This is a genomic window from Natrinema versiforme JCM 10478 (assembly GCF_000337195.1).
Taxonomy (GTDB): Archaea; Halobacteriota; Halobacteria; order Halobacteriales; family Natrialbaceae; genus Natrinema; species Natrinema versiforme.
This window is the reverse complement of sequence record NZ_AOID01000048.1, coordinates 1-56,240: the sequence shown is the minus strand read 5'-3', so window position 1 is coordinate 56,240 and position 56,240 is coordinate 1. Positions and strand designations below refer to the sequence as shown.

Sequence of the window (56,240 nt, the reverse complement as noted above, 5' to 3'; positions counted from 1 at the left end):
ACGGGAAAATCACCGCGATCGACGACCTCAGATCAGCTGTACGTCGTCGATCCCGAAATGCCGCGCCGCGAGCGTTCGGGCGGCGTCGATCGTCCGCCCGTTCGTGCCGATCGCGACGCCGTGGTCATCTTCCGCGACCTCGACGTAGGCGACGGTGTCGTTGTTCTCGCTGATCGTGACGTTGTACACCGCCGCGGGCGCGAGGAGGTTCGCGACGAACGCCTCGGCCGTCTCCGCCCCTTCGACGAGGCGGACCTGTGCGTTGACCCGGTCCTCGAGGCGTTCGACCGTGCGGCCGCCGGGGCCGATCGCCTCGCCCATGCCGCCGCGTTCGACGACGATCAGGAGCCTGTCACCGCCCTCGGTGACGAGGCAGTCCCGGCCGTCGACACCCGTTACATCCTCGAACGCGGCGAGGTATTGGCGGGCGTCGTCATCGAGGGTAACGCCCATCGATCAGTCGGCCTGACTGCTCCCGGAGGAGGTCGATCCCATGCGGAGATCGACGTCGCCGGTCCCGAGCTTGATCGGTTTGCCGACGATGACGTTCTCCGTGACGCCGTCTAAGTCGTCGACCTCGCCGTGGATCGCGGCGTTGAGCAGGTGGTTGACCGTCACCTCGAACGCCGCGCGGGCGAGGACGGACTCCTTCGAGCCCGAGATGCCGTGGCGACCGATCGACTCGATCTCGCCGCGGTTGCTCATCATGTCCGCGACCAGCATCAGGTGCCGGACGTTGACGTCGTCGAGTCCCTGCTCGGCGAGCGTGTTGTTCGTCTCCTCGATGATGGCTTCGCGGGCGGCCTCGATGCCGAGATTGCGGTGGATCTCGTGGATGTTGTTACATGTCGTCCGCGAGGCGTCAACGCCCTCGATATCGAGGACGTCACCGAAGGCCGATCCCTCGGTGTAGAGGACGAACTCCTCGTTGCCGTTGTCGAGTTCCTCGCGGCGGATAACGACCCGCGAGACCTCTTCGATCCCCTTGAACGTGATGTCACGCAGTTCCTCGACCAGTTGGAGGAGATCGCGGTAGGACGGCTCCTCGGGACCGAATTCGATCTGGGATCCCTGCTGGATCGTCTTCACGCCGAGGGAATCCTCGATGATCTCGGCGACTTCCTCGGCCGAAATCATCCGCTCTTCGAGGGTGTCCTCGTTGAGCGCGATCTGGACGCGCATGTCGGCGACGTTCGTCGACACGTCACCCAGCGCGAGGATCTGGGTCGCCTCGATGTTCCAGACGACCTCGTGGGCCTTCTCGCGTTCGGTCGCGTACTCGCCCTCGAGGTAGACAGTCATCATCGGCGTGTCCGGGGTCTTTCGGGCGTCGACGAGCTCGATCAGTCGGGGCAGCCCCTGAGTCACGTCGATCTCTGCGACGCCGGCGTAGTGGAACGTGTTCATCGTCAGCTGCGTTCCGGGTTCGCCGATCGATTGGGCCGAAACCGTCCCGACGGGGTCGAGCGGGTCGACCCGCGTGTTGAGATAGCGGGTTTCGACGGCCGCCGCGAGTTCGTTGGCCTCCTCGACCGTCGCGCCCTCACGGGCCTCGAGGGTCTCGTAGACCTCGTCTTTGAGTCGGCGGGGCAGGTCGGTGTCCTCGACGACCGCGATCGTGTCGTCGTCGACGGCGTAGTCGACGTTAGTCATCGGAGCTCACCTCCGTACCGTCGGTCAGTCGATCGTCGGCGTGTTCCGAGAGGTTCGTCGGCTCGGGTCGGGTGCCGAGGAACTCGTCTCGTTCCGTCTCGGAGTCGAACTCGGAGTCGAGTACGCGACTCGCAATCTGGTCGACGTCGATGTCGTTGTCGTCGTCCGAGGAGACCTTCACAGGACTGGTGCCGTCCTCGCCGAACTCGAACTGGATGATGGTGTCGCTGGAATCGCGAACCGTTCCGTCGTACTGAGTCTCGAGTTCGTGGAGTGCGTTGATCAGCCGCCGCTGCAGGTAGCCGGACTTCGAGGTCCGGACTGCCGTGTCGACCAGGCCCTCGCGGCCACCCATCGCGTGGAAGAAGAATTCTCGAGGTGTGAGCCCGCTCGTATAGGAGTTCTCGACGAATCCGTGTGCCTCGGCCGAAAGGTCGTTGGGCTCGTAGTGAGAGAGGGTTCGGTCCTCGTAGCCGCGGTTGATTCGCTCGCCCCGAACCGCCTGCTGGCCGACCGCACCGGCCATCTGGGTCAGGTTGAGCATCGACCCACGCGCACCGGAGTTGGCCATGACGACGGCGGGGTTGTCGTCTTGGAAGTGCTCGTCAGCGATGTTACCCGCGTTGTCACGCGCACGCGAGAGCGACTGCATGATCTTCATCTCGAGGGTCTCGTCGATCGTTCGGCCGGGGAGACTCTCGAGTTCGTTGTTCTCGTAGGCCTCGATCAGCTCTTCGACGCGGTCGTTTGCGTCCGCGATGGTCTCGTCGATGCGGGCCTGTGCTTCGCCGGGGATGGTCTCGTCGTCGATCCCGATCGAGAACCCGAAGTGCATGATAGCACGCATCGCCAGCGTCGAGACCTCGTTGACGAAGATCCGAGCGCGCGTGTTGCCGTAGACCTTCGTGATCGTGTCGACGATCTCGCCGCCGAACTCGCCGACCTCGTCCTCGGCGATGGTGCCTTTGAGCAACTGGCCGTCCTCGACGACGACCTCGTCGCCGACGGTGCCGGTGAACTCGAGGTTCAGATCGTCGGGCAGCAGTTCGGAGAAGACGTCGTAGCCGGTCCAGAACGGCTCGCCCTCGTCGTCGACGCCGCTGGGGTCCGGAAGCTCGTCGATCCGGGTCGCACGGAGCAGATCCAGCGCCTGCGTCTCGTTGAATCGGGGGTTGTCGTGAGTCAGGAGATACATCCCGGAGATGTGGTCCTGAATGGCCCCGATGATGTTCTCGCCGAACCGCGGCGAGAGCATCTGCTCTTGGACGCGCATGAGGACGCGCGCTTCGGCGCGGGCCTCCTCGTTTTGGAGCGCGTGCATGTTCATCTCGTCGCCGTCGAAGTCGGCGTTGTACGGCGGACAGACGACGGTGTTCAGCCGGAACGTCTTGTACGGCATGACCACGACCTCGTGGGCCATGATCGACATCCGGTGGAGCGATGGCTGCCGGTTGAAGATGACGATGTCGCCGTCGATGAGGTGGCGGTTGACCTCCCAGCCGGCCTCGATCTTTTCGGCGAGCTGTTCGCAGTTCTTCTCGGTCACCTTCAGCCGACGACCGTCCGGCCGTCGGACGTAGTTCGCGCCGGGGTGGCCCTCGGGGCCGTTCGAGACGAACCGTCGGGCGTCCGCGACGTTGCGTTCGGTGACGTTCATCGTCTGGGTCATCTCCTTTGCGACCCGGTCGGGAACGCCGACCTCGTTCATCGAGAGCGTCGGGTCCGGCGAGATGACGGTTCGAGCGGAGAAGTTCACGCGCTTCCCCGACAGCGAGCCCCGGAAGCGACCCTCCTTGCCCTTGAGCCGCTGGGAGAGGGTCTTCAGGGGCCGACCGGAGCGGTGTCGCGCCGGCGGCGTCCCCGAGATCTCGTTGTCCATGAAGGTGGTGACGTGGTACTGGAGCAGTTCCCAGAGGTCCTCGATGATCAGCTGGGGCGCACCCGCCTCGCGGTTCTCCATGAACCGCTGGTTGATGCGGATGATGTCGACCAGCTTGTGGGTGAGGTCGTCCTCGGAGCGCTGGCCGTTATCCAGCGTGATCGACGGTCGCGCGGTGACCGGCGGAACCGGAAGGACAGTGAGGATCATCCACTCTGGACGGGATCGCTCGGGGTTGATCCCCAGTACCTCGATGTCCTCGTCCGGGATGTTCTCGAACCAGTCCCGGATGTCGCTGGGCATCAGCTTGTTCGTGTCCTCTTCGGTCAGATCGATATCTAAGGCCTTCTCGATGGCCTTGCGCTGGCTCTCCCGCGGACGGAACGAGCCCGAGAGGATCTCGTTGACTCGAGTGAGTTCGATCTCCGTCTGCTCGGCGAGTTCGTCCGGCGTCGTTCGCTCGACGCCTTCTTCCTCGTCGCCTTGCATCGCACCGGCGATGCGCTGGGAGTACTCGCTCGTGAGGACCTGCTGGACCTCGTAGTAGGTGGTCGGCTTCTCGTGGTCGATGTCGTACTGGATTTCGCCACAGAACGGACACCGGTCCTTTTTGCGAGCCTGCCGGATCGCCGCTTTCGTCACGTCGTTGAGATCGCGGCTCAGCTTCCGGGATTCCGTGAGCTGGTCGCGGAACTCGTCGCGTTCGTCCTCGGTGAGGAGGAGCTTCGAACACTCCCGACAGGTCCCTCGCAGGAGCCGCCGGATGAGCTTCGTAAAGCCGACGTGGATGACGGGTGCGGCCAGTTCGATGTGGCCGAAGTGACCGTTACAGGAACCCGAATGCTTCCCGCAGGTCTTACACTCGAGGCCGGGGTCGATCACGCCCAAACGCGGGTCCATCAGCCCCATGTCGATGGGGAACCCGTCGTCGTCGTAGGTGTCAGCGGTGATGATCTTCGTCGCGCTCATCTCCCGGTACTCCTCGGGCTCCATGAGCCCGAAGGAGAGCGAACCGATGTCTTTGGGTGTCGTGTCTTGCATGGGTTAGACGGCGTCCTCCAGTTCGAGTCGCGGTGCGATACCCAGCGCCTTCATCTCGTCTAAGAGGAGCTTGAAGGCGTAACTCATCTCGATCTCGTGGATATCGGTTTCCTCGTCGCAGTTCGGACAGTAGACACGCCGTTGTTCGACGTTTTCGACCGCGCTCATCCCACAGTTCGCACAGATGTGGATGAACTCGCGGTCGGACTCGTCGAGGAGTCGTTCTTTCAGCGTCATCGCGGCCCCGTGGCCGATGAACACGTCGCGTTCCATCTCCCCGATACGGAGTCCGCCCTCGCGGGCGCGCCCCTCCGTCGGCTGCCGGGTCAGCACCTGCACCGGTCCGCGCGAGCGGGCGTGCAGCTTGTTCGAGACCATGTGGTAGAGCTTCTGGTAGAAAATGACGCCGACGAAGATCTCGGCCTCGATCTTCTCGCCGGTGACGCCGGAATACATGGTCTCCTTACCGGCCGAATCGAAGCCGGAGTCCTCGAGTCCGCTCCGAAGTTCGTCCTCGTCCTCGCCGAGGAACGGCGTCCCGTCGACGCGGCGACCCTCCATCGCGCCGAGCTTGCCGCCGATCATCTCGAGGATGTGGCCGACGGTCATCCGTGACGGCAGCGCGTGGGGGTTCAACACGAGGTCCGGAACGACGCCCCCCTCGGTGAAGGGCATGTCTTCCTGGGGTGCGAGGTGGCCGATGACACCCTTCTGGCCGTGTCGCGACGCGAACTTGTCCCCGAGTTCGGGGATCCGCTCGTCGCGCACCGAGACCTTCGAGAGCTTTGAGCCGTCCTCGCCCTCCATGAGCGTGACGGTGTCGACGATCCCGGACTCGCCGGATCGCATGGTGACGGAGGTCTCGCGTCGTTTCTGTGGCGAGAGACCGCCCATGTCGTCGGGCTCCTCGAGGAACCGCGGTGGGGAGGTCTTCCCGAGCAGGACGGAGTTCTCGTCGACCGTCGTCTCGGGGTTGACGAGGCCGTCCTCGTCGAGGTGGTTGTACGCTTCCTCGCCGCGGGCACCGCGGACGTCCTGGGAGGGAATCTCGAAGCGATCCTCCTGACCGCCGGGGTACCGGCGTTCCTCGCCCTCGTAGGTCCGGAAGAAATGGGAGCGGGCGAGCGCGCGTTCGACGCTGGCCTTGTTCATGACCAGCGCGTCCTCGATGTTGAACCCTTCATAACTCATGACGGCGACGACGAAGTTCTGTGCCGCCGGCCGCTCGTCGTAGCCGATCTGTTCGGTGGTCTGGGTCTTGACCATCGAGAGCTGCGGGTAGTGCAGCAGGTGCTGGCGCGTGTCCGGTCGAATGCGGTAGTTCGCGCTCGGCAGCCCCAGCGACTGCTTGATCATCCCTGCCCCCATCGTAATGCGGGGCGAGGCGTTGTGCTCGGGATACGGAATCATCCCCGCACCGATCGAGAAGATCAGCGAGGGGTCGATCTCGAGGTGGGTGTGTTTCTCGGTCAGATCGTCCTCGTCGACGCCGACGAGAATGTCCTCTTCCTCCTCGGCGTCGATGAACTCGATGTAGCCGTGATCGACCAGATCCTCGAACTCGAGGTCGCCCTCGTTGAGCGCCTCCATCTCCTGGTCGGAGATGCGCGGCTCGCCGTCCTCGACGACAAGCAGCGGTCGGCGGGCCCGTCCTGCGTCCGCGTTGACGATCACTTCGCGGGTGCGATCTTTCACCGAGACGTTGACCATCTCGCTGACGTCGCCGATGCGTCGTGCTTCCCGGATCTGTTCTGCCAGTTCGTGCGGATCGGGATGGGTCCCCACCAGCGATCCGTTGACGTAGACTTTCGCCTCTCGTTGTTGGCTGCTCATGATTTAGTCGTCCCCTGAGGCCGCCGTTCGTTCGATTCCCTCGAGGCCGGGAATGCCCTCGACCCCCATGGATGCCAGTTCGCGTTTGAGTTCCTGTTCGTCCTCGACGTTCTGGGAGAGCTCCATCGACTGCGCGAAGTTCTTCACCAGCCCACAGTTCGGCCCCTCCGGCGTCTCGGAGGGCCCGATGCGACCCCACTGGGTCGCGTGCAGGTCCCGCGCTTCGAAGTGTGGCTGCGAGCGCGACAGCGGGCTGCGAAGCCGGCGCAGGTGCGACAGCACGCCCATGAAGTCCGTTCGGTCGACCAGCTGGCTCACGCCCGAGCGGCCGCCGACCCAATTACCCGTCGCGATCGGGTGCTCGAGGCGCTCGGTCAGGACGTCCGAGCGGACGACCGTGTTCACCGAGAGCTGCCGGTTGCGCATGTTGGCGCGCTCGAGTTGGTACTTCACGTCCCGGGCCAGCTTGTTCAGCGCGGTCCGGAACAGGTCCTTCATCAGGTCGCCGCTGACCTTCAGGCGCTTGTTCGCGTAGTGGTCCTTGTCATCGGACTCGCGCCGACCGAGCGCGAGTTCGAAACAGGCCTCGGCCATCCGACAGAGGTAGTGGGCCTTGTTGATCCGGACGTCTTCCTCTTCGACGCCGTCCTCGTGGAGGTGGGGCAGCAGATAGCGGTCGATGACGTAGTTGGCCCGCTTGAGCTGGTAGTTTTTCCCCTGGCCGGAGGCGACGCGTTTCCCGAGTTCCTCGATGGCCCCCTCTTCGGTCTGGACCTCCGCTTCCTCGAGGTTTTCGAGCATGTACTTGACGACCTCGGGGTCGTTCGAGACCTTGTGGACGATCTCCTCGTCGCTCTCGAGCCCGAGTGCGCGTACGAGTGTGACGAAGTTGATCGAGCCCGACACCGACGGGAACGAGACCTCGAGTAGCCCTTCGCGGTTCCGTTCGCACAGCACCAGCGCGCGGTAGCCACGGCGCTGCGAGAAGGTCTTTGCGACCTGAATCTCGTCGCCGTACTTGGTGTCGTACTCGGCGAGGATCTTGTTGGGTGCGAGGTCCTCGCTGGTCATCAGGACCCGCTCGGAGCCGTTGACGATGAAGTAGCCGCCGGGGTCGGCGGGGTCCTCGCCGATCTCGATCAGTTCCTCGTCGGAGAAGCCGGCGATGTTACACTTGTCGGAGCCGACCATGATCGGCATCCGGCCGATCTTCGTCTCGGTCGAGTCGACGACCCGCTCGTCGCCCTCCTCGCCCTTGACGATGGACATTTCCATGAACACCGGCGCGGAGTAGGTGATGTTTCGGAGTCGGGCCTCCTGTGGGTACAGCAGTTCTTCGGAGCCGTCGGCCTCCCGAACGCGGGGCGTGACGACGCGGACATCGCCCAGTTCGACGTGGACCGGCTCCTCGCCTTCCTTGTCGCCGATGTCCGTATCGATCGTCTCCTTCTCGTCGACGACCTCCTGCATCCCCCGGTTGAGGAAGGCGTTAAACGAGCGGTAGTGATGTTCGGCGATCCGTTCCTTCGAGAAGTATTCGCGCGAGATCTCTCGTCGTTTGTCGCGGTTGAGTTCCATTGCCATTTATTCCACCACGTATCGATAGACGACTGACTGATCGGTCGTCCGCGAGTCGCGAACGATCTTGATTACGTCGCCGAGCTCTGCGTCGTCCGGCAGCGCGGCATCGGTGCGCTTTATCTTCGGTAAATCTGTACGGTCGATATCGTATTCCTCGAGCACTTCCTCGAGGGCCTCCTCCTCGAGGACGGTGTGCTCCGGAACCAGTTCGTGTTGGCTTACGTCTACCATGTATTGGTGTGAGTGTGGGTGTGCGTGTCGGCTATTGGGAGAGAAGCGGCTGTCACGAGATACTACAGGCAGATAGCGGCGGGAGGCATTTAACGGTTACTAACTCGACGCACAAGCAGGGCTACCCGGCCGGGCGAACCTGACCGGAACCGTCGATCACACTCGTGAGTATCCGGTTCTCAGTTATATTCCTTGTGGGTCGTGTGCAACGGTGTCACGGGACAGTCGTGTGTGGCCGGCTCGAGCGGGTAATCACGTGGCGGTTGCCCGTACCATACGGCGAATAATTGAAAAGCCTTAATACTAGCAGCGGGTAACGATGTGATGGAGCCCGGGTGGTGTAGTGGCCCATCATACAACCCTGTCACGGTTGTGACGCGGGTTCAAATCCCGCCTCGGGCGCTTTTTCGAAGACTAAATCGACGAGCGGAGCGAGTCGCTGTTCCTCAAGAAACGGAATAAGGGATTTGAAAACAAAGAGTCACATGCCCGGAACGGTCGAACGAAGTGAGACCGCAGCCCGGAACGTCTCTGTCGGATTCAAATCCCGCCTCAGGCGCTTTTCGAAGATCAACGCGACGAGCAACGCGTGGCGCATAGCGCCTCAAGCAGATGCTCTCGCATGCAACCGCGAGCGGCGAGTATGAAACCGATCGGAGAGAGCGATGAAAGCGTCGCGACTCGCACTCTCACCGAGGAGAATATTTGCCGCAATCATGCTTATTTGTCGATGAGAATATATTGACTCGAGATTGCAGAGCCGTGGTCACTGCTGACAAATAGTTCGCCTCGATGTGCCGGTTTGTCACTTGGCTGTCTGAACAATCTCGGAACAAAACCCTTAATACTGTGACCGGGCAACCAAGAGTTGCAAGCCCGGGTGGTGTAGTGGCCCATCATACAACCCTGTCACGGTTGTGACGCGGGTTCAAATCCCGCCTCGGGCGCTTTTTCGAGGACCAAATCGACGAGTGCTTCGTGTGTCGGTACGAGGTCATGAACGGGCCGTAAGCGAAGCAGGCTGTTGCTTTCAGCAAAAACCACGTCCAAGGGAGTAACACTACGACTGTCTCGTCACCCGATTGTTCTTACCGGATCCCGCGGCGTCTCACGGTATGCGAAATTCGAAAGCAGTTGGCGACGAAACCGAAGCGAGAGCGATTTCCGAACTCATCGCGGCTGGTCACAGCGTCTCGATTCCGTTCGGCGATAACGACAAATATGACCTGATCGTCGACGACGGAACCGAACTCTACCGAATTCAGTGCAAAACAGGGTGGTCGAATAAGCCGGAAACGCTCCGATTCAACACGCACTCACAGACGACGAAAGACGGAACCTACCACGAGGAGACGTATCACGGATCGATCGACGCGTTTCTGGTCTATTATCCCGAAAACGAGCGGTTTTACTGGATCCGTGCGGCCGACGCAACGGAACAGAAGATGGAACTTCGGTTCGAGTCCGAAATAGACCATCCATCGATAAACTGGGCGGCGGAGTACGAATTTAACGGCTGCATTCCGTGCTCTTCCGAATCGAGTTCAAATAAGACCACTAGGTAATTCGAACGAGCGACAGTCAAATGCTAATTGTTTAGTCATTCCTCATCAGTACGTCAGAAAACAGTAGCGTGGGAATGTAGACAATGACAGAACGGATCACCGTACTCGTCGTCGATAACGAACCCGGCTTCGCCGACCTCGCCGGGGAGATGCTCGAGCGCGAGCGCGAGTCGATCGTCGCCGAGACAGCGACCGACGGCGCGGCGGCGCTCGCCGCGATTGAACGCCGCGATGTCGACTGTATCGTCAGCGATTACGAGATGCCGGCGATGACCGGCCTCGAGTTGCTGGGGCGGGTTCGCGAGGACGACCCCGATCTGCCCTTCATCCTGTTTACGGGGCGGGGATCGGAGGAAATCGCCAGCGAGGCGATCGCGGCGGGCGTGACCCAGTACCTGCAGAAAGAGTCCGGCAAAAAGCAGTACGCGTTGCTGGCGAACCAGATCACGAACGCGGTCGCGCAGTATCGGACCGAGACGGAACTCCGCGAGAGCGAGCGCCGCTACGAGCAGACGGTGACGGCGTTACACGAGACGACGCGGGACCTGATGCGGGCGGAGACCAAAGACGAGATCTACCGATCGGCGGTCGAGACGGCCGCCGAACTCCTCGACGTGGCGGTCGCCGCGGCCTACGCGTTCGAGCCGACGGCCGGCCGCCTGGAGCACGCGGCTTCGACGGCGCGATGTCCCGAGTGGGGAGATCCGAAGCAGACCTTCGATCGGGGCGAGGGGCTGGTCTGGGCGCCGTTTTCAGAGGGCGAAAGCGCCTACTACGAGAACGTCCACTGCGAGGAGAGCGAGGGGGCATCAGTGCCTCGAGAGGACGGTCTCGAGTCCGCCGAGACGCCGAGCCGGAGCGAACTGATCGTTCCGCTCGGGACCCACGGCGTCTTGGTCGCAGGTCGCGAGGAGGTCGACGGGTTCGACGAGACGATGATCGAGCTGTTGCACATTCTGGCGGCCAACACCGAGGCCGCGCTGGATCGGGCCGAACGCGAGCAATTGCTTCGGGACCACGACCGCACGCTTACCCAGAAAAACGAGGAGCTGACGCGGCTCAACCACACCAACGAAATCGTCCGGGAGATCAACCACGGGGTCGCGCAGGCATCGACGCGCGCGGAAATCGAGGAGACGGTATGCGATCGCCTCGCCAAGACGGACCGATATCGCTTCGCATGGATCGCCGCGAGCGACGACGACCCGCCCGCACCGACTGCTTGGGCCGGCGTCGACGCGGCTTACATCGACCGGATCCGCGACGACGGCGATCGAGCACCCGAGGTCGCGCTGGCCCGCGAGACCCTCGAGGCGGGTCAAGGACAGCTGGTCCGCAACGTCCTCGAGGACGACCGCTGGCAGTCCCGGCGCAAAGCGGCGCTGACCTACGGCTATCAGACGGTCCTCGCGGTGCCGCTGCTCGCCAACGACCGCCGGTACGGTGCGCTGGTGGTCCACGTCTCGGGGGCAGACTCGGTCGGCGAGAGCGAGCGAGCGGTGCTTACCGAACTCGGGGAGACGATCGGGCACGCGATCCGGTCGGTCGAGCGGACGCGGGCGATGGTGACCGACAGTCGACTCGAACTCGAACTCGCCGTCGGCGACTCGCGGCTGCTGCTCAACCGGCTGTCGGCACACGTCGAGACGACGGACCCGATCGCACTCGAGGGCGTCATTGACCGCGGCGAGGACGGGATCGTGCTGTTCGTCAGCGCGCCGGCGACCGCGTCGGTCGCCGCCCTCGAGTCGGCGTGGGCGTCGATCGAGACGCTGTCGGTGGTGTCCGAGGGTGACGAACAGACGCTGTACGAACTCACGGTCGCGTCGACGCCGTTTCTCGACGTGTTGCGGACCTACGACGTACAGGTACGGCTGGCGACGGCCGAAGACGGCGTCTCGACGGTCGTCCTCGAGGTGCCACAGGGCGTCGAGACGCGATCGCTGGTCGAGGCCATCGAGGAAGCGTATCCCGAGACGGAACTCGTGGCGAAACGGGAGACAACGCAGACGCGGTCGGCACGGCGGCTCGATACCTATCTCGCGGACCTACTCACTGACAAACAGTTCGAGGCGTTACAGGCTGCCCACTACAGCGGCTTCTTCGAATGGCCCCGCGAGAGCACCGGCGAGGACCTCGCGGAGGCGCTCGGCGTGTCGCCGCCGACGTATCACTACCACCTGCGGGCGGCCGAGCGGAAGCTTGTGACGGTCGCCTTCGACGGCCGGTCCGACTGAATAGTCCGGGAACAGGTACCGGCGAATTGAGCAGCGGCGCTTTCATCGTCTCGAGGGTTAGGGTAGCAGCGGTGTTTCTCGAGTACCCCGTCGATGTCTCTCACCCACAACCAGGAGCCGAAGAACTACCAGATCGCGGTTCCGTTGCAGCGGAATCGGATGGCTCTAATTAATTAGTGTCTGCTTGCGATCGGCACTAAAGAATTAGAAATTACGTTTAACCCCCATCGGTGTGTACCCGTAAATGGCGATCTGAGACAGACTGTCGCCACCCCCCTTTCCCCCACCCCCCACTTCCGACGCACCGATATCGTCGAGTCACATCGCTCCGCGGCGAGTGCTATCGGCCGGTTGCTCTGCTCTCGAGAAAACCCGTTCGACGAGACCCGCGTCTCTCGAGTGACAGTCAGTGAGGGCTGCGGTGGTCGAAGCGCGGCCGTGCTACCGCGATCGGCTCCGCCGGGACTGCCGGTCGGTCGCGTCGTCCCACTCGATCCAGTCCTGTTCCCAGCCGCGGCGGGACTCGGCGCGTCGTTGCGCCCGCTCGCGGTCCTCCCGGGCCGTCCGATTGCGTTCGACGGCACCCGACTGTTCGCCCTCGATCAACAGCGGCTCGAGCGAGACGGCGTCGAAGTGGTCGGTCTCGCCGTCGGCCGAAACCGCCTCGAGTCGCTGTTGGTGGGTGCCGCGCGGAAAGACCAGTCGTCCCCCGTCGGTCAACTGCTCGAGCAGTGCGCGGGGCGGATCGACGGCAGCGGCCTCGAGGAGGATGCGGTCGAACGGCGCGTATTCGGGCAGGCCGTCCGCGCCGTCCCGACGGTCGACGAGGACGCCGTCGTAGTCCGCTTCGGCGAGGTTCTCCCGCGCTTCGACGACGAGGGGCCGGGAGATGTCGACGGCGTGGACGTTGGTCTCGCCGACGAGTTCGGCGGCCACGGCGGCGGTGTAGCCGACGCCGACGCCGACGATCAGCACCGAGTGGTCGTCCTCGAGGGCAAGCGCCTGCAGCAGTCGCGCCACCGTCCGCGGCGCGAGGACGCGGGTGCCGAGGGCCTCGTGGTCGCGGTCCGCGTAGGCCGTCCGCTCGTCGTCGAGAAACGCGTGGCGGGGCACGTCGCGCATCGCGACCGCGAGGTCCTCGTCCGCGAGGATGTCCCTCGGCGGGGACTCGAGGCCGTCGACCATATCCTCTCGCAGTACCGCGGGGTCCATACCCCAGCTATCCGGGCGGCTGTTATGAATGGCGCGCTTGCGCGGTCACCCACGACGGGCTCGAGTCGGCGGCGTCGCAGTGCCGACCTATCCCCGCATCTCCACGAACCGAACGCCGCCGTGTTCGGTCCGCTCGAGGGAGCCGTCCGGCCGCTTCGTGGCGCTGACGAGTCGTTGACTGCCGAGCCCGCTCTCGATCGGCGCGAGCAACTGGCCGCCGGTTCTGACCTGCTCGATGACGGGGTCGGGGAAGGAAGCCGCCGCGCAGGTGAAGTACGCCGCGTCGTAGGGCGCGTGGTCGGGCCATCCCTCGCGGCCGTCGCCGGCGCGGACCGAGACGCCGTCGTAGCCGAGGTCCGCGAGCCGGTCGCGGGCTCGCTCGGCCAGTTCCTCGCTGTACTCGACGGTGTAGACTCCCTCATCGCCGACCAGTTCCGCCGTGACCGCGGCGTGATAGCCGCAGCCGGTCCCGATCTCGAGGACGTCATCGCCGGGGGCGACCGCGAGCAGATCGGCCATGATCGCGACCATGTGCGGCGCGCTGATCGTCTGGCCGTCGCCGATCGGCAGCGGGCGGTCGGCGTAGGCCCTGTCCCGGCGATCGGGCGGGACGAACTCGTGGCGCGGGACCGCCTCGAGCGCCGCGAGGACGCGGTCGTCGTCGACGCGCGGCGCGACGGTTTCGACCATCCGTTGGCGCGGGGCCTCGTCGCTGTCGGAACTGTCGAACATGGAGATAGATGGCGTACGCGCTCGAGAACCGTATGGTATCGGGTGGCAAATACGGGTGCGGTCAGAAACCGGCGGAACCGCTTACCACGCCGACCAGGCGCTGCTCTGCTCGTCGTAGGCGTAGACGCGCTTGACGTCCTTCGCGAAGGCGGTATCGCCCTCCACGTCGAAGCGGTCTCGTCGGTAGCCGTCGGCGTCGCCGCGGACGACGAAGGCGTCGATCTCGAACTCGTCGTCGCCGAAGGATTCGACCGCGCCGACCTCGAACTCGTAGTCGCCGGGGACGTGGACTGTGATGCTCCGGCTGTCGTCTTTCGAGCCGTCTTGGGGGTGGACGGTGACGTTGACACCGACGTTGTCGACCTCGCGGGTCCAGACGGTCTCGATCTCGTCGGCGGGGGCCTCCTCGACTCGCTTCTGCCCGTCGAGTTCGACACTGGTCACGCGAACCGTCGAGAGCACCTCCTCTGTCTCGAGGATGAACTCGTCACCGACTTCGATCATTTCGCCTTCGGGCGTGGTGACGTTCGCCGTAAAGGACTCGCCGCCCTGCGAGACGACGACATCGAGGGTGACTTCGCTCTCGCGGTCGGGCTGGACTTTGTGGACGTGGCTACACTCGCTGCACCGAACGGTGAGGGTACCGCCGCCTTCCGTGAGTACCTCGTGGACCGTCTCGAGGTCCGGCGAACACGAAGGACAGGGCGTCGGAACCCGATCCGGGATTTCGCTCATGGCCCATCGTAGCGGCTACGTACCTAAAAGCCGATTGAACCGGTCGTCGCCGCCCGCGATGCTCGGCTGGCGGACCGAACCGGCCGACTGCATCGGGGTCGATCCGGAATCGGGCGTGAGACGCGCTCAATTCCCCTGAATCGCGTCGATGACCATTGCCGCGGCGATGATCGGCTCTTTCGGAACGGAGCTGGCGTCGTCGATGACGATTTCGTAGCGGTCCCGCAGCGAGACCTGGCCGTCGATCGAGCCGACGTGATCGCCCGTCTGGTCGGTGATTTCGTACTTGTGGGGAATCCAGCCGCCGAACGGAACGATATTCCGGGCCAGCGTCACCATCGCGCCGCGGGAGTTGATCTCGGCCAGTTTCTCCTCGGTGGTCGCATCGCGGATCTTCCACGTGTCCTGGAGCAGCGAGTAGTCGTTGTCCAGAACGATCAGATCCTCGCCGGTTCGGGCGTCCGTGAGGACGTAGTTCCCCGCGACATCGATGATGCCACCGGCTTTGACCGTGAACACCTCGTCGCCGTCGGCGTCGACGAAGGGGAACTCCTCTTTCATCTTCAACATTTTCTGTTTCCCCCGGAGCACGACGTTGCCGTCGGTGTCGAGCGCTCGGTACTTGTTCCGAATAAAGCCCTGTTCGACCGTGTAGCGATCGTCCGCGAGTTCGATACCCTCGATGTCGTACGCTCGAGTGTCGCTCATCGTTCTTACTCAGACAGTAACCATACTTGAATCCACCAGATTCAGACAGGAATACTGATGTGTTGTTCGGGCGCGGACGGGAACTTCCGGCTCGAGACTGGCAGAACACGGGAGAAGGAGGAAGAAGGGAAGAGAACGTGTTTCGATCAGTCGGCGTCCGGCGTCGGCAGTTCGATCGGATCGCCGTCGGCGAAGACCGTCGGCTCACGGAGGATGCCGTCGAGGTGGATCGGCGCTTCCGTCTCGCCGCCGATCCCCGCGTTGTCGCCGATCGCGATGTGGACGGTCCCGCCCGCCTTTTCGTCTAACAGGACCGAGCCGACGAGTTCGGTGACGGCGACGTTCGTGCCGATACCGAGTTCCGCGAGGTTGTACGCGGCGTTGCCGACATCTGCTGCTGCGCCCTCGATCGTTTCGCGGATCTCGTCGTCCGAGATGTGCGTGACGAGGCCATCTTCGACCTCGAATGTGAGCCGGTGGCCGTCCGCAAGCAACCCGTGGGGCCGCATCGTCCCGTCGACGACGAAGGTGCCGTCGGCGGTCTCGGGGCTGATGAAGACCTCCCCCGCGGGGAGGTTCGACATCTCGCTGGGGTCGTGGACGATGCCGGTATCGGAGAGCCACTCGCGGTCCGCGACGCCGAACGTGATGTCGGTTCCGGCGTCGGTCGTCACGCGGATCTCGTCGGCGTCGTCGACCTGTTCCCGGACCGCCTCGCAGTGGGCCGCGATCGACTCGTAATCCGCCGCCAGTCCGGTCGTGAAGACGTCCTCGGTGATCCCCGGCAGCGTCGCGACCCGTGCCCCGGCCTCGTTGGCCTCGGTCCGGGCGCGGGTGTGACTCAGGCTCTTGGTCGTCGGCGCGAGCACCACGTCGGCACCGGCCATCGCCGCCGCGACGGGTGCCGGCGGCTCGCTGCCGTGGGTCTCACCCGGCGGATAGCGGACGATCACGGCGTCATCGGTGATCTCGCTCGCCACGTCGTAGATCGCCTCCCCGATCGGTTCGCGCTTGTCGTCGGTCACGACCGCACACGACTCCCCCGCCTCGAGGTTCAGACACTGGCGGACCGCCGTCTCCGCCGCGGCTCGAAGTGCTGTCATACGTGCGTGTGCGGCGAGCGGGCCGATATGTCTTGCCCTCGGTCGCGATCGCGAGCGGGCTGGGGTTTCTCCGGCAGCGATACCGATGGGCCGGCAACTCGAGTCGCCGACGTGAGGCCCGTGTGACTGCGTCTCGAGATCGGCCTCGAGACCGAGTGAGAACTTCGATTCGAGTGAATATCGGCTGAGAGGCCTCGAAACGATTATCCCGCTCGGTGAGTCACTCCCGGGTATATGCAACAGGTCGCCATCAACGGCTACGGCACGATCGGCAAGCGCGTCGCGGACGCCGTCCGACAGCAGCCCGACATGGAGGTGCTGGGCGTCGCGAAGACGCGCCCGAACTTCGAGGCCGAAACGGCCGTCGACAAGGGATTCCCGCTCTACGCGGCCGTCGAGGAACGCGAGGAACTGTTCGCCGAAGCCGGCCTCGAGATCGCGGGGCCGGTCGAGGACCTCGTGGCCGACGCCGACGTCGTCGTCGACGCCACGCCGTCCGGTATCGGAGCCAAGAACAAGGACCTCTACGAGGAATACGACACCCCGGCGCTCTATCAGGGCGGCGAGGACGCCGACCTCGTCGACGTGAGCTTCAACGCGCGCTCGAACTTCGAGAACGCCGTCGACGCAGATCACGTCCGCGTCGTCTCCTGTAACACGACCGGACTCTCCCGAGTCATCGCGCCGCTGCGCGAGGAATACGGCGTCGAGAAGGTCCGCGCGACGCTGGTCCGGCGCGGCGGCGACCCCGGCCAGTCCGACCGCGGGCCGATCAACGACATTCTGCCGAACCCGGTGACCATCCCGTCCCACCACGGTCCCGACGTCGAGACCATCTTCCCGGATCTGGACATCGACACGCTCGGGATGAAGGTACCCGCGACGCTGATGCACATGCACAGCCTCAACGTCACCCTCGAGGAGGAAGTCGACGCCGCCGATGTCCGCGACCTGTTCGCCGACGAATCGCGGCTGTTCCTGATCCCCGAACGGATGGACATCGACGGCAGCGGGACGCTGAAGGAGTACGCCCTCGACGCGGGTCGGCCGCGGGGCGACATCTGGGAGAACTGCATCTGGGAGGAGTCCATCTCAACCGAGGGACGGGACTTCTACCTGTTCCAGGGCATCCACCAAGAGAGCGACGTGGTGCCGGAAAACGTCGACGCCATCCGCGCCGTGACCGGGACCGCCGACGCCGAGGAGAGCATCGAGACGACCAACGAATCACTCGGCATCGGGCTGTAGAGGGTCTCGCGAGCGTTGCAGTCTCGGTTCGTGCGGTTGATTTCTTCCGTTTTCGTGAAATCTCTCGATTCCGTTCTCGCGCCGCGCGAGCCGAGCGCCGGACAAATGGGCCTGTTTCGAGGAGCACAGACGGCGACAGCGGTTCTCGAATCGTATAGCAGCGACAGAAAGTTTTTGCCACGCCATATCCTAGACACCCCCATGCGCCGAGACGACCGCGACGAACCCTTCGACGATCTGTTCCGCGAAATCGAACGAATGATGAACGAGATGATGAACGGCGCGGACGGCAACGTCAATTTCGACTCCTCGAACAACGTCGACAACGGCTTCGGGATGGACACCCACGTCGACATCCACGAGACCGACGACGAGGTTCGCGTGGTCGCGGACCTCCCCGGCGTCGAGAAGGACAACATCGAACTCGAGTGCGACGGCAAGACGCTGACGATCTCCGCCGAAAGCGACCACCGCCAGTACGACGAGCGCGTCTCCCTGCCGACCCGCGTCAACGAACACACCGCGTCCGCGACCTACAACAACGGCGTCCTCGAAGTCGTCTTCGATCGCGCCGAACAGTCCTCGGACATCAGCCTCGAGTAATCGGGCCGTCGCGGTCGTCGGTTTTCCGACTACGTTTCCCCCGCAGCGGTGCGTATCGCGGCCGCCAGTCGGTCGTAGAAGTCCGGTTCGTACTTCGTCTCCTCGTCGATCGTCGGCCGCGCGTTCGTCTCGTTGACCACCAATCGATCGTCAGTCTCGAGTAAGTCGACGCCGAGGAACGGAATCTCGAGTTCGCGTGCGACCGATTCGGCGAGCTCGCGCCACTCCTCGGGGAGGTCGACCCCGGTCGCCTCCGCGCCGCGGTGAACGTTGTGCTTCCACTGGCCCTCGCTGACCGCCGCGTCGGGTAGCCGGCGCTCGACCGCACCGACGTACTCCCCCTCGAGGACCATCACGCGATAGTCGGTCGCGTTCGGGAGGTACTCCTGGACGAGAAACGACTGGTCGCCCGTCGCCCGGTAGTCGTGGACCAGCGAGAGGTAGTCACAGATGCCCAGAAACGAGTCCAAATCATGGGCCTTCGCGACGCCGACGCCCCGCGTCGTCGAGTTGGGCTTGACCACGACCGGCGGCTCGAACCGCTCGAAGACGTCGGCCAACTCGTCTTCTCCGACATCGTTAGAGACGTAGACCGACTCCGGGACCGGCAGACCGGCCCGCCCGAGCCGCGCCAGCACCTCGGCCTTGTTCCGCGAAGTCAGCACCGTCTCGTGGTCGTTGAGCCATGGCACCTCGAGCAAGGCGTCGGCAACCCCGCCCTCCATGAGCCGGCCGGGGTAGACGAAGCCAACATGGTACTCGTCGGGCTCCCACGGCGGCTCCTCGAGCGCGACCGTACGCTCGCGCACGGGCACATGATGAACCTGTATCCCCCGCTCGGCCAGCGGATCCCCCATCCGCTCGAAGGTCTCCTCGTCGTTTGCGACTGCGAGATCGATCATACCCGGTACTCGGGGAGAGACGAGCAAAAAGGTGCTCGAGACAGCAATTTGAAATCGAGACGCTGTGGCCGGGAGTGCGTCTCGAGCATCGGCGAGAGACGCACGACTCGGGGGAGGGCAGGCGGTTCACCGAACCGACCGCGAGTGAGTGCCGAAGGCACGAACGAGCGGGCCGACGACTGATGTGAGCGAGCGGTCGAGCGGCGCTTCGCGCCGCTCAGAAGCGAGTGAACGGAGGGAGGAGTGCTTTTGATCGAAATTTTACCGAGGGACATCGCGGTCGCAGCGGTTTGCGACCGCGATAGACCGCAGCGTAAAATTTCGTTATGCGATCAGCTGTTCCTCGCCGCGCTCGATGACGACGCGACACGGCGGCGAGATCTTGTTGTAGGAGCGCCGAAGCGCGTCCTTGGCGAACTCGGCGTCGTCGACGTCACACCAGATGGTGAAGATACGCTCGCCGGCATCGATGCGAGCGGCGGTGCCGACGATCTTCCCGAAGGCCTGTCGCATCCCGTCGGAGACACGGTCTGCACCCGCGCCCGTCGCCTGCTTGTTCTCCCGAATGACGTGGTGGGGGAACTTCCGCAGGACCATCTTGTAGTTGTTCTCGCCGGCGTTTTTCAGCATATGACGGTTCGCCGAGAGGCGCGAGGCCTCGAGGCTTCCGTGGCGGATCTGGACCTCTTCTTCCGTGACGAGGCTGATCTGGACGGGGTAGTCCTCGGCGTTCGCCTGGGCGTCGCCCATCTTGTGCTGTGCGATCTTCGATCCGGGGATGCCAGTAATGTATTCGCGGCGCGTGTAGGCCGGCTTACTGATCTCCCGGTACATGGAGGCAGGTTTGTCGGACATGGTGGTTACTTACGAAAACGGAAGCCCACCGAGCGGATAAAGGCTTCGAAGCGCCGCGTCGAGTCGGCTCCGCGGGCGGTTGATGACTGACCGCACCCGGAACTCAGTTCGCGAGGACGTATTCGGAGCCGGATTGTGCGATCAGATCCTCGCTCTCGAGCGAGGAGAGCACGCTCAGAATCGTGAGTTGCTGCATGTTCAGCAGCCGGCTCAGGTCCGCGGTCGTCGCGCCGCCGGTCGCCTCGAGGGTGAGGTAGACGAGCTTGCTCTGGGCGGAGTCGAGTTCGGTCGGCAACTGGTCGAGTCGGTCGGTCGATTGTGCGTCTTGCAGCAGCATACGAACAGCGACCACGAACTCGTGTATAAGTCTATGGTCGAGTGGGTATATAGATGCTAGTAGATATTATTGTGTATATATGCCACATAAGGTCGAGTGACAGCGACGGCGAGCACGGTTCGGGCAGACGCATTTGCGGTCGAACCCGTCCCTCGGCGGCGTGTTTAAGGTTCCGCCGCCGAAACGGGTACCCATGAGGAGTTTTCGGATCGGCTCCCTGTTCGGGATCCCGATCAAACTAGATCTGACGTTCCTGTTGGTACTCCCGCTGTTCGCGTATCTTATCGGGGCCCAGATCGACAGCGTCGCGACGATACTGAACGATGGACTGACGGCCGGAATCGACGTCGGCGCGATCACCGGCGGCGCGATGCCGTGGCTACTCGGATTAGCCGCCGCGGTCGGTCTGTTCGTCGGCGTCGTGTTCCACGAACTCGGCCACTCGCTGACCGCCCAGCGGTACGGGTTTCCGATCGAATCGATCACGCTTTGGCTGTTCGGCGGGATCGCCGCGTTCTCCGAGATGCCCGAAGACTGGCGACAGGAACTCAACATCGCCGTCGCCGGCCCGATCGTCAGCGTGCTGGTCGGCGTCGGATCGTACCTGCTTTTCACCGTCACCCCTGTGAGTCTCGACGGCGTGCGGTTCGTCCTCGGCTACCTCGCCGTGTTAAACGTCGCCCTCGCCATCTTCAATATGGTACCCGCGTTCCCGATGGACGGCGGGCGAGTGCTCCGAGCACTACTGGCCCGCAATCAACCGTACGCGCGGGCGACCCAGCAGGCCGCAAGCGTCGGTAAGCTCTTCGCGGTCGGCATGGGGCTGTTCGGACTCTTCGTTACGTTCAACCCGCTCCTGATCGGCGTCGCCTTCTTCGTCTACATCGCCGCCTCGAGCGAGGCCCAACAGGTGACGATGAAGGCGGCCTTTCAGGACGTCACCGTCGGCGACATCATGACGCCGGCGAACGATCTCCACACCGTCGAGCCCGAGACGACGGTCTCGACGTTGATCCAGCGGATGTTCAGGGAGCGCCACACCGGGTATCCGGTCATCGATCCCAACACCTTCGAGGACGAGCGGCTGGTCGGGCTCGTGACGCTGAGCGACGCCCGCGAGATCGAGCCGGTCGAACGGGACGCCTACACCGTCGAAGACGTGATGACGCGGGATCTGCAGACGATTTCACCGGGTTCGGACGCCATGACCGCGATCGAGCGGATGCGAGAGCATGATATCGGTCGGCTACTCGTCGTCGATAGCGCGGAACATCGTTCCGCTGACCGTTCGCGCGGCGAGACGCCGCGCGAAGACGACGATCTCGTCGGGCTGATCTCGCGGACCGACGTGATGACCGCCTTCGACATCGTCCAGCAAAGCGGCGCGGTCGCGCCGTCGGGCCAACCGCGAACCGCGGACTGAACCGCGGATCGCTGGACCGTGACCGTCGGGGTTCCGATGCGAGCGGTGTAGTGTGAGAATCGATACCGGCAGTAACGGCCGGCTCGAGTGCCGAGACCAACATTCTTAACCGCGGCCGGGGCCGACGATTCGGCGATGCCACCGGCCATCGAGACCGTCGACCTCGTAAAGGAGTACGGTGATCTGCGCGCCCTCCAAGAGCTGTCGCTGACCGTCGAGGAAGGCGAGTTCTTCGGCCTGCTCGGCCCCAACGGCGCGGGGAAAACGACGTTCATCAACACGCTGGTCGGCCTGGTCCGCAAGACCGGCGGCGACGCGCGGGTTTTCGGCTACGATGTCGAGGACGACTACCAGCAGGCCCGCGACGCGATCGGCCTCGCGCCACAGGAATTCAATGTTGACAGGTTCTTCTCGATTCGGGAAGTATTGAAGCACAAGGCCGGCTATCACGGCGTGCCCGAAAGCGAGGCCGCCGAACGGGCCGACGAGGTGCTCAAGCGGGTCGGCATCTACGACAAGCGCGACGAGCGCTTCGACTGGCTCTCCGGCGGGATGAAACGCCGGCTGCTGCTCGCTCGAGCCCTCGTCACCGAGCCCGATCTGCTCATCTTGGACGAGCCGACCGCCGGCGTCGACGTCCAACTGCGCCACGACCTCTGGGAACTCGTCACCGAACTCAACGAGGAGGGGACGACGATCCTCCTCACGACCCACTACATCGAGGAGGCCGAACGCCTCTGTGACCGCGTGGCAATCATGAACGAGGGACGGAAGGTGACCGTCGCGACCCCGGACGAACTGAAGGGACGCGGCACCGACACCATCGCCGTCCGCCTCGAGTCGGCCCCCGCCAGGACGCCCGATCTCGGGGCCTACGCACACGAAACGACGGTCTCCGGGGAGCGGCTCGAGGTCCGCGTCGACGACGGCGGTTCGACCGCACCGCAACTACTCAACGACCTCGAGGCGATGGGCCACGAGATCGCCGATCTCGAGATCACCAGAACGTCGCTCGAGGAGATCTTCGTCGACCTGACCCGCAGCGAGGATCGGACGGTGACGCGGTCGTCAGCGGAGAGTTCGGACGACGGCGAGAGCCCGACCGACGGACGCGAACCCGAGCGCGAACAGGAAGGGGTCGCCTGATGCTGTCGGTCGGGTTCCGCGCGCTCTTCCGCCGGGAGATTCTGCGGTTCGTCCGCCGGCCCAAGAACACGTTCATGCCGCCGGCGATCACGAACGTGCTCTACTTCGCCGTCTTCGGGCTGATCCTCGGCGGCCGGATCGATCAGATCGCCGGCTTCGATTACATCCTCTTCATCGTGCCCGGCCTCGTCGTGCTGGGCGCGATCTCGAACGCCTTCGAGAACGCTTCGTTCTCGATCTTCCACGGCAGGTGGAACGAGTACATCCACGAGACGTTGACCTCGCCGCTGTCGTACGTCGAGATGGTCGTCGCCTACGTCGGTGCCAGCGCGGTCCGAGGACTCATCGTCGGCGTCATCATCACCGTCGTCGGCCGGCTGTTCGTGCCGATCAGCATCGAGCACGGGCTCTATCTCGTCGCCACGATGGTCGTCATCACGTCGCTGTTTGCCGGATTCGGCATCATCGGCGGGCTCGTCGCTCGAGACTTCGACGATCTGACCGTGATGAACCAGTTCATCCTCCGCCCGCTGGTGTTCTTCGGCGCGGTCTTCTACTCCCTCGGAACGTTCGAGCAGGCGTGGCAGGTGAACCTCTCCCTGCTCAATCCGATGGTCTACATGGTCGACAGCGTCCGGTTCGGCCTGCTTGGCTACTCGGATCTGATCTCGGTCGGTATCCTCCCCGAACCCTACACTGACTTCGCGCCGCTGGCCTCGCTCGCAGTGCTGACGGCGTGTACGCTCCTCGTACTGGGGATCGACGTCTACCTGTTCAAAACGGGCTACGGGCTGACCGATTGAGGCGCGGTCGAGCGCCGCCTCACGGGCTCACGGCTCCCCCGTTGGCCTGTTCGATTCGATATCCGTGCGTAACTCGGGATCGTCGCTGAGAACGCGTTTCACAGATCGCTGCCGCCCAGCGTGGTGTGGTTTCATCCCACGTTCTACTGCGCCAGTCAGTGGGCAGCGGAGTGAGTTGACTGTTTTCTGGCTTTAGAGAGACTAACGCGTCGATTCAGCGGACAACGGGCGTAAATCACTCGAGCGGAAAATCGAACTGACGGTACTCGAGGGCGAGCAGTCAGTCGCCGCGCTCGGCGACCCTGACAAGTTGCTTGCCGATGTTATCGCCGTCGAACAGCCCGAGGAACGCGTCGGGGGCGTTCTCGAAGCCCTCGACGACGTTCTCGCGGTACTCGACATCGCCGTTCTGGACGAACGTCGAGAGCCGCTCGAGCGCCTCGCCCCATCGGGGCTGGTAGTCGCTGACGAGGAGGCCTTCGACCGTCGCGCGGCTCTCGATGAGTTTCGCGAGCTTTCGCGGCCCGGTCGGCACGTCGGTCTCGTTGTAGAGCGCGATCTGTCCGCAGACCGCGACGCGTGCGTCGACGTTCAGCCGGGGCCAGACGGCGTCCGTGATCGGGCCGCCGACGTTGTCGAAGTAGACGTCGACCCCGTCGGGACAGGCCTCCTCGACCGCGGCCGAGAGGTCGTCGGTCTCCTTGTAGTTGATCGCGGCGTCGAAGCCGAGGTCCTCGGTGAGCCACTCGATCTTCGCCTCGCTGCCGGCGGTGCCGACCACGCGAGCCCCCGAGAGGCGAGCGAGTTGGCCGACAACGGAGCCGACCGCGCCGGCGGCCGCCGAGACGACGACGGTGTCGCCGGGTTTCGGATCGCCGACGTCGTTCAGGCCCCAGTAGGCGGTGACGCCGGGCATCCCGAGGACGCCAAGCGCCGTCGAGATCGGACCGTGATCGGGGTTTACGGGCTGGAGTTCGTTCGCGTCCGCGACCGCGTGTTCCGCCCACAGGAGGTCCCCGGTGACGATGTCGCCCTCGGAGAACCGGCCGCTGTTCGACTCGAGGACTTCGCCGACGACGCTGGCCTGCATGGGATCGCCGACATCCCAGGGTTCGGCGTACGATTCCGCATCGCGCATGCGTCCGCGCATGTACGGATCGACGGACTGGTACAGCGTTTTCACGAGGACCTCACCGGTGTCCGGTTCGGGACGGTCGACGGTCACGAGTTCGAAGTTCTCCATCGTCGGTTCGCCGACGGGGCGACTGGCGAGTTGCCACTGTCTGGTGTCTGCCATACTCGTTCATGGGCCCGCCCACAGGTGAAGATTGGCTTCGCGGAACCCGGGGCCTCGGCACAGCCGTCGTCTCAGCCTCGACGAGTCCGCGGGCTCGAACCTTTTTCTTCACCGTTCGTGTAGGTCGGGTATGGGCTCCGATCGCGACACCCTCGAGCGACTCCTCGCCGGGAACCGTCGCCACGTCGAGTCGCTGCCCGACGGGTACTTCGCGGACGTCCAGACGGGCCAGCACCCGACCGTCGTTGCGGTCTGCTGTTCGGACTCGCGGGTCTCTCACGAGGGGATGTGGGGAATCGATCGGCCGGGCGCGGTCTTTACCCCCAATAACATCGGGAATCAGGTCTGGGACGAGGACGACGGCGATCGGATCATCGACGGCGGCGTCCTCTACCCGATCTACCATACCGGCACCGACGCCGTAGCCGTCGTGGGCCACACCGGTTGCGGGGCTATCACCGCGGCCTACCACGTCGCGATCGGCGCGGAGCCGCCCGGGCCGCGCGGCGTCGACAAGTGGGTCGATATGCTCGTCCCCGTGGTCGAGGAAGCCCTCGAGAGCGATCGCATCGACCGCGATGCCGCCGCCGACACCATCATCAACCAACTCGTCGAGTACAACGTCGGCTATCAGGCCCGCTCGCTGTGTGCCGCCGCGGACGTTCCGGACCGGGTCACTGTCTACGGCTTCGTCTACGACTTTCAGGGCGTCTACGGCGAGCGCCCCGGGCGTACCTATCTCGTCACCGTCGACGGCGAAACTGAGCGCGAGGCGCTCGTCGAACTGGTGCCGGACGGCTACGAAGCGACGATTCGAAGTCTGCTCTATTAGTGTCCCGTGCGGTGCGCTCGGATCCCGAACGAGCGCGGATCAGAATCCCGTTCCGCGACCGCTCCCGTGTCCGTATCGACCGATGGCCGTCACGTTTCGTCGGTAATCCACTTCTGGCCCCACTCGTAGATTTCATCGAACGCCGAAAGGAGTTCTCGACCCTTCGGCGTCAGCGAATAGTAAACGGCGACCGGACTCCCGTCATCGACTCGGCGGTCGACGTATTCTTTCTCCTCCAGATCGTCGAGCACGCGGGACAGCGTCTGCGAGTTCGCGTCCGTCGCGCGCTTGAGTTCGTTGAACCGGAGCTCGCCCTCGCGGAGGACGTGGATAACGGTCATCCGCCACCGGGAACCGACCTCTTCGAGGGTCTTGATTACCGGACAGTCCCCGTACTTCGTCTCGAGAGTAGCGTCCGATGACATCGGTGTGACTTGGTCAGACGAACGTTCGCTGAACTATATTAACGTCACGTCCCATGACCAAGTATGATGGTGTAACCGCGATCGCGGGGACCGTCCCGATATCGCGCGACGGCCATCAGCGAACGCAACTCCCAACATGAACGTACTCCTACTCGGTGCGAGCGGGCGAATCGGACGGCGAACGGCTGCTGAACTCCTCGACCGCGGTCACGAGGTCACCGGCGTCTCCCGGAGCGGAACGGTCGAAGGAATTGATGACGACGACTTCGTCGCCGTTGCCGGAGACGCGACCGACGCGAACGACATCGCGAAGCTCGCGGCGGGTCACGACGCCGTGGTGTCGGCGCTCGGCCCGAGTGACGACGAGTCACCCGAGATCCTCACCGACATGATAGCGGCCGTAATCGACGGGCTGCGCCGCGCAGGCGTCGACCGCCTCGTCTGGACCGGCGGAGCCGGCGGGCTCGAGGTCGGTCCCGACACCTACCTCATCGAGACGGAGGACTTCCCCGAGGAGTGGGAGCCGGTCGCTCGCGCGGCCATCGATGCGTACGATATCCTCAGCGACGCCGACGATCTGCGATGGACGTACGTCGCGCCCGCCGCGCTGATCGAACCCGGCGAGCGAACCGGCGAGTACCGGACCGCCGACCGCGAACTCGTGACCGACGACGAGGGAGACAGCTACATTTCGATGGAGGACTTCGCCGTCGCCCTCGCGGACGAACTCGAGGAGGCAAACGCCGTCCACACCTACCTCGGAACCGGAAACTGACCGCGGTCCGATTTTTCACGCTCTCCAGACGGGCTGACGGGTGCGCGCGCTGTCTTTGCAGTGGCTCCCGTCCCAACCGCTTCGCGAATCACTCGCGGGTTCCTCGGTTGATCCAGCAAAATTCGAGAGTGAGAGGAGCCACGCGGCTATGACTGATCCAATCGTGACGGCGGGAAAACCGATCGCTCCCCGAGAGCGTCGTCAGTCGTCGTCCGCCGGCTGTGCGGGCGGCGTCGCGGGCTCGGACTCTGCCGTCGTCTCGACGTCGAGTTCGGTATCGGCCGCCCACTCGAGCTCGCCCGCGTAGTGGAACGCCTCGTTGTCCTCTTCGGGGTCGACGACGGTCAGGTCGCCGATCCAGCCGTTGTCGAGCAGCGTGCGGACGTCCTCGTGCTCGCGGAGGATCTCGGTCACGCGCTCGACCGGCGCGTGGATCACCGCGGTCAGGCGCAGCGGCTGGTGGAAGGGGCGCTCGTCGTCGATATTGAGCGACTGCAGCGGGAGCCCGGTCATCAGGTCGCCGCCGTTGCCCTGGACGACGCCGACGTTGCCGACCGGGTTCTGAGTGACCTTCGAGCCGCTGCCGTAGGCGGCGTTGTCGACCGTCGCGAAGTAGTACTGGTTGTTGATCCACTGCGTGACCACGAGCGGGCCCGTGACGATCGCCTCGAGGGCGTCGCCGTCCGGATCGACGGACCAGTCGTAGGAGTGGAGGAACGCGCGCCCGTCGAGGTTCCGGTCGGCGGTCAGTTCGCGCGGGCCGATGACGAAGGAGGCGTTGCCGGCCAGTCCCCACTCGGGGCGGGTTTCGGCCCAGTCGGCCGCCTTGCGCTCGACCTCGTCGACGGCTTCCTCGCCGTCGCCGACCGATGCGGTGCGCTCGGCCGCGGCCCCGGCCTGAGCGCGCTCGAGGTCGGCGCGCAGTTGCGCGAGGTCTTCGCGGTGGCTCTCGGGGACGACCGCGTCGAAGAGCGTGATCTCGTCGGTCGTCGTGTTGTGTTCGGCCGCGAGGAAGACGGTGTCGTCGGGGATATCGATCCCGCGCTCGCGGAGGGTCGCCCGGACGTCCGCGTCGTTACAGATCGTCGCGAGAACGCGGGCGTTGGGGCCGCCGGGGTTCCCGGCACAGGCCCCGCAGTCCAGACTCGAGTCGAAGGGGTTGTTCGTCGTCTCGCTGGCGTGGCCCGCGAAGACGACCAGTCGGGCGAACGCCGTCCACCCCATCAGTTCGAAGGCGTTCTGGGCGTACTCGACCTTTTCCTCGTGGCTCAGTCCCTGCGGGAGGTCGTGGCCGGCGTGATCGCGGTCGTCGTACTCCTCGTAGTCGACGGCGGGCGAAGCGACCGCGGGAACGCTCGGGACGCGGTCCTCGAGGGCGGACTCGAGTGTCGCGATCGACGACGGCGACAGGGTCCGCGCGGTCATCGCCGAGCCGTAGGCGCTGCCGGCACCCTCAACGAATGTGAAGGCGGCGACGAGGTTCGATTTGAGGGTCTTGAAGTGGTTGCGGGCCGCCGCGGCGAGCCCGGTCCAGCGGTCGCGATCGGCGACTGCCTCGGCGTCGTCGGGTCGGTCGACGATCCGGTGTTCAGGGTCGACGATCGGCGGACAGGCGTCGGTGTCGGCCGCGGCCTCGTGGCCCCGGTGGCGCATCGGCACGCCGAAAAAGCCCGCGTAGCCGTGGGTCTCGTAGGGGCCTTGGGTCTCGATGTGGCGGCGGATCACCTCAGAGCGGGTATCGATACAGAACACGAGTTGGGCGGCCGGCCGGTCGGCGGCGTCGCCGGACTCGGACACCGAGTCGTCGATCCCCTCGAGGAGCCGTTCGCGGTAGCTCTTCTCCCAGGCGGTCAGCCAGATTTCGGGAAGCGGCACGTCGTCGCCGTCCGCGTCCGGGTCGGCGGTTTCGGAGTCCGCAGCGAGGTCGACCGGCGCATCCAGCAGATCCGTAAGCGCGAGCCGCACTGCGAGGTACTGGACCAGCGTGATCGGGTACGACTCCTGCCACGGGTCGACGTCGTCGTCGATCCGTTGGTTGATGAACCCGCTCCAGCCCGGGAGGGCGGCGAGGTGGGCTTCGAGGATCTCCACCCAGCGCCCTTCGGGGTAGTCGCCGAGTGCCGACTCGAGCGCCCCGATCGCCGTCTCGGGGAGGTCGTCGGCGTCGTCACAGCCCGGGATGTCCCCGTCGTGGGGGGCCACCGTTCGCCACGCCTGATAGAACCCGTCTTCCCGGTTTGGCATCGGCCACTTGGCCTGGCCCTCGTCGAGGAAGGCCGCGAGCCACTTCGAGAGGACTCGATCGACGGCCTCGGTCGCGTCGTCGGCCTCGGCGGCATCGCGTTCCGCTTCGGCCTCGGCCATTTCCTCGAGGAGCGTATCGGGATCGCGGTCGATCCCGTGGGCCGCGAGTTCCGTCCGGAGCGCGTCGGCATCGATCCGGCCCGACTCCCATGCGCGGCGGAAGACCGACGGGTGGGGATACCCCCGCCCGCCGAACAGGTCCTCGGCCTCGGCGACGGCCCGGTGGAACGGCTCGTCCTCAAACCCCGAGAGGGGGTTTGCCGTGACGAACGAGTGCAGCGGCCAGACCGAGCCGATGCGTTCGGCCGCGTGGTCGATGCTCTCCTCGATGCGACGGGCGTCGTCGGCTTCCTTACGCGTCATTGTATTCCTCCGTACTGGTGAGAACGGTCGTCGAGTCCGGTTGCGAGACGTTCAGCAGGGCGACGTAGAGGCGTTCGCTCGAGCGGAGCCACCCCAGTTCCGCCGCGAGGTACGCACCGATAAAGAGGGCGACGACGAGGTAGTGGACCGGCGTCATCTCGGTGGAAACGTGGGTCATCGGGACGCCCGAGAGCATCCTCGAGACGGCGTTGAACGCGACGGCGTAGCCGCCGATCGCGGTCAGGACGATCAGCGGGACGCTGACGAACCGGACCGCCGTCGGCAGGGTCGACCGCTGGAGGATGTCTCGAGCCGCGGTCAGCGTCGTCAGGACCACGACCAGCGTCAGGATGGTGCCGCTGTTCAGCGTCAGGCTCGTCGCCTTTCCGGTGAGGACGCCGAACAGCACGCCGCCGCCGACGGCCGTCAGGAGGCTAACAGCGATCCCCGAGAATCCCAGTTCGGTGTGGGCCGCGTCTTTGGGGGCCGCGCGCTCGACGCTCGCCCCCGACGAGAGGAAGAGATACGCCTTGTAGAAGCCGTGCAGGATGAGATGGGCGATCGCGGCGGCGAAAAAGCCGAGCCCGCACTGGAGTATCATAAAGCCCATCTGGGCGATCGTCGAACTGCCGAGTTTGCGCTTGACGTCCGTCTGGACGAGGATCATCGCCTGTCCGAGCAGGGCGCTGACCGCCCCGACGAGGACGATCGCCGACATCACGACGATCCGATCCCCGATCAGCGGTGCGAACCGCGTCAGCAGGACCCCGCCCGCGTTGACGAACCCGGCGTGCATCAGTGCGGAGGCCGGCGTCGGCGCGGTCATCGACGACAGCAGCCAGCCGTGGAACGGCAGGAGCGCCGACTGGATGATCGCCGCGAGGACGATCCCCGTGGCGGCGACGAGCCCGACCGTCCCCGAGACGCCCTCGAGGCCCCCGAGGACGCCCGTAAGCGTCGTCGCGCCGGTCGCCCAGGCGAGCAGTGCCACGGAGCCGGCGAGTAACGCGGTGCTGGCGAGGAAGTAGCGGCGGGCGATGCGGCCGGCGGCGCGGGCCTGCGGCCAGTCACGAACATGACCGATGAGCCCGGCCATCAGCAGGCCCATTGCCAGCCACGCGACCACGAACAGCGCGACGTGGTTCGCCGCGGTCATCGTCATGACCGCGAGGGTAAAGCCGAAGACGCGGCCGAAGAACCGCTCTATGTCGCGGTCGCCGGCCATGTAGCGCCGCGAGTAGCTGTGGACGATCCCGCTGAAGAACGTGACTACGACCCACATGACCGCGGTCAACCCGTCGACCCGCAGGAGCGTCGAGAGCTCCCAGCCGGCACCGCCCCGGATCGTCAGCGCGAGGACCCCGAGACTGGCGACGAAGAGCGTCCAGACCGTCCAGGTCGAGGCCCGGGGTACGGCCGAACTCGGCGGCGTCGGTTCGGGGCGCGGTGCGATGTCGTCGTCGGTCGTTGCTGTGTCCTCGGTCATGTGTCCTAGCGGCGACCAGCCCGCGATCGGTGTCCGACGTGACGTGTCGTTCGCGGCAACACTTGCTCAACTGGTCGTCTCTACCCCATATATGAACAGAGTGGTTATTATAGCCTTTGGTTCGAACAATTCGTTCGCATATCGCCAAATTCGAACGACATGATATACCATTACACACCCATAGATAGGTTATAGAGCGCCTGTACCAGACGAACAGGAAAAGGAACGGCGTCTCGTACCGTCAACGACGCGGTGCCGGGAGACCGTCGGCCGCGATATCAGCGGGAGGAAAACTCGTCGAACGAGGTCGACTGGTGGCTCCGAACGAGTACCTCGTCCGTGATCGTCAGTCCCATGTCCGCGAGCTGCTGTGCGATCGGGGTCACGTCCCTGTCGTTTTCGACGACGACCGTCACGAGGAGGTTCTGTTCGCCCGTGATCAGTTCCTGGACCGAGACGACCCCCGAAATCTCGAGCAGGTCGTCGATGTACTCCCCGCGCTCGGGGATCGGCGCGGTACAGAACAGCAGCATCCGGATCGGATAGCCGGACTTCGTGTAATCGATGTTCGCGCTGTACCCCTTGATGACTCCTTCCGACTCCAGTCGCTGAATGCGCTTGCGGACCGTACTCGAGGAGGCGTCGGTCCGGTCGGCGATCTCGCTCGAGGAGAGGTTCCGCGCCTCCTCTTGGAGCGCGTAGAGGATCTCCCGGTCGACCGCGTCGAGGTCGTAGTCCGCCATACGCTCCCGTTGGCCGCGGCGGCTATAAGATACTTCGGCTCGCAAGACTTCGAATACTTATACGGGGAGCCGAAAGGGAAAGACATGCGCGAACGCCTCGAGTCGGATATCGCCTTCTACTACGCCGTCGGTGGCTTCATCATCGCGGTGTTCGTCCTCGGAATGGCGGCCTTCGCCGTGTTCAACCCCGGGGGCGTCGGGACCGTCGAACTCGTCGGGCTCTCGGGCGGGTTCTTCCTGTTCATGCTCGTCTATTTCATCGCGATCTCGATCCAGCGGCTGGAAGACGGCGACAGTATTTGAGACGACATCGCCACCTCGAGACCGCCACGAGCGGCCCGGTACCGGGGATAACGCCGAGTCGGAGGCTTTATGACTTTTCGTCGCCTCTCTTGAGAAGCAATGGCGAAAGGAACCGTTGATTTCTTCAACGACACTGGCGGCTACGGATTTATCGAGACTGAGGACGCGGACGACGACGTGTTCTTCCACATGGAAGACATCGGCGGCCCGGACCTGGAAGAAGGACAGGAGCTCGAGTTCGACATCGAGCAGGCCCCCAAGGGCCCGCGCGCAACGAACGTGGAGCGCCTGTAAGGCTGGTGGCAACTGAAACCACTGTACGCCGCTCGCACAACCGTGCGAGCGGGGGAAGCGTTTCAGTTGGGACCATCGATTCGTAACGGTATCGGCACTTGACTGTAGTATTTTACTACCCCCGAGCGGCGGCGCTCCCGATAGCGGCACCAGCCTGTCGTAGCGACGTGACTCGCAGTGTCGACGCCGACCTTTAGTAGCGACGGCGCGTGCAGATCGGTATGACCGAGCCACTGCTTCGCCGCGGCGAGGACCTCGAGTACGAGACCGTCGAGGCGGCCGACGGCCTCGAGAAGGCCGTGTTGCTCAACGACGACCACGGCGCGCCGAATTTCGCGATCAGGCGGTTCGTCCTCGAACCCGGCGCAGACGTCCCGAAACACACGAACGACGTCGAACACGAACAGTACGTCCTCGCGGGCGAGTACACGGTGGGTATCGACGACGAGGAGTACACGGTCGAGCCGGGCGACTCGCTACTGATCCCCGCCGGGACGGTTCACTGGTACCGCAACGAGGGCGAGGAGCCGGGCGCGTTCATCTGTGCGGTCCCAAACGGCGACGACGAAATCGAACTGCTCGAGTGACGCCGTTCGAACGATAGACGGCTGGAAGCGCCCGTTGGGGCAGTCTCGGCGTATCGACGCTACCGCCACGTCGCTCGGTGCCATATCGTCTCGCAACCGCAACTACTATACGCTTTTTAGGTATACCTAAATGACGATGGGAGAAGCGCAGTCGGTCAATGGGCACGGGTCCGCCCGGGAGCGAGAGGGATGGGTCACGGGAACGCTCGTGCTCTTCTGTCTTGGAAGTACGGTCGTTACCGTCGTTGCCGGACTGATACAGGTGAGTTTCGGCGAGTACTCGATGACGTTCGTCGAGGCCTGGAAAGCCGTCTTCAACCCTGCGGTGGTCTTCAACCTCAACGCGTGGTCGGCGTTCCTGTTCGGGGCCGAACTGCCGGAGATGAGCACCGGCAGCATCGTCATCTGGAACCTCCGGCTGCCGCGGGTGTTCGTCGGGATCATCACCGGTGCGACGCTCGCGATCTCCGGCGCGATCTTTCAGGCCGTGACGCGCAACGAACTGGCGAGTCCGTTCGTCCTGGGGGTTAGCTCCGGGGCTGGATTCGCCGTGCTGGCGACGCTCGTCGTCTTCAGCGGTCTCGCACCGTTCCTCCCGCTGATCGCCGCGGCGGGCGGGACGATCGCGTTCGTTATCGTCTACACGATCGCGTGGAAAGGCGGCACGAACCCCGTGCGGCTCGTGCTCGCCGGCGTGATCGTCAACATGGTCTTCCAGTCGCTCCAGCAGGGCCTGTTCTTCTTCGCGGACGATCTGGGCGTCGTCCAGACGGCGATCGCGTGGATCACGGGCTCGCTTACCGGCACCGGCTGGGGAGAGGTCCGAATCGCGGTCCTGCCGGCGGCCGTCGCGATCGTGATCGCACTCGCCGGCGCACGACAGTTGAACGTCCTCATGCTGGGCGAGAGCACCGCGCGATCGCTCGGTATGCGCGTCGAGCGCGTTCGATTCTTCCTCTCTGCCGTCGCCATCTTGGCCGCCAGCGTCGCGATCGCCGTCGCCGGCGTCGTGAGCTTCTTCGGCCTCGTCGTCCCCCACATCGTGCGGAACACGGTGGGCGGGGACTACCGACGACTGATGGTCGGCTGTCTCTTCGCCGGCCCCGCACTGATGGTGACCGCCGACGTGGGCGCGCGGCTCGCACTCGGCGGGACCCAGATGCCGGTCGGCGTCGTCACCGGGCTGATCGGCGGCCCGTATTTCCTCTACCTGATGCGGAAGCAACAATCGATGGGTGAGCTATAATGGCACGCACACAGCAGGACACGAACCGAGAACGGGAGCGAATTACCGACGACAACGGCGTCGCGATCGATAGCGCACTGGTCGGCGACGGCCTCGAGTTGAGCTACCCGACGAGCGAGGAGACGGTCGTCGACTGTGCACGCCTCGACATTCCCGAGGAGGCGGTGACCGCACTCGTCGGCCCGAACGGCAGCGGCAAGAGTACGCTTCTCAAAGCCCTCTCGAATCACCTCACGCCGGATACGGGCTCGGTACAGATCCACGGCGAGGATCTCGACACCTTCGACCAGAAGGAGCTGGCGCGCGAACTGGGCGTTCTCTCCCAGGAGAACGACTCGCTCAGTTCCATTTCGGTTGAAGACCTCGTCTATCACGGCCGCTACCCGCATCGGGGCTTCTTCGACGGCGTCAGCGAAGCGGACCACCAAGCGGTCGAACGCGCGATCGAACTGGCGGGGATCGAGGACCTCCGGGACACCGAACTCGGCCAGCTGAGCGGCGGCCAAAAGCAGTTGGCCTGGATCGCGATGGTGCTGGCACAGGACACCGACGTTCTGTTGCTCGACGAGCCGACCACGTTCCTCGACGTCCACCACCAGTTCCGCGTCCTCGAGACGATCCGGCAACTCAACGAGGAGAAAGGCGTGACCGTCGCCGTCATCCTCCACGATATCTCGCAGGCGGCCCGCTTTGCGGACTATCTGGTCGCGATGCGCGACGGCGAACTCTACGACTGGGGGCCGCCCGAGGAGGTCGTCACAGAGCAGTTGCTCGCCGACGTCTTCGGCGTCGAGGCGACGGTCACGTACGAACCCGAACTGCAGGTGCTGCCCAAGCGAGCGCTGTCGGAGAGTCGGCCGTAGCGCCGTCGCGGTCGGATGCGGAATACTTTTAGTGTTTTAGGCTGACCTAAAAATCATGAGTGACAAACAGCTGTGGACGCGGCGCAACGTGCTTCGAACAGGTGGGAGCGTTGCGGGTCTGAGTGCACTGGCCGGCTGTATCAGCGGTGACGGATCGGACAACGAGGACAACGGCGATGTCGATCCGTACACAGTCTCGATGCAGCCGGTCGGCGATGTTGAGTTCGAATCGATCCCAGAGGCATGGGCCGCCAACAACGGGAGCTGGGCTGATATGGGCGTCGCGCTGGGACAGGAGTCCCCCGAGGCCGTCTATCTCACGCGGCGATATCACACGGCGTATTACGGCGACATCCCCGACGTGAGTGTCAATTCAGACGAGATCGACTCGCTCTGGAGCGACGAGCTGACCCGCGAGGAGTTCATCGAGCTGTCCGACTCCGTGGACCTCTTCGTCATGGACCCGAACTTCCTCAAGGGACGGGCAGACTGGAGCGACGACGACATCGAGCAGGTCGCGAATACCGGCACGCCGTTCTTCGGGAACAGCATCTTCTCGCAGGGCTACGGCTGGCACGAGGACTACGACTACCTGTCGCTGTACGAGGCGTTCGGGAAACTCGCCGAAGTGTTTCAGGAAGAGGACCGATACGAGGCGTTCGATTCGCTGCACGACGAGTTCCAGTCGACCCTCGAGGACGTCGTTCCCTCGGACGATCCGGCGTCGGTCGCCGTCGTGTGGCCACAGGACGGCGACTCGTTCCTCCCCTACGTCATCGAGGACGGGACGAGTTTCAAACACCTGCGGGACCTCGGCGTCGAGGACGCGCTCGCGAACACTGGCGTCAAGGACTTCCACAGCGAACGCGGAGCGATCGATTACGAGACCCTTCTCGACGTCGACCCCGAGAACCTCCTGCTGCGCAGCGAGCGATACCAGCCTCGAGAGGACTTCGAGCAGGAAGTCGTCGAACCGATGAAAAACCACGACGTCGCACAGCAACTCACGGCCGTCCAGAACGATAATGTCTACCGGGCCGGCCCGCTCTATCAGGGGCCGATCATCAACCTCGCCGTCACCCAGCAGTTGGCCGAGCAACTCTACGGCATTGACGAGAACCTGTACGATCCGCAGGCAGTCAGCGACATCGTCAACGGCGACTTCTAACGTCTGATCGGTTCGTTCGCACTCGAGTAGCGATCATCGATCGAGCGGTCGAGTACATTTCTACCGAAAATACCGTCTGGATGCCGAGAAAGCGCCGTCGCGGCTCAGTCGGAGCCGCTACTCGGAGCCGCCGAGTTGGCGTGTTCGCTTTCGTCGTCGTCCTCTTCGTCACCGTCGGTTGCGGGGAAGAAACCGGTGTCACCGTCAGCCGCGCCGACGGAATCGTCGTCATCGCCATCCAGACCGTCGGCCGCAGCGAAGAGATCGCCCTCGGTCTCGTCCGCCACGGGGGCGACCGGGTGGGACGGCTCGCTCGAGACCTCGAACGACGACAGCGCGTCGGAGAGGTCCCGTGCGCGATCGGACAGCGACGTAGCGGTGTTGGACACCTCGGCGAGCGACGAGGTCTGTTCTTCGGCGGCCGCCGCGACCGTCTCCGCCTCGGCGCTGGTCTCCTCGCTGATCGCCGTCACGTCCTCGGTCATGGTCACGACCTCCTGGGTCGCGCCGGCCTGCTGTTGGGTCGCCGCCGAAATCTCCTGTACGCCGTCGTTAGTCTCCTCGGCGAACGACGAAATCTCCTCGAGGGCCGCGACCGAGGACTCGACCGCGCTGCGGTGGTCCGCGATTCGGTCGTCCGTCTCGCGGACGACGGTCGCGACCTGCTCCGTTCGGGTACTGACCCGCTCGAGGCGCTCCTCGATGGTCGTGGCCGCCTCTTGGGTGTCCTCGGCGAGTGACTTGACCTGATCGGCGACCGCGGTGAACTCCGCGTCCCCCGAACTCGAGCGCGCGGCCTCGATGCTCGCGTTGAGCGCGAGCATGTTCGTCTGCTCGGTCACGTCGCCGATGAATTCGAGGAGGTCATCGATCGCCTCGATTTCGTCCTCGAGCCGTGTTACTTCCGCGACGGCCTCGTCGGCCTCGTCCTCGATGGCGTTCATGCCGTCGATCGCACGGCGGGCGGACTCGCGGGCGTCGGCACTCGTGGTGGCGGTCCGCTCTGCGAGGGTCGCGACCTGCGAGGCGGTCGCGGCGATCTGTTCGGTCGTCGTCGAGAGCTCGTCGATCTCGGTGCTGATCGCGGCGAACTGGTCGCTCTGGCGCTCCGCACCGTCGGCGATCTGCTGGATGGACGTGGTCACCTGTTCGGAGGCCGACCGCACCTCGACGACGCCGTCGGCCGTCGAGTCGGCCGTCTCGTCGACTGCGTCGGCGAAGGCCCGCGCCGCGGCCACCGTCGCCTCGATGTCGTCCATCATCCCGTTGAACTCGGCGGCGACCGTCTCCATGGCCTCGCTCTCGGCGTCGGGCTCGAGTCGCCGCGTGAGATCGCCCGCGGCACAGGCCCGCATCGTCTCGCCGTACTCGTCGGCCGTCCGCTCGAGGTGGCGGGAGAACTGCTCGGATTCAGATCGAGCCTGCTCGGCCTCGGCGCGGGCCGTTTCGGCCTCCTCGAGGCGGTCGCGCAGCGACTGTCGCATCCGGTCGATCGACCGGTGGAGATCCCCGAGTTCGTCGTGGCGCTCCGACTCGACCGGCTCGTCGAGTTCGCCGTCCTCGATCGCGGCGGCGCGGGCGGAAAGCGACCGCAACTCGCCGGCGGTGTTCCGGCCGATCGTCAGCCCGAGCACGAGCATGCCGCCGAACGTGACGGCGAGCATCCCGAGGATCCAGTTCGAGATGCTCGACTGGAGCGCGTAGGCCTCCGCGGCGGGGACGCGGGTCGTCAGCGTCCAGCCTTCGTTCCCGACGGCCGCGTAGCCGACGACGGTCTCGCCATTGTCGCCCTCGAGCGAGGTCGTCCCGGCGTCGCCCGCGGTCGCACCCGGCTCGAGGACGTCGTCTTCGAGCAGCAGCGAGTGATCCTCGGCGAGGACGACCGTCCCGTCCTCATCGGCGACGATGACGTCGTCCGTCTCGTCGGTGCCGATCATGTACCGGGACAGCGACTCGAGGCCGACCAACCCGACGACGGCGTGGTCGGACTCGCCCGGGACCGAGCTGACGACGAGCATCGCGGGGCGGCCGTCATCGGTCTCGAACGGCTCGGAGAAGACGACCTGTGAATCGTCGGCCGTCGCGGCCGAGAAGTGTTCGTCGACCGTGGCGCTAACAGTGTCATCGTCGTCGATGATTTCGTTCGCACCGGAATTGGCGTGAACGGCCCCCGTCTCAGTGTCGACGTAGTATGCCCCCTCGAACGCGGTCCGGTCGGTCACCCGGTGTAAGGAGTTGGCGATCGCGACCCTCTCATCGTTGCGAAACGCCGTCGAGCGGGGAAGCGACCCCAGATACCGTTCGGTCGATGTAAACCAGATGTCGAGCCGGTTCGCGTCCTGCTCCGCATCGGTGACGAGTTGCGATTCGACGTCGGACTGGAGTTCGTTGCCGGTGTGTGCGTAGATACTGCCGCCGAACAGCCCCACGATGAGGACGATGACGACGAGCGCAGCGAGAAACCGCAACGCGTAGCTGCGACGAACACCCGGCATTCCCTCCCACGGATTCGGACCCATCGCGTTGGAGATTCGACCACCCGCGTATGTAAGTCGCTAAGAGCGGTATATACCGCTATAGAACACAATTACCGCTCGATACCGATGTGATCGGATATCGAGCCGATCGTCGATCGGTCGGAGAGTCGACGCAGTCCGAACCGCTGAAATACTGCCACGCTCTAGTAGGGATCGTGTCGAAGCAGGTCCAGCAGGTCGAAACGATATTCTGTCACCAAACGGGCGACGACTACCTCGTCGTCGTCGAGCGTGACGGCAAACGGCTGTTCCGCGCGAAACTCGGCCTTTCCGAAACGTCGGCCGGCCCCCGTCCGGCCAAGTTCCGACTGAAGCAAGGCTCGAGCGAAGAGCCGCGCCAGCCCGACGAGTTCGTCGAACTCGCCCGCCGAGCGACGCGGCTCCGCATCTCCGAACAGACCTCCGCCGAGGGGCGACGCGAGCTCCGGGAGATGTTCGCGGGCTACCAGCTCGAGGACAAGGCAAAGACCGTCAGGACCTGTCGCTACTGCGCCTCCGCGGGCCGGTACTCGCCGATCACGACCGAGACCGCCGTCAAGGACGACACCGATTGGATCTGCCGGGACTGCGCTCGACAGGAACTCGAGCGCCAGCTGTCCTTCTCCGGCGGCGGCGCGGTCTCGGGTGCCGCGAAGGACCGACTCGAGGACCTCATGATGGAGGTCCAGGATCTCGAGCGGATCGTCAATCTGCTCAAGGGCCAGCTCGATCCCGATCTGACGAAGTTCGATACCATTTCCGCGACGACCGACGAGGTCGACCCCGTCCGGACCGACTCGCTTTCCCTGCATCCCGGCCTGCAGAACCTCCTCGAGGACCGGTTCGATACCCTGCTGCCGGTCCAGAGTCTCTCCGTCGAGCACGGCCTCTTCGATGGGAACGACCAGTTGGTCGTCTCCGCGACGGCGACCGGGAAGACCCTCGTCGGCGAACTGGCCGGGATCAATCGCGTGTTGAACAACAAGGGGACGATGCTCTTTCTCGTCCCGCTCGTCGCGCTGGCCAACCAGAAGTACGAGGACTTTCAGGACGAGTACGGCCACCTCGTCGATGTCTCCATTCGCGTGGGCGCGAGCCGCGTCGCCGACGAGGGCGAGCGGTTCGACCCCAACGCCGACGTCATCGTCGGCACCTACGAGGGGATCGACCACGCCCTGCGAACCGGCAAGGACATGGGCGACATCGGGACCGTCGTCATCGACGAGGTCCACACGCTCAAGGAGGACGACCGAGGCCACCGGCTCGACGGCCTGATCTCGCGGCTCAAGTACACCTGCGAACAGCGGGCGAAGCACCGAAACGACTACGGCGGCGCACAGTGGGTCTACCTCTCGGCGACCGTCGGCAACCCCAAACAGCTTACCGAAGCGCTCGAGGCGACGCTCATCGAGTTCGAGGAGCGGCCGGTGCCGATCGAGCGTCACGTCACCTTCGCGGACGGCCAGGAGAAGGTCCGCGTCGAGAACAAACTCGTGCGACGCGAGTTCGACAGCGAGTCCTCGAAGGGGTATCGCGGCCAGACGATCATCTTCACCAACTCGCGCCGGCGGTGTCACGAGATTTCGCGCAAACTCGATTACTCGGCCGCGCCCTACCATGCCGGCCTCGACTACAAGCGCCGGAAGGAGGTCGAACGGAAGTTCGGCGAGCAGGAACTGTCCGCGGTCGTCACGACTGCAGCGCTGGCGGCCGGGGTCGACTTCCCCGCCTCGCAGGTGATCTTCGACTCGCTAGCGATGGGGATCGAGTGGCTCTCGGTCCAGGAGTTCCACCAGATGCTCGGCCGCGCGGGCCGGCCCGACTATCACGACAAAGGGACGGTGTACGTCCTCGTCGAGCCGGACACGGCCTACCACAACTCGATGGAGATGACCGAAGACGAGGTCGCCTTCAAGCTACTCAAAGGGGAGATGGAGTCGGTCATGACCCACTACGACGAGGCCGCCGCCGTCGAGGAAACGCTGGCGAACGTCACGGTCGGCGGCAAGGCCGCGAAGGCACTCAACGACCGCATGCTCGGCGAAGTGCCCACGAAACACGCCATCGGGAAACTCCTCGAGTACGACTTCATCGACGGCTTCGAGCCCACGCCGCTGGGACAGGTCGTCACCGAACACTTCTTGGAGCCCGGACAGGCCTTCATGATCCTTGACGCCATCCGAAAGGACGCCCACCCCTACGAGCTCGTCGCGGACCTCGAGCTTCGCGATACCGATTTGTAGGACGGCACAGATCGAATCGGGACGGTTTGGAGACACCGCGTCGCGGCCACAACCGCTTTTACGGACCTGTCGGCGGCCGGAACGGTAAAGGGCCGGAGGGACGAATCGATACCCAACGCGGGGAGCGGCCCCGAAACTGTCACTATGGAACTGAGTACGCCAGCCGCGATCGATCCGCCGGCAAACGTCTTGTTCGTCCATCCAAGCTGTGACGAGTCGGCCGCCTGTGAGCAGCTGGGTCACGACGACGGCGACGCGGCTCATCTAACGGTCACCTTCGCTGACGAGGAGCCGGACTGTCCGGACGAGGAGTCGATCGACGGGAAACGCGGGCTGCTCACCATCGGGAACGTCCTCACCGACGGCGGCGAGTCGGTACCGGATTTCACCGAACCGGTCGTCACCGACGCGGTCACCGACCCGACCGATCTCTCGGAGATCGGCGTCGCTGTGAGCCGCTTTTGTAAACACTGGGCCGACGCCGACGCGGAGATCACAGTCTGTTTCGACTCGCTCGACGCCCTCCTTCGCCACGCCTCGCCGAAGGACGTCTTCCAGTTCGCACACGTGCTGACGAACCGGCTCTCGAGCGTCGACGCCTACGCGCACTTTCACTTCGATCCGACGCGCTACGAGGATCGGGTCGTCTCTACCTTCGGTACGATCTTCGACGAGGTCGTCGCCGACGACGCCGACGACTCGCTCCCGGAAGCGACCGACGAGGAAGTCGCCGCGCTGCTGGCCGAGTGGGACGAAGAGTCGGCGATCGCACTCGAGTCCGAATTCGACTCCGATCCGGACCCGGTCTCCGAAGCGACCGACGAGGACATCGCACAGACGCTCGGGAAGTGAGCCGGGTGATTACGGCACGAAGGCGACACCGAACAGCGACAGCGCAAGGACGAGCACCGAGCCCGGAACGCCGCCGATCGCGACGATCGCGATCACGATCGGCGTCACGACGATCCCGAGCCCGAAGACGACCTGCGCGACGTACAACACTACCAGCCCGACCACCGCGTTGATGATGAAGGGACTGACCGCCCGGACGAACTGTGCCGCGGCGAGGACGAGCACCAGCACGATGACTACCAGCAGGATCTCGAGGCCGGTCATAGCCGGCGCTACCACAGCACCGCGGAAAACCGTTCGGTTCGTAACGAAACCCTTTATGATGTGGACACGGTAGAGTAGGTACGGGATCGTGGGTTAGCTTGGTATACTTCGGGCCTTGGGTGCCCGTGACCCCGGTTCAAATCCGGGCGATCCCATAGCGAAAATAAGGGTTACGCAACCCTTATACACCAGTTCTGTCCAATCAGCAAAAACACACCGTGAGAAACTTCCTCGTGGTGTTGGACACCCACCGACCAGCCCACCCACATCCGTCGGTTCTGAGCGTTCTACTGTAACGTCAGCTACTCGAGTTTCTACCGCAAGCGGCGGAACCGTCTTTGCCCCCCTCACATGGGGGGCAAACACGGAAGCCCCCGCGCACGTCGCCGCCCCCGGCGGCGACCTTCTTGTGCGGTCTGCGGGGTGGTCGGCATGAGCAGTGGAGAGGACTTCTCGTTCCATCCGAGCCGAGTTTCGAATGCTCAGTTCGTAGATGACGACGTTGCCCAGAAGCTGCTCGATCTCGGTGCCGATCCCGAAGACGTGGAACGGGCAGAATACGTCTTCCCGTCCTTAGATGTCGATACGTACCGTCACCGGCTTTTCTTCGAAAACGGTGGCCAAACGTCTTTCAAGAGACGGCGGAAGCGACGCAATGAGTCTGCGTGGTTCGAATCCGGTCACCACATCGAAACAAAGCGCGACCACCTCAACGACCTGCGCGAACGGTACGGCGAGAACTCGCTTCCTGAAGCTCCGGACGTGCCAGACGAGGTGTACGATCCCGATCGGGACTGGTCAGAGTACCGGTCGTATAGGTGCTCTTACCCGTGGTGTCGGCACCAGTGCATTAATCCGATAGGGTCCGGGCCGGAGGAAGCTGAACGCTGCTGGTCATGTTATCAGGAACATGATACCGAGGGCAGCCGGGAACGCCGCAAGCGGCAGCGGTCGCACGCGACCACCCGCGAGAAAGGCGGTGGTGACGATGAGTAACGGAAGCCGCTCAGTCGGCCCTCGATCAGCCGCCGGCAGCGACCGGCTGGACGACTATGGCGGCTCTCGGCCTTCCAAGACTAACTGTACAACCGCCGCGAGCGACGCTGAAGCTGTCGTTCCCGATTCGTGGCACGCCCACTGGTGGCAACGGAAGAACGCCATCGTAGACGAGTTCGTCAAGTCTCGATCGGCCCGCGCTGCTCGGCCGATCTCCGTCCGGGACGACCAGAGGCTTCGCGAGGAATGCACGATCGAGCGCAACGGTGGCGGCCGCCGGGCGAAGACATGGAGTAGCGTGCTGAACGAGTTCCTCGATTGGTACAACGGGTATCGACACGCGCACCTCCTCTTTACCGATCCAGAGGGCAACGAGGTTCGCGCGCAGATGCCGAACTCGCATCAGCCACGCTACGGAAACAAGTACTACGCCCGGCTGAAGGCCTTCGAACGCCAGATGGTCCGCGAGTATGACAACCTCCACATCGCCATGCTGACGTTCACCGGCTCGACGAGAAACGCCAACGGCGGCTGGCGCTGCCCGGCCGATCACCTCCGCGACGTCGTGGATTCGTGGCGACCGGACCGCGGCCGCGGCGTCTATCATGCGCTTCGAGACTCGCTCGGCGGAAAGGAGTGGGAATACGCTCTCGTCGTGGAGAAACACAAATCCGGCTACGGACACGTTCACTGTGCGGTGTTCGTCGACGGCTCGGTCACCGAATCGGATTTCCGCCCGGCGATCGACGCGCACCTGCGCCAGTGCGAGATTGCACACCGAGACGCCCACGACTACCACGCCGCCGAGGAGTCGGCCCGGCCGATCTCGATCCGGTCCGTTGATCCGAGCCTCGATCCGGACGATCTCGACGCCAACCGTGGCGACGTGGTCGGGAACGTCGGGAGCTACATCGGCGAGTACATCGGTGCCTACGGGGAACCGCTGTTCGATCGCGGCCTCGACGAGCTGCAGTTCCGCGCGGCCGTCTGGGCGACCGGCACCCAAGTCGTCCGATTCAGTGAGGGAGCGAACGACCTGATCCGGAGCGAGCGCGACGATCGCGACGATCGGGAGACGGTCGTGCTACCGAACCCGGAGTTCGATCCGGAGAAGCACGCGAACCCGGACAGCGACGTGCTCCCGTACGAGATCGTCAATCCCGGCTGGTCGATCAACGCGGTCGGCCGCGTCGACGAAGAGGGCGAAGACCGTTACGACGTGAAACAGTCACAGGTACAGTACACGACGATCGAGGATGCTCAGCATCTCGATCCGCCGAACCCGCAACCAGAGACGACGCCAACCCCCCGAACAGAGCAGGTGACGCTATCGGATTCGACGTAGATCTGATAGCGAGCGGACGACAGAGCGCCGCGCGTCGCGGCCCGACGGCGCGACCAGCGGGAGCGCCGGAGGGAGTACCTAAGAGCCGCGCGCAGCGATAGTCCCCGAGCGCCGCGAGGGACCGAAACAGCACGAAAGCCCGGCAGCCCGCGCAGCCGAGTGAGGGGTGAACGTCTCGTCGATTAAGCCGGCGCGCAGCGTAGCGAGCACCGGAAGTGATCATCGACGAGAAAGAGAAAGCGCAGCGTCCTCGATCGAGGCGAGGCAGGTAGCCCGGAACGGCAAGCTCGAGGGTGCGAGCAAGCGAGAGCAAAGCGGGAGACGATCGTGCGAGCACGGCGATCGGAGCGGAGTGACCGAAGGGAACGAAGCGACCGGAGCGACCGCGGCGCTCGTCGAACCGCGACCACTGTCGCCACTGCGAGGGTGCCCAGTTCGAGCACGATCCCTCGAGCGGAGAGAGGAAACGGTTCATGTCGTCGCTGTCTGCTACGCCGGCGACCGGTTCGAGCACGATTCTGGCGAACTGTCCAGAATCACTGAAGCCAGTGGGGTGTTTCTTACTTCGTTTCAAGTAGCCACCAGACCATTACGTTTCCCCGCTGTTTCTGGCTTAGGTGACCGTCATCTTCGAGTTCTTTCAAGCGCTTCAACGTTCCATCTCGGCCAATGGAAAGTTGGTCGGATACCTCTCCAGTAAATAGAACCGGTTCGTCGGACTCACGGAATACCTGCAGGATCTCTTCGTCGGTGACATCCGGCGGCCGCCCGGCCATGCGCTGAAAGTTGTGTGGCACCGGTATAAATTATCAGGTCTTGGATAATAATCACCAACTAGGAAATAATTCGTACCGAAAGATTAATCGTTAGTTGGTGAATTATTCGCCGTAACGGAAGCCACACTGATCCGTCGCTTGTCGACAGATCTCATGAGAATGAGCGGACCCCGCTGCTGACACAGCGAGTCCGCATGGCTTCCGTAAACAGGGTACGGAAGCATGACCGGATTAGCTCACTCGCGGCTTAAACCCCGCGTTACGCACGACAGCAGTAGTACTGGAACCAGAAGATCCTACTTTGAGGTATATAAGGCTGGCTCCAGCAGACTTTCTTGTACACCGACGGACACCGGCCGCGCACGCCCCAGGCACCAACCAAGCGGCGCGCACGGTTCGTCCGCGGTCCCAAAAGAGACCATGCGAAACTGCACGCTTCAGCACACTAAGAGTGGCGACTACGGACAGTTGAACAGAAGTACGGAAAACAAACGGACCCTCCGCGTACGGGGCCGATCGCGATGACGGACGGTCCGACGGATCTCGCCCCACGCGAAGCGTGGCACCGGTACCTCGATGGTCGGCAAACGGAGCTGACCGAAGAGACCGCGTCGACGTACCACTACCGCCTGAAGCTCTTCGGCGAGTGGTGTGAAGACCAGGGCATCGAGACGGTCGACGAACTGAACGGCTGGCTGTTCGATCAGTACGAGTCCTACCGCGCTGGACAGGACATCGCTTCGGTGACGCTCCACAACGAGATGGAGACGCTGAAGAACTTCGTCGAATACCTCGAACGAATCGAGGCCGTCAACGACGATCTCGCCGAGCGGGTGAACGTTCCGCACGTTCCACGCGACGAACGGTCCCGCGAAACGAAGCTCCCGACCGAGCGGGCGCTCGCGCTGATCCGTCACTACCGATCGAGCGAGACCCTGCGCGGCTGCCGTCGGCACGCGCTGCTCGAAGTGGCGTGGCACACCGGCGCGCGGCTCGGCGGCCTCCGGGCGCTCGATCTCCGCGACTACGACCGCGACGAGCAGACGATCGAGTTCGTCCACCGGCCAGAATCGGAAACCGTTCTGAAGAACAAAGGCGAGGGTGAGCGAGTCGTCGCGCTGAACGAGCGCGTCTGCGAGACGATCTCGACGTACATCCAGAGCGATCGGTACGACGAGCACGACGAACACGGGCGGCAACCGCTGTTCGCGTCGAGGCAGGGTCGTCCGAACCCGAACACGATCCGCGTCTGGATGTATCTCGCGACGTTCCCGTGTATCCAAGGCGAATGCCCGCACGGGTACGATCCCGACGCCTGCGAGTTCAGGAACCACTCGAAGGCCAGTCAGTGCCCGTCGTCACGTGCCCCACACCACATCCGGACGGGCTCAATCACGTGGCACTGCGATCGAGGCGTCCCCCGCGAGGTGACCGCCGAGCGGGTGAACGCGTCGCAGGACGTGATCGACGAGTATTACGACAAATCCGAGAAGCGCGACCGGATGGAGAAACGCCGCCGACCCCACCTTAATAAACTCAATATCGAATAGAGCCATGTTCACCGCTAAAACCACTTCGTACGCCGACCTGTTCCGTGGAATCAGTCGTAAATCAACGCCGGGCGATCCCACTCACTTCTGTCGTGAGCAAATCCGCGAGCCGCAGCTATCGGACGCGCACAGGTGTTGCACCTCGGGAGCCGTAGCATCCTGACAGGAGTCAAGCGAGATTGCACTGCGACGGCCACCCAAAGGGACAGGGCCGAAAAATCACAGCGTTACACCCCCGCCTCCGCTGAGTTCCAGTTGACCCAGATGAACCGGAGTTATTCCAGCGATGGATTGCCACACGTTTTTACCACAGAGCCGCTGATCGAGTAGTATGGACTCTGAAACCCTCACGTATATCGTCTCTCTCGTGGTAATATTCCTCGTCATTTGTGCAGCGATGGGCTTGGCGGTAGCGGTCGGGGCGGTAGATGCTGTCACCGACTACTACGGGTGGGTGGGACCTCGTTTCTAATTCGTAGATCCGGGCCGCCAGTTTTGGGGCGGAATGGACCGTTCAAAAGTCGAAAACGGGTTTTGACCTCGTGTGTGCGAATCTGCGACTCAGAAGTCCGCTAGCTCCTCGAGCCCACTCGCCCAAACCGATCTCCTCCTCGAGCCAGAAGTCGGCAAAGGACTATCCACAGAGCTAGCAAACGAGAGTGCATGATCGGTGACCGAACGCAGCAGGTAGAGATGAGCGAGCGATCCGAGACTCGCCGGAGAGGACGACTGCGACAGTCGGTACTCCTCGTGGGAATAGCCGTCGTCGTCGCGCTGGCCTATCGGTTCCGACGGCGCGACGAGCCGCGACTCGAGCCGCCGTTTTGAGAGCCTGCGACCGACAGAACCCGACAACTGCCCACCGTCGCTGTTCATGCCGAATTGTGGGGCTCGAGTGATGGGGTCTGTCGACGCCTCCCGGTCGCCACGGCGACGACTAACCGGGTTTCGTCGATCCGGTAGTAGCCGCTATGCAGAAGTAGTGCGTGAAAACAAAAGCCGAGAATCGCGGATTCGGTGGCGGGAACAGCAATCAGCCGATGTGCGCCATGGCAGGGGTCGCACAGATGTGTGGTCACAATAGCCACAGTGGATCGCCAGTGGTCGGGATAGGGTTGGTATCCGTTGTCATCACCTCACTACCCGGTAGTGCCCGTCCAACAATAAAGGTTTTCGATGGTGCAATAGACATACGATCCAGAAGAAATCGAAACATATGTATCTAAAATTCCGAACTAGGTTTGAAAAGCAGTTCTGGCGAATCGGTGTGACGATTGATTTGTGGGAAGCTATTATTCACCACACAAGGGACACAGCGCTCGGTAGGTTCGACGGAGACCGGCAGATGGAAACTGCATCGGCGAACTCACGTGTGGAGTTCGAGACCCGCTCGAGGGCCGAACCGCCGATCACCGGGCGGTCATCGCGGGTTGCTCGAGTCGCGTGAACGCGCCGTCACCGCAGACGCAGTCTTCGCTCGTGCCGAGCGGGCGGACGGAGCCGTCCGGCGCGATCTCGGCGACGAGAATTGCGCCACAGCTCTCACATCGGACGGCGGCTCGCGTCTGATCGGATTGGGTTGACATGGGATCTAAATGATGCCCCTACGCAGCCATCACTGTCGCTCCAAAGTGTGAAGGTGTCCGACGGACGCCGTCTGCTGGATCTACCGAACCGAGCGCCGTTGGGCTCGAGCGGCGGCGGTTTCGACAGTGGATCAACGAAACTGACCGACCGCCGATCCGAGACGCTGCCCGGAACTGTCTCTCGCTGTGACTACTCGAGGTACCTGTCGTCCAGAGAGGAGACCGGGCTCCGAGATGAAGAGCCGTTATGGCACTACCAAACACGCTGTCCCCGCGATAGGTCGATGACTATTCTGCCCGCAAGCCCAACGGTTTCGGACTCATCCCGATTGTCAGAACACATGGCCGACTCCGCCTCGAGAGTACAGCGGTGGCTCATCAACGGGATCGTAATCACGATTCCGCTTGTCGCGACGCTGCTCGTCGTGCTCGTCGTCCTCGATTTCATCCTCGGCGTGCTCTCACCGATCATCACCGGCGTGACGTACGTCTGGCCAGACGAGCCGCCGGTTCCGGTTATCCAACTCGCGACGCTGCTGTCCGTGATCGGGTTCTTCCTCGTGATCGGCATCATCGCAGAGCATACTCCTGGAAAGTACATCTCCGAACGCGTCCACGGGACGATGGAGACGATTCCCGGCGTCAGCACCGTCTACGAGAGCGTTCGGCGGGCCAGCAAACTCCTGCTCGACAACGAGACCGATCAGTTCCAGGACGTGAAACTCGTCGAATTTCCCCACGAAGGAGCGTACATGCTCGGGTTTCTCACCGCGGAAACACCCCCGGTCGTGGAAGCCAGCGCGGGCGAAGACGAGATGGTGACGATCATGGTGCCGCTGGCACCAAACCCGGCCACGAACGGCTACGTGATGCACATGCCCACCGAGAAGGTCCACGAAGTCGATCTCACCGTCGAAGAGGCGTTCCGATCGATCGCGACGCTCGGCGTCGCGGCCGACAGTCTGGGCGACGGCGAGTACAGCGATACCTGAGCGACGCCGGAATAGCCGCTTCCGCTCGCTCGAGACACTCACCGACCCACCGACCCAAAACAGATTGGCCGTGGCTACATTACGTCGGAACTGAAAGTACACTTGTAGAGACGTAACCGACCGACTGGAAGACAGGACACGGCGTGTCGGACTCCGCAGCGGCCCGACGGACAGGGATCGGGTCGACGCGGCCCGAAATCGACCGGTTTCTCGCTGAGATTGGCCCCACAGTCACGACGGTATCGGAAATTTCTCGAGTCCCACCGTTCTCTCGAGCAGCAACCACGATCGTGACCGCGGACCGAACGACTCGAGGACGACATCATCCTCGACTGTGAGGACATCTCTCACCGCCGTTCGAACGCCCGAATCGGATCAGTTTCGCCCCGGTATACGACCATTTATACCCGGTGGCGGTCCTAGGGGAGTGCAATGGCGCAAGCGGGAAATTCCGAACTCGTCGACTCTTTCGAGCAGTTCTTCCGCAACTATTACGACAACGAGATCAAGCAGCTTGCCCAGCAGTATCCCAACGAGCAGCGCTCGCTGCATATCGATTGGCAAGACCTCTATCGGTTCGATCCCGACCTCGCTGACGACTTCATCAACCAGCCCGAACAGCTCCAGCGCTACGCCGAAGAGGCGCTGCGGCTGTATGACCTCCCGATCGACGTGAGCCTCGGGCAGGCCCACGTCCGGGTCCGAAACCTCCCCGAAACGGAGTCCCCCGAGATCCGGGAGATCCGTGCCCGGGACATGAACTCCCTCGTGCAGGTCCACGGCATCGTCCGCAAGGCCACCGATGTCCGCCCGAAAATCGAGGAAGCGGCCTTCGAATGCCAGCTCTGTGGCACCCTCAGTCGCGTCCCCCAGTCGAGCGGCGACTTTCAGGAGCCCCACGAGTGTCAGGGCTGTGAACGACAAGGCCCCTTCCGGGTCAACTTCGACCAGTCCGAGTTCGTCGACTCGCAGAAGATTCGAGTACAGGAAAGCCCCGAAGGGCTCCGCGGCGGGGAGACGCCGCAAGCGCTGGACATCAACATCGAGGACGACATCACCGGCGAAGTCACCCCCGGCGACCACGTCTCCGCGACCGGCGTCCTCCGGCTCGAGCAACAGGGCGACCAGCAGGACCCGTCGCCCGTCTTCGACTTCTACATGGAGGGGATGTCCGTCGAGATCGACGAGGAGCAGTTCGAGGACATGGACATCACCGAGGAGGACAAGAAAGAGATCTACGAGATCTCGAATCGGGAGGACATCTACGAACGGATGGTCGCCTCCATCGCGCCCTCGATCTACGGCTACGATCAGGAGAAGCTCTCGATGATCCTCCAGCTGTTCTCCGGCGTGACGAAACAGCTCCCCGACGGCTCGCGGATCCGGGGCGACCTCCACATGCTCCTGATCGGAGACCCCGGTACTGGCAAATCGCAGATGCTGGCATACATCGAGAACATCGCGCCACGGGCCGTCTACACCTCCGGGAAAGGCTCGTCCTCGGCCGGTCTCACGGCCGCGGCCGTTCGCGACGACTTCGGCGACGGCCAGCAGTGGAGCCTCGAGGCGGGCGCGCTCGTCCTCGCCGACCAGGGGATCGCCGCTATCGACGAACTCGACAAGATGCGACCGGAAGACCGGTCGGCCATGCACGAGGCCCTCGAGCAACAGAAGATCTCCGTCTCGAAGGCCGGCATCAACGCCACGCTGAAATCCCGCTGTTCGCTACTCGGCGCGGCAAACCCCAAGTACGGCCGGTTCGACCAGTACGAGCCGATCAGCGAGCAGATCGACCTCGAGCCGGCGCTGATCTCGCGGTTCGACCTGATCTTCACCGTCACGGACACGCCCGACGAGGAGAAAGACCGCAACCTCGCGGAACACATCATCACGACTAACTACGCCGGCGAGTTGACGACCCAGCGCGAGGAAATGAACCAGCTCGAGGTCAGTCAGGGCGAGATCGACGAGATGACCGAGCAGGTCGATCCGGAGATCGACGCGGAACTCCTGCGTAAGTACATCGCCTACGCCAAGCAGAACTGCCACCCGCGGATGACCGAGGACGCCCGCAACGCGATCCGCGATTTCTACGTCGATCTGCGCTCGAAGGGGACCGACGAGGACGCCGCGGTGCCGGTCACGGCCCGAAAGCTCGAGGCACTGGTTCGGCTCTCGGAGGCGAGCGCTCGGGTTCGGCTGTCGGATACGGTCGAACAGAGCGACGCTGAGCGGGTCATCGAGATCGTCCGCTCGTGTCTGCAAGACGTCGGGGTCGATCCCGAGACCGGCGAATTCGACGCGGACATCGTCGAGGCCGGGACCTCGAAGTCCCAGCGCGATCGGATCAAGAACCTCAAACAGCTGATCGGCGATATCGAAGAGGAGTACGACGACGGCGCACCGGTCGATATCGTCATGGAGCGGGCCGAGGAGATCGGAATGGACCACACCAAGGCCGAACACGAGATCGACAAGCTCAAACAGAAAGGCGAGGTCTACGAGCCGAGTACGGACACGCTTCGGACGACGTAGGTACTTTGCTCGACTCGAGCGCCGGGTGGACCCACAGCGGGTTTGAAAGAGGACTCGAGGTGGGCCTGTACGAGAGCAATCGGCGGATAGCAGACCCAACGCTGTTGAGTGAGCAATTTTCGTCGCCGAAAACAGTCGGGAGAGATCGAGTTCTCAGCGATCTTCGATGGTCGTAACGGTCGACCGAATCGTCACCGCTGCCACGTCGGCGACATCGGCGGCCCTGACTTGGGTCACCGTCGGCCACTCCTCGCGCTCGCCGGCCGCCTTGTAGAGACAGGCCGCGGCGACGCCGCTGGGATTGCGGCCGACGACCTTCCCTGCCTCGAGTAGATCGGTAACGTGTTCGCGAGCGCGACGTTCGACATCGGTGCCGACCTCGAGTTTCGAGGCGTATCGCGGCAGGTACTGCGTGGGATCGATCGGCCCCGTCGGGAGACCGAGATCGCGGTTCAAGGCGTCGTAGGCGACGCTGAGTTCATCGGCATCGGCGCGAGCGACGCCGGCGATCTCCTCGCTCGTGCGGGCGACCGATCGGGTTCGACAAATCGCGTAGATCGCGGCGGCGGCGAACCCTTCGAGCGAGCGGCCCTGAAAGAGCCCTTCGGACTGGGCGGATTCGAAGAGGGCACAGGCCTGCTCTCTGGCGGAGTCCGGCAAGGAGAGCAACGCGGTGATCCGCCTGATTTCGGCGAAGCCATAGACCTGATTCCGTTCGGCTTTCGACGAGATTCGAGCGCGGTTGTGTTCCCGTCGTAACCGCGCGATTTGACGGCGCTTGCGGCCAGTAAGCCGCGAACTGTAACTCGAGTCGGACCCGGAGCCGTAGCCGATTTCCGTCGAGAGCCCCCGGTCGTGTCTCGAGCGAGTCAGCGGCGCGCCGGTTCGTCGCCGGTCGGTGTCGTCGTCCTCGAACGACCGCCATTCGGGACCGCGATCGATCGCATCTTCGGCGGAGATCAGCCCGCATTTCTCACAGACGATTTCAGTACCCCTCCTTCGTAATCTGCCGTCACACTCGGGGCAGATCGCAGACGAATCGGTATCTGCCATTGGCTATTTGTCCCTATATTCAGTTGTCTCCTCTTGGTATATAAACCGTTGGAAGTCGTGAAGGAAGGGGGAAGAAGGCGGTCGGTGGACGTTATCGATCGATCAGTCGGGCCAGCAGGGACTGGGACTGCGAGTCCGACAGTTCGGACGGGGAGTCAGTCGAGTCGTCCCGATCAGCAAGAAGGCGCTCGTACCGATCGATGACGGCCTGTCGGCGGCGCTCGCTCGTCTCTAAGGCACACTCGAGCGCGGCGATCCGGGTACGGAGTCGGGTGCGTTCGATCCGGGAAGAAAGCGGCGAGTCCCGTCGGTCCGAGTCCGCGGCGGGTCGGTACAGCGGGCTGGCGGTTCGGTCGTCCGAGCCGGTGGTCAGGTGCGGGACGGTCCGGGTTCGATCGGCGGCGGAGCGGGCAGGAGTGGGGCCTCGTTGCTCGGCGGACATGGTTCGATACTGACTACCACACTGTTCCGGAAAAAGGTCAGTCAGTCGAGTGTCAGACGCGTCTGACGCGGGTCGTGCGTCCGAACGACGTTACGCCGCGAGGTGTTCGAGCACGCCGTCGGATCTATCGATCCGACGAGTCCTCACCCGCAAGACTCGCGAGGACGCCCTCGGTGTTGGCCGGGACGGGTACGGGTTCGCTTCCCGCTGCAGCGGCGGCGTCGGGATCCTTGAGCAGGTGGCCGGTCGTGAGACAGGCGACGCGTTCGTCGTCGGCGACGATGCCTTCGTCGCGGAGCTTCCGCAGGCCGGCGATCGAGGCGGCCGAGGCGGGTTCGACGCCGATCCCCTCGGCCGCGATGTCGCGTTGGGCGTCGGTGATCTCCTCGTCCGAAACCGCGACGGCGGTCCCGCCGGTCTCGCGAATGCCGGGCAAGGCCTTCGGCGCGTTGACCGGGTTCCCGATCCGGATCGCGGTCGCGCGGGTCTCGACCTCTTCCCAGCGGCGGACCTCGTCGGCCCCGTTTTCGATCGCCTCGACCATCGGCGCGGCTCCTTCGGCCTGCACGCCGGTCAGCTTCGGCACGTCGTCTTCCGCGAGTTCGCCGGCCTGCACGAGTTCGCGGAAGGCCTTGTACAGCGCCGACGTGTTGCCGGCGTTGCCGACCGGCAGCACGATCCGGTCCGGCACGGTGTCGTAGTCCGCGAGGAAGCCCTCGAGGATTTCGAGGCCGATCGTCTTCTGGCCCTCGAGCCGGAAGGGGTTCAGCGAGTTCAGCAGGTAGGCTTCGCCCTGGCCCGCGAGTTCCTGGACGATGTCGAGACAGGCGTCGAAGTTGCCGTCGACTTCCAAGATGTGTGCGCCGTGCAGGCTCGCCTGTGCGATTTTGCCCGCAGCGACCTTGCCAGCGGGGAGGAGGACGAGCGTCTGCATCCCGCCACGGGAGCCGTAGGCGGCGAGTGCAGCGCTGGTGTTTCCGGTCGACGCACACGCGAGTCGGCCGACGCCGAGTTCCTTTGCGACACGCACGCCGACGGTCATCCCGCGGTCTTTGAACGAGCCCGTCGGGTTCATCCCTTCGTGCTTGATTCGCAGCGCCTCGACACCGATTTCGTCCTCGAGGGAGGGGACCTCGTACAGCGGCGTCGCACCCTCCTGAATCGAGACGCCGGCCTCGAAGGGGAGCGCGTCGGCGTACCGCCAGACGCCCTGTCCCTCGAAGTCGTCGAAGGTGGGCAGATCGGCGTAGCGGACCTCGAGCAGGCTGTCACACTCGTCACAGGTGTATCGGACGTCGTCGAACGGGGCGAACGTCTCGCCACACTCGATGCACTCGAGCCAGACGCCGTCGTCGGCGTTGGCGGGTTGTTCCGGCTGGTCGGCCGAGAGACTGAGACTCATTGTCGGAGGGGAGAGCCGCAAGGGCAAAAAGTGGGTGGATTCCGCGGTGGCCGGCTCAGTCGACCCCGTCGTCGAACTCGTCGATCACGTCGTGAACGGTGGCGGTCCACGCGTCTAGCGCCTCGTGGAGCATCTCCTTGGCTTCGGGCAGGGACGCGGCCGTGTACTGATAGACGTCGCCGCCGCCCTCGAGCAGTCGCCGGTTCCGTCGGACGAGCCCGCGGTCCCGGAGCGTCGACAGCGACCGGTTGACCGTACTCCGGTCACGCTCGAGGGCCGCGGCCAGCTCCGCGATCGTACTCCTGGGCCGGTCACACAGGACGAGATAGGTGCGCGTCTCGTGGTCCTCGATCCCGAACACGCAACTCATCACGTCTTCGAACGCCGGGTTCGATTCCTCCATCAGTTCCCCGAGGCGGTGCTGGGGGGTCTCGGCCATATCCCTCCCTACGACGAGCGCGTCAAAATACCCGTCGCAGTCGGTCGTCACGAACGGCACCAGCGGTGGGTTCGCGCTACAACAGGTAGAGGACGAGCAACCCTGCTGGCCCCAGTAGCATGATCAGCGCGGCGAGGACGAATCTGAACCACATCGTAAACGCCAGTGACTGGAAAGATCGGTATAAGACCTACTGTCGGTTCAACGGGTATGGGACTCGTTATAGCGTGGAACCAGTCAGTCAACTGGTCGTGGAGACGGCTCGTCGGTCGAGTCTCGGAATGGAAAGCCGCGAACAGGGGCCAGTTCACACCGGCCGAATGGCCGCCGTGCGATCAGCGACAGGACGTCAGTCGTGATGATACCGATGCCGTTCGGCGGACCGGAGGATGGTTGCTGGCCGCTCGTTCCCAGCATCTGGAAACGTCACTGGGCGTATATTCGGACACCAACCCAAGCACCGCGTATGTCGACCGACTATGCCCGGCGCGCCGAACGCTCGCTCGTGACCCACTCGTACTGGCCGTACGCGATCCTCCTCGGCGGACTCGTCGGAGCGATCCGGCCGGCGCTGCTGATCGTCGGCGATATCGGACCGACGACGGGAGTCCTCACGACGCTGCCCGATTTTCAGCTGTGGTGGCTCCTCCACATCGGCTACAGCGCTCTCTTCGCGACCGGCTACGGGCTCGTCGTCTATCACCGGCGGCTGCGTTCGTTCTCCGAGTCGATTCCC

At 64.0% G+C, this 56,240-nt stretch carries 51 protein-coding genes, 3 tRNA genes and 1 pseudogene; 28 read left to right on the top strand and 27 right to left on the bottom strand.

What is annotated here, in order from left to right; all coding sequences use genetic code 11:
- Positions 1-27: 27 nt before the first annotated feature.
- Genes C489_RS15610 through C489_RS15585 form a run of 6 tightly spaced genes read right to left on the bottom strand, consistent with a single transcriptional unit; the run spans position 28 to position 8,218 of the window.
- On the bottom strand, positions 28-453 hold the full coding sequence (locus C489_RS15610; RefSeq protein WP_006432287.1) for a NusA-like transcription termination signal-binding factor: 426 nt from the start codon (positions 451-453) through the stop codon (positions 28-30).
- 3 nt (positions 454-456) lie between these two features.
- Positions 457-1,653 carry a DNA-directed RNA polymerase subunit A'' gene (gene rpoA2, locus C489_RS15605; RefSeq protein ID WP_006432286.1) on the bottom strand — a complete coding sequence of 399 codons (1,197 nt, stop codon included), beginning with the start codon at positions 1,651-1,653 and terminating at the stop codon, positions 457-459.
- The gene (locus tag C489_RS15600; RefSeq protein WP_006432285.1) at positions 1,646-4,573 is read right to left on the bottom strand and encodes a DNA-directed RNA polymerase subunit A'; all 2,928 of its coding nucleotides are present in this window, start codon (positions 4,571-4,573) and stop codon (positions 1,646-1,648) included. The genes rpoA2 and C489_RS15600 overlap by 8 nt, the downstream gene beginning before the upstream one ends.
- Before the next feature lie 3 nt (positions 4,574-4,576).
- On the bottom strand, positions 4,577-6,406 hold the full coding sequence (rpoB, locus tag C489_RS15595) for a DNA-directed RNA polymerase subunit B (RefSeq protein WP_006432284.1): 1,830 nt from the start codon (positions 6,404-6,406) through the stop codon (positions 4,577-4,579).
- 3 nt (positions 6,407-6,409) lie between these two features.
- Positions 6,410-7,990 carry a DNA-directed RNA polymerase subunit B'' gene (locus C489_RS15590; protein WP_193364784.1) on the bottom strand — a complete coding sequence of 527 codons (1,581 nt, stop codon included), beginning with the start codon at positions 7,988-7,990 and terminating at the stop codon, positions 6,410-6,412.
- The gene (locus C489_RS15585; RefSeq protein WP_006432282.1) at positions 7,991-8,218 is read right to left on the bottom strand and encodes a DNA-directed RNA polymerase subunit H; all 228 of its coding nucleotides are present in this window, start codon (positions 8,216-8,218) and stop codon (positions 7,991-7,993) included. It abuts the gene before it with no gap.
- A 329-nt stretch (positions 8,219-8,547) separates the two neighbouring features.
- Here C489_RS15585 and C489_RS15580 point away from each other — a divergent pair.
- From C489_RS15580 to C489_RS15565, 4 genes are all read left to right on the top strand, one after another.
- Positions 8,548-8,620 (top strand) — tRNA-Asp (locus tag C489_RS15580).
- Between the two features lie 472 nt (positions 8,621-9,092).
- Positions 9,093-9,165, top strand: a tRNA-Asp gene (locus C489_RS15575).
- Between the two features lie 168 nt (positions 9,166-9,333).
- Entirely contained in the window at positions 9,334-9,783 is a 450-nt protein-coding gene (locus tag C489_RS15570) for a group I intron-associated PD-(D/E)XK endonuclease (protein ID WP_006432281.1), read from the top strand.
- 83 nt (positions 9,784-9,866) lie between these two features.
- Entirely contained in the window at positions 9,867-12,020 is a 2,154-nt protein-coding gene (locus C489_RS15565; RefSeq protein WP_006432280.1) for a bacterio-opsin activator domain-containing protein, read from the top strand.
- A gap of 441 nt (positions 12,021-12,461) precedes the next feature.
- Here the strand turns inward: C489_RS15565 and C489_RS15560 are convergent, their stop codons facing one another.
- From C489_RS15560 to C489_RS15540, 5 genes are all read right to left on the bottom strand, one after another.
- Positions 12,462-13,232, bottom strand: coding sequence for a protein-L-isoaspartate O-methyltransferase family protein (locus C489_RS15560; protein WP_006432279.1), 771 nt, complete (start codon positions 13,230-13,232; stop codon positions 12,462-12,464).
- Positions 13,233-13,319: 87 nt separating this feature from the next.
- Positions 13,320-13,964: a protein-L-isoaspartate(D-aspartate) O-methyltransferase gene (locus C489_RS15555; protein ID WP_006432278.1), complete on the bottom strand. Its 645-nt coding sequence runs from the start codon at positions 13,962-13,964 to the stop codon at positions 13,320-13,322.
- Positions 13,965-14,045: 81 nt separating this feature from the next.
- Entirely contained in the window at positions 14,046-14,699 is a 654-nt protein-coding gene (locus C489_RS15550) for an HVO_0476 family zinc finger protein (RefSeq protein ID WP_006432277.1), read from the bottom strand.
- 126 nt (positions 14,700-14,825) lie between these two features.
- Positions 14,826-15,407 carry an LURP-one-related/scramblase family protein gene (locus C489_RS15545; protein WP_006432276.1) on the bottom strand — a complete coding sequence of 194 codons (582 nt, stop codon included), beginning with the start codon at positions 15,405-15,407 and terminating at the stop codon, positions 14,826-14,828.
- Between the two features lie 146 nt (positions 15,408-15,553).
- Positions 15,554-16,510, bottom strand: a complete 957-nt coding sequence (locus C489_RS15540) for an aminopeptidase (protein ID WP_006432275.1) — start codon at positions 16,508-16,510, stop codon at positions 15,554-15,556.
- Between the two features lie 234 nt (positions 16,511-16,744).
- On the opposite strand from C489_RS15540, the gene C489_RS15535 reads away from it, so the two are divergent.
- Together C489_RS15535 and C489_RS15530 are read left to right on the top strand one after the other, a co-directional pair.
- Positions 16,745-17,758: a type II glyceraldehyde-3-phosphate dehydrogenase gene (locus tag C489_RS15535; protein ID WP_006432274.1), complete on the top strand. Its 1,014-nt coding sequence runs from the start codon at positions 16,745-16,747 to the stop codon at positions 17,756-17,758.
- A 201-nt stretch (positions 17,759-17,959) separates the two neighbouring features.
- Complete coding sequence (locus C489_RS15530; RefSeq protein ID WP_006432273.1) at positions 17,960-18,361, top strand: Hsp20/alpha crystallin family protein; 402 nt, start codon at positions 17,960-17,962, stop codon at positions 18,359-18,361.
- Between the two features lie 29 nt (positions 18,362-18,390).
- Here the strand turns inward: C489_RS15530 and C489_RS15525 are convergent, their stop codons facing one another.
- From C489_RS15525 to C489_RS15515, 3 genes are all read right to left on the bottom strand, one after another.
- The gene (locus C489_RS15525; protein WP_006432272.1) at positions 18,391-19,263 is read right to left on the bottom strand and encodes an ATP-grasp domain-containing protein; all 873 of its coding nucleotides are present in this window, start codon (positions 19,261-19,263) and stop codon (positions 18,391-18,393) included.
- Between the two features lie 324 nt (positions 19,264-19,587).
- Positions 19,588-20,118: a 50S ribosomal protein L16 gene (locus tag C489_RS15520; protein WP_006432271.1), complete on the bottom strand. Its 531-nt coding sequence runs from the start codon at positions 20,116-20,118 to the stop codon at positions 19,588-19,590.
- 103 nt (positions 20,119-20,221) lie between these two features.
- Positions 20,222-20,455, bottom strand: coding sequence for a hypothetical protein (locus C489_RS15515; protein WP_006432270.1), 234 nt, complete (start codon positions 20,453-20,455; stop codon positions 20,222-20,224).
- Between the two features lie 193 nt (positions 20,456-20,648).
- On the opposite strand from C489_RS15515, the gene C489_RS15510 reads away from it, so the two are divergent.
- The 3 genes from C489_RS15510 (at position 20,649) to C489_RS15500 (ending at position 23,827) form a co-directional block, all read left to right on the top strand.
- Positions 20,649-21,878 carry a site-2 protease family protein gene (locus C489_RS15510; protein WP_006432269.1) on the top strand — a complete coding sequence of 410 codons (1,230 nt, stop codon included), beginning with the start codon at positions 20,649-20,651 and terminating at the stop codon, positions 21,876-21,878.
- A 135-nt stretch (positions 21,879-22,013) separates the two neighbouring features.
- Positions 22,014-23,024, top strand: a complete 1,011-nt coding sequence (locus C489_RS15505; RefSeq protein ID WP_006432268.1) for an ABC transporter ATP-binding protein — start codon at positions 22,014-22,016, stop codon at positions 23,022-23,024.
- Positions 23,024-23,827, top strand: coding sequence for an ABC transporter permease (locus tag C489_RS15500; RefSeq protein ID WP_006432267.1), 804 nt, complete (start codon positions 23,024-23,026; stop codon positions 23,825-23,827). The genes C489_RS15505 and C489_RS15500 overlap by 1 nt, the downstream gene beginning before the upstream one ends.
- Positions 23,828-24,107: 280 nt before the next feature.
- Here C489_RS15500 and C489_RS15495 read toward each other — a convergent pair whose 3' ends face one another.
- Positions 24,108-25,124: an NADP-dependent oxidoreductase gene (locus tag C489_RS15495; protein WP_006432266.1), complete on the bottom strand. Its 1,017-nt coding sequence runs from the start codon at positions 25,122-25,124 to the stop codon at positions 24,108-24,110.
- Between the two features lie 130 nt (positions 25,125-25,254).
- Between C489_RS15495 and C489_RS15490 the strand changes: the two genes are divergently transcribed.
- Entirely contained in the window at positions 25,255-25,956 is a 702-nt protein-coding gene (locus C489_RS15490) for a carbonic anhydrase (RefSeq protein ID WP_006432265.1), read from the top strand.
- 89 nt (positions 25,957-26,045) lie between these two features.
- Here C489_RS15490 and C489_RS15485 read toward each other — a convergent pair whose 3' ends face one another.
- The gene (locus tag C489_RS15485) at positions 26,046-26,381 is read right to left on the bottom strand and encodes a winged helix-turn-helix transcriptional regulator (RefSeq protein WP_006432264.1); all 336 of its coding nucleotides are present in this window, start codon (positions 26,379-26,381) and stop codon (positions 26,046-26,048) included.
- Between the two features lie 136 nt (positions 26,382-26,517).
- On the opposite strand from C489_RS15485, the gene C489_RS15480 reads away from it, so the two are divergent.
- Positions 26,518-27,156, top strand: coding sequence for an NAD(P)-dependent oxidoreductase (locus C489_RS15480; protein WP_006432263.1), 639 nt, complete (start codon positions 26,518-26,520; stop codon positions 27,154-27,156).
- 201 nt (positions 27,157-27,357) lie between these two features.
- Here C489_RS15480 and C489_RS15475 read toward each other — a convergent pair whose 3' ends face one another.
- The 3 genes from C489_RS15475 to C489_RS15465 form a co-directional block, all read right to left on the bottom strand.
- Entirely contained in the window at positions 27,358-29,823 is a 2,466-nt protein-coding gene (locus C489_RS15475; RefSeq protein ID WP_006432262.1) for a DUF2309 domain-containing protein, read from the bottom strand.
- Positions 29,813-31,309: a proton-conducting transporter transmembrane domain-containing protein gene (locus C489_RS15470; RefSeq protein ID WP_006432261.1), complete on the bottom strand. Its 1,497-nt coding sequence runs from the start codon at positions 31,307-31,309 to the stop codon at positions 29,813-29,815. Before C489_RS15470 ends, C489_RS15475 begins: the two co-directional genes overlap by 11 nt.
- Positions 31,310-31,587: 278 nt before the next feature.
- The gene (locus C489_RS15465) at positions 31,588-32,052 is read right to left on the bottom strand and encodes an Lrp/AsnC family transcriptional regulator (protein WP_006432260.1); all 465 of its coding nucleotides are present in this window, start codon (positions 32,050-32,052) and stop codon (positions 31,588-31,590) included.
- Positions 32,053-32,136: 84 nt separating this feature from the next.
- Between C489_RS15465 and C489_RS15460 the strand changes: the two genes are divergently transcribed.
- The 6 genes from C489_RS15460 (at position 32,137) to C489_RS15435 (ending at position 36,513) form a co-directional block, all read left to right on the top strand.
- Entirely contained in the window at positions 32,137-32,355 is a 219-nt protein-coding gene (locus C489_RS15460) for a hypothetical protein (RefSeq protein WP_006432259.1), read from the top strand.
- 99 nt (positions 32,356-32,454) lie between these two features.
- The gene (locus C489_RS15455; RefSeq protein WP_005554588.1) at positions 32,455-32,649 is read left to right on the top strand and encodes a cold-shock protein; all 195 of its coding nucleotides are present in this window, start codon (positions 32,455-32,457) and stop codon (positions 32,647-32,649) included.
- Positions 32,650-32,870: 221 nt separating this feature from the next.
- Positions 32,871-33,236, top strand: a complete 366-nt coding sequence (locus C489_RS15450; protein ID WP_006432258.1) for a cupin domain-containing protein — start codon at positions 32,871-32,873, stop codon at positions 33,234-33,236.
- A gap of 136 nt (positions 33,237-33,372) precedes the next feature.
- The gene (locus C489_RS15445; RefSeq protein ID WP_049890950.1) at positions 33,373-34,482 is read left to right on the top strand and encodes a FecCD family ABC transporter permease; all 1,110 of its coding nucleotides are present in this window, start codon (positions 33,373-33,375) and stop codon (positions 34,480-34,482) included.
- On the top strand, positions 34,482-35,345 hold the full coding sequence (locus C489_RS15440) for an ABC transporter ATP-binding protein (protein ID WP_006432256.1): 864 nt from the start codon (positions 34,482-34,484) through the stop codon (positions 35,343-35,345). Before C489_RS15445 ends, C489_RS15440 begins: the two co-directional genes overlap by 1 nt.
- A gap of 55 nt (positions 35,346-35,400) precedes the next feature.
- Positions 35,401-36,513: an ABC transporter substrate-binding protein gene (locus C489_RS15435; protein WP_006432255.1), complete on the top strand. Its 1,113-nt coding sequence runs from the start codon at positions 35,401-35,403 to the stop codon at positions 36,511-36,513.
- A 104-nt stretch (positions 36,514-36,617) separates the two neighbouring features.
- Here the strand turns inward: C489_RS15435 and C489_RS15430 are convergent, their stop codons facing one another.
- Positions 36,618-39,032: a methyl-accepting chemotaxis protein gene (locus C489_RS15430; protein ID WP_006432254.1), complete on the bottom strand. Its 2,415-nt coding sequence runs from the start codon at positions 39,030-39,032 to the stop codon at positions 36,618-36,620.
- A 173-nt stretch (positions 39,033-39,205) separates the two neighbouring features.
- On the opposite strand from C489_RS15430, the gene C489_RS15425 reads away from it, so the two are divergent.
- Both C489_RS15425 and C489_RS15420 read left to right on the top strand, forming a co-directional pair.
- Positions 39,206-41,272, top strand: coding sequence for a DEAD/DEAH box helicase (locus C489_RS15425; RefSeq protein WP_006432253.1), 2,067 nt, complete (start codon positions 39,206-39,208; stop codon positions 41,270-41,272).
- 144 nt (positions 41,273-41,416) lie between these two features.
- Positions 41,417-42,124: a DUF7504 family protein gene (locus C489_RS15420; protein WP_006432252.1), complete on the top strand. Its 708-nt coding sequence runs from the start codon at positions 41,417-41,419 to the stop codon at positions 42,122-42,124.
- Positions 42,125-42,133: 9 nt separating this feature from the next.
- Here the strand turns inward: C489_RS15420 and C489_RS15415 are convergent, their stop codons facing one another.
- Complete coding sequence (locus C489_RS15415) at positions 42,134-42,388, bottom strand: pro-sigmaK processing inhibitor BofA family protein (RefSeq protein ID WP_006432251.1); 255 nt, start codon at positions 42,386-42,388, stop codon at positions 42,134-42,136.
- Positions 42,389-42,470: 82 nt separating this feature from the next.
- Between C489_RS15415 and C489_RS15410 the strand changes: the two genes are divergently transcribed.
- The 3 genes from C489_RS15410 to C489_RS15400 all read left to right on the top strand — a co-directional run bounded on the left by C489_RS15410 (position 42,471) and on the right by C489_RS15400 (position 44,729).
- Positions 42,471-42,543, top strand: a tRNA-Pro gene (locus C489_RS15410).
- A gap of 277 nt (positions 42,544-42,820) precedes the next feature.
- Positions 42,821-43,384: a hypothetical protein gene (locus C489_RS15405; protein ID WP_006432250.1), complete on the top strand. Its 564-nt coding sequence runs from the start codon at positions 42,821-42,823 to the stop codon at positions 43,382-43,384.
- Entirely contained in the window at positions 43,377-44,729 is a 1,353-nt protein-coding gene (locus C489_RS15400) for a replication protein (protein ID WP_083902823.1), read from the top strand. The genes C489_RS15405 and C489_RS15400 overlap by 8 nt, the downstream gene beginning before the upstream one ends.
- A gap of 560 nt (positions 44,730-45,289) precedes the next feature.
- Here the strand turns inward: C489_RS15400 and C489_RS15395 are convergent.
- The gene (locus tag C489_RS15395) at positions 45,290-45,505 is read right to left on the bottom strand and encodes a hypothetical protein (protein WP_006432248.1); all 216 of its coding nucleotides are present in this window, start codon (positions 45,503-45,505) and stop codon (positions 45,290-45,292) included.
- 521 nt (positions 45,506-46,026) lie between these two features.
- On the opposite strand from C489_RS15395, the gene C489_RS15390 reads away from it, so the two are divergent.
- The 3 genes from C489_RS15390 to C489_RS21920 all read left to right on the top strand — a co-directional run bounded on the left by C489_RS15390 (position 46,027) and on the right by C489_RS21920 (position 47,883).
- Positions 46,027-47,055, top strand: coding sequence for a tyrosine-type recombinase/integrase (locus C489_RS15390; RefSeq protein ID WP_006432247.1), 1,029 nt, complete (start codon positions 46,027-46,029; stop codon positions 47,053-47,055).
- Positions 47,056-47,386: 331 nt separating this feature from the next.
- Positions 47,387-47,527, top strand: a complete 141-nt coding sequence (locus C489_RS21925; protein WP_160163647.1) for a hypothetical protein — start codon at positions 47,387-47,389, stop codon at positions 47,525-47,527.
- Positions 47,528-47,718: 191 nt separating this feature from the next.
- Positions 47,719-47,883, top strand: a complete 165-nt coding sequence (locus tag C489_RS21920; protein ID WP_160163646.1) for a hypothetical protein — start codon at positions 47,719-47,721, stop codon at positions 47,881-47,883.
- Between the two features lie 581 nt (positions 47,884-48,464).
- On the opposite strand, the gene C489_RS22260 is transcribed toward C489_RS21920, so the two are convergent.
- A complete protein-coding gene (locus C489_RS22260) occupies positions 48,465-48,641 on the bottom strand; it encodes a hypothetical protein (RefSeq protein ID WP_006432246.1) in 177 nt (58 codons plus the stop codon).
- A 341-nt stretch (positions 48,642-48,982) separates the two neighbouring features.
- On the opposite strand from C489_RS22260, the gene C489_RS15380 reads away from it, so the two are divergent.
- Both C489_RS15380 and C489_RS15375 read left to right on the top strand, forming a co-directional pair.
- Positions 48,983-49,633 (top strand): DUF502 domain-containing protein, encoded by a 651-nt coding sequence (locus tag C489_RS15380; RefSeq protein WP_006432245.1) that lies wholly within the window; start codon positions 48,983-48,985, stop codon positions 49,631-49,633.
- A gap of 432 nt (positions 49,634-50,065) precedes the next feature.
- Positions 50,066-52,168 carry a minichromosome maintenance protein MCM gene (locus tag C489_RS15375; protein ID WP_006432244.1) on the top strand — a complete coding sequence of 701 codons (2,103 nt, stop codon included), beginning with the start codon at positions 50,066-50,068 and terminating at the stop codon, positions 52,166-52,168.
- Between the two features lie 153 nt (positions 52,169-52,321).
- Here the strand turns inward: C489_RS15375 and C489_RS15370 are convergent, their stop codons facing one another.
- From C489_RS15370 to C489_RS15355, 4 genes are all read right to left on the bottom strand, one after another.
- Positions 52,322-53,221 (bottom strand): transcription initiation factor IIB, encoded by a 900-nt coding sequence (locus C489_RS15370; RefSeq protein WP_006432243.1) that lies wholly within the window; start codon positions 53,219-53,221, stop codon positions 52,322-52,324.
- Between the two features lie 91 nt (positions 53,222-53,312).
- Positions 53,313-53,663, bottom strand: a complete 351-nt coding sequence (locus C489_RS15365) for a hypothetical protein (RefSeq protein WP_006432242.1) — start codon at positions 53,661-53,663, stop codon at positions 53,313-53,315.
- 124 nt (positions 53,664-53,787) lie between these two features.
- Complete coding sequence (thrC, locus tag C489_RS15360) at positions 53,788-55,065, bottom strand: threonine synthase (protein ID WP_006432241.1); 1,278 nt, start codon at positions 55,063-55,065, stop codon at positions 53,788-53,790.
- A 55-nt stretch (positions 55,066-55,120) separates the two neighbouring features.
- Positions 55,121-55,504 (bottom strand): helix-turn-helix domain-containing protein, encoded by a 384-nt coding sequence (locus C489_RS15355; protein ID WP_006432240.1) that lies wholly within the window; start codon positions 55,502-55,504, stop codon positions 55,121-55,123.
- A 466-nt stretch (positions 55,505-55,970) separates the two neighbouring features.
- Here C489_RS15355 and C489_RS15350 point away from each other — a divergent pair.
- A pseudogene (locus tag C489_RS15350) lies at positions 55,971-56,240 on the top strand (hypothetical protein); the annotation flags it as partial.

Bases quoted from the DNA above. Each gene is read 5' to 3' on its own strand.
- C489_RS15610 (WP_006432287.1), bottom strand. From the start codon at position 453: ATGGGCGTTACCCTCGATGACGACGCCCGCCAATACCTCGCCGCGTTC.
- rpoA2 (WP_006432286.1), bottom strand. From the start codon at position 1,653: ATGACTAACGTCGACTACGCCGTCGACGACGACACGATCGCGGTCGTC.
- C489_RS15600 (WP_006432285.1), bottom strand. From the start codon at position 4,573: ATGCAAGACACGACACCCAAAGACATCGGTTCGCTCTCCTTCGGGCTC.
- rpoB (WP_006432284.1), bottom strand. From the start codon at position 6,406: ATGAGCAGCCAACAACGAGAGGCGAAAGTCTACGTCAACGGATCGCTG.
- C489_RS15590 (WP_193364784.1), bottom strand. From the start codon at position 7,990: ATGGCAATGGAACTCAACCGCGACAAACGACGAGAGATCTCGCGCGAA.
- C489_RS15585 (WP_006432282.1), bottom strand. From the start codon at position 8,218: ATGGTAGACGTAAGCCAACACGAACTGGTTCCGGAGCACACCGTCCTC.
- C489_RS15570 (WP_006432281.1), top strand. From the start codon at position 9,334: ATGCGAAATTCGAAAGCAGTTGGCGACGAAACCGAAGCGAGAGCGATT.
- C489_RS15565 (WP_006432280.1), top strand. From the start codon at position 9,867: ATGACAGAACGGATCACCGTACTCGTCGTCGATAACGAACCCGGCTTC.
- C489_RS15560 (WP_006432279.1), bottom strand. From the start codon at position 13,232: ATGGACCCCGCGGTACTGCGAGAGGATATGGTCGACGGCCTCGAGTCC.
- C489_RS15555 (WP_006432278.1), bottom strand. From the start codon at position 13,964: ATGTTCGACAGTTCCGACAGCGACGAGGCCCCGCGCCAACGGATGGTC.
- C489_RS15550 (WP_006432277.1), bottom strand. From the start codon at position 14,699: ATGAGCGAAATCCCGGATCGGGTTCCGACGCCCTGTCCTTCGTGTTCG.
- C489_RS15545 (WP_006432276.1), bottom strand. From the start codon at position 15,407: ATGAGCGACACTCGAGCGTACGACATCGAGGGTATCGAACTCGCGGAC.
- C489_RS15540 (WP_006432275.1), bottom strand. From the start codon at position 16,510: ATGACAGCACTTCGAGCCGCGGCGGAGACGGCGGTCCGCCAGTGTCTG.
- C489_RS15535 (WP_006432274.1), top strand. From the start codon at position 16,745: ATGCAACAGGTCGCCATCAACGGCTACGGCACGATCGGCAAGCGCGTC.
- C489_RS15530 (WP_006432273.1), top strand. From the start codon at position 17,960: ATGCGCCGAGACGACCGCGACGAACCCTTCGACGATCTGTTCCGCGAA.
- C489_RS15525 (WP_006432272.1), bottom strand. From the start codon at position 19,263: ATGATCGATCTCGCAGTCGCAAACGACGAGGAGACCTTCGAGCGGATG.
- C489_RS15520 (WP_006432271.1), bottom strand. From the start codon at position 20,118: ATGTCCGACAAACCTGCCTCCATGTACCGGGAGATCAGTAAGCCGGCC.
- C489_RS15515 (WP_006432270.1), bottom strand. From the start codon at position 20,455: ATGCTGCTGCAAGACGCACAATCGACCGACCGACTCGACCAGTTGCCG.
- C489_RS15510 (WP_006432269.1), top strand. From the start codon at position 20,649: ATGAGGAGTTTTCGGATCGGCTCCCTGTTCGGGATCCCGATCAAACTA.
- C489_RS15505 (WP_006432268.1), top strand. From the start codon at position 22,014: ATGCCACCGGCCATCGAGACCGTCGACCTCGTAAAGGAGTACGGTGAT.
- C489_RS15500 (WP_006432267.1), top strand. From the start codon at position 23,024: ATGCTGTCGGTCGGGTTCCGCGCGCTCTTCCGCCGGGAGATTCTGCGG.
- C489_RS15495 (WP_006432266.1), bottom strand. From the start codon at position 25,124: ATGGCAGACACCAGACAGTGGCAACTCGCCAGTCGCCCCGTCGGCGAA.
- C489_RS15490 (WP_006432265.1), top strand. From the start codon at position 25,255: ATGGGCTCCGATCGCGACACCCTCGAGCGACTCCTCGCCGGGAACCGT.
- C489_RS15485 (WP_006432264.1), bottom strand. From the start codon at position 26,381: ATGTCATCGGACGCTACTCTCGAGACGAAGTACGGGGACTGTCCGGTA.
- C489_RS15480 (WP_006432263.1), top strand. From the start codon at position 26,518: ATGAACGTACTCCTACTCGGTGCGAGCGGGCGAATCGGACGGCGAACG.
- C489_RS15475 (WP_006432262.1), bottom strand. From the start codon at position 29,823: ATGACGCGTAAGGAAGCCGACGACGCCCGTCGCATCGAGGAGAGCATC.
- C489_RS15470 (WP_006432261.1), bottom strand. From the start codon at position 31,309: ATGACCGAGGACACAGCAACGACCGACGACGACATCGCACCGCGCCCC.
- C489_RS15465 (WP_006432260.1), bottom strand. From the start codon at position 32,052: ATGGCGGACTACGACCTCGACGCGGTCGACCGGGAGATCCTCTACGCG.
- C489_RS15460 (WP_006432259.1), top strand. From the start codon at position 32,137: ATGCGCGAACGCCTCGAGTCGGATATCGCCTTCTACTACGCCGTCGGT.
- C489_RS15455 (WP_005554588.1), top strand. From the start codon at position 32,455: ATGGCGAAAGGAACCGTTGATTTCTTCAACGACACTGGCGGCTACGGA.
- C489_RS15450 (WP_006432258.1), top strand. From the start codon at position 32,871: ATGACCGAGCCACTGCTTCGCCGCGGCGAGGACCTCGAGTACGAGACC.
- C489_RS15445 (WP_049890950.1), top strand. From the start codon at position 33,373: ATGGGAGAAGCGCAGTCGGTCAATGGGCACGGGTCCGCCCGGGAGCGA.
- C489_RS15440 (WP_006432256.1), top strand. From the start codon at position 34,482: ATGGCACGCACACAGCAGGACACGAACCGAGAACGGGAGCGAATTACC.
- C489_RS15435 (WP_006432255.1), top strand. From the start codon at position 35,401: ATGAGTGACAAACAGCTGTGGACGCGGCGCAACGTGCTTCGAACAGGT.
- C489_RS15430 (WP_006432254.1), bottom strand. From the start codon at position 39,032: ATGGGTCCGAATCCGTGGGAGGGAATGCCGGGTGTTCGTCGCAGCTAC.
- C489_RS15420 (WP_006432252.1), top strand. From the start codon at position 41,417: ATGGAACTGAGTACGCCAGCCGCGATCGATCCGCCGGCAAACGTCTTG.
- C489_RS15415 (WP_006432251.1), bottom strand. From the start codon at position 42,388: ATGACCGGCCTCGAGATCCTGCTGGTAGTCATCGTGCTGGTGCTCGTC.
- C489_RS15405 (WP_006432250.1), top strand. From the start codon at position 42,821: ATGAGCAGTGGAGAGGACTTCTCGTTCCATCCGAGCCGAGTTTCGAAT.
- C489_RS15400 (WP_083902823.1), top strand. From the start codon at position 43,377: ATGAGTAACGGAAGCCGCTCAGTCGGCCCTCGATCAGCCGCCGGCAGC.
- C489_RS15395 (WP_006432248.1), bottom strand. From the start codon at position 45,505: ATGGCCGGGCGGCCGCCGGATGTCACCGACGAAGAGATCCTGCAGGTA.
- C489_RS15390 (WP_006432247.1), top strand. From the start codon at position 46,027: ATGACGGACGGTCCGACGGATCTCGCCCCACGCGAAGCGTGGCACCGG.
- C489_RS21925 (WP_160163647.1), top strand. From the start codon at position 47,387: ATGGACTCTGAAACCCTCACGTATATCGTCTCTCTCGTGGTAATATTC.
- C489_RS21920 (WP_160163646.1), top strand. From the start codon at position 47,719: ATGATCGGTGACCGAACGCAGCAGGTAGAGATGAGCGAGCGATCCGAG.
- C489_RS22260 (WP_006432246.1), bottom strand. From the start codon at position 48,641: ATGTCAACCCAATCCGATCAGACGCGAGCCGCCGTCCGATGTGAGAGC.
- C489_RS15380 (WP_006432245.1), top strand. From the start codon at position 48,983: ATGGCCGACTCCGCCTCGAGAGTACAGCGGTGGCTCATCAACGGGATC.
- C489_RS15375 (WP_006432244.1), top strand. From the start codon at position 50,066: ATGGCGCAAGCGGGAAATTCCGAACTCGTCGACTCTTTCGAGCAGTTC.
- C489_RS15370 (WP_006432243.1), bottom strand. From the start codon at position 53,221: ATGGCAGATACCGATTCGTCTGCGATCTGCCCCGAGTGTGACGGCAGA.
- C489_RS15365 (WP_006432242.1), bottom strand. From the start codon at position 53,663: ATGTCCGCCGAGCAACGAGGCCCCACTCCTGCCCGCTCCGCCGCCGAT.
- thrC (WP_006432241.1), bottom strand. From the start codon at position 55,065: ATGAGTCTCAGTCTCTCGGCCGACCAGCCGGAACAACCCGCCAACGCC.
- C489_RS15355 (WP_006432240.1), bottom strand. From the start codon at position 55,504: ATGGCCGAGACCCCCCAGCACCGCCTCGGGGAACTGATGGAGGAATCG.